Below are 57,671 nucleotides of genomic sequence, written 5' to 3'. Positions count from 1 at the left end.
ACTGCTAAGCAGGCATAGCCCCAAGTGCTTCAGGCAGGTAATTTTAGCAGTCAGATGATAAGCTAAGGTCTTATTGATGTTCTCCATCACTTCGCGGATATAGTCAGGGTCATAGCCATCCATTACCATATCTTTCCCCAGGTGGAAAAAAGGATTACGGTAATTTTTATCGTGCGGATTTTCTTCCAAAGCCAAAATCCCCTGATTGCGAGCGATAAAGGCCAGTTCTACAAATAGACGGGTCAGAAATAATGATTCACGTTCCACCTCTGCCCCCTGCCAAAAAGAAGATACCGTCATATTATGCTTAACGGTCGTAAAAAGCCCCGTACTGGCGCAACAGAATAGACAGCCAGCAAATAATGATAAAGAATCCAGTGGTGAGTCCGAATATACTAATCTCAATTCACCATTGATAAACAATAGCAATCCAATCAGCAAATAAAATAAAGAAAAGTGCGTGTTGTTCGTCATTGTAATTCGCTCCCTTCCTGTTCCGATGACAATGGCAGAAGTTGGACATCTTCGGACAGATACGCATAATCTGTAGAAAAATACGGACCATAATTCTTATATAGCCCTGTAGCTTTGAGCCAATGCAATACCGCTATTCGCAGACCAGCAGTTAAAAGAGTATGTTCGTAGATACCGCCACTGTTGTTGCAATAAATCTTAAATATGCCCTGTAAGGTTAAGCAGCCTCCAATTTCGCCGTTTTTGTAAATGCCCAGCCGGACAACACCATCGCCATCTAACAATGGTGATTTCGGATTACCACAGGAGGTAATTGCTCGCTGCATGCGTGTAAATTCATCACTATTGCTTATCAAGCGGAATTCAAAACCATCTACCATACCCTCGCAAGCCTTTATTTCTGGGGGATAATGGAACGTACAGCGTTGTACCTTTTCTGTGTCAATAACGGCCAGCAGCTCAGCATATAATTCTTCCGTCAATGGTGAAGATATGATTTTCCTTCTCCATGGAATGGGAATGATGTGGAAATTATAGAATAGCACTGCAGCAAATTTGTTGAATATATCCCCATCTGTCATTTGCTGCGCCAATAAACGTTGAGCAAGTTTAATCTCACCAATCTCCTGTCGCAATAACTGGCAGAAAAAAATGTAGGGAAAACTTTGGCGATAGAAATAATTATTTTGCTGCAACATATGGCTGATGCCCATGTCATCCGTGAACCAACTTTGGTGGAAGATATGACTAAACAAGCAATGATAGGTGTAGATCCCCCAATCGCACAACCCTTCATAGATGGGTTTGTCATTCCATTTGTTCAGCTTCAAAAATGGTTCGATAAGTTTTGGCTCCTTGATTCCTAAGGATTCCAGAACCCTGGTCATGATGATGGCGTAAGGGTGATTATTGTATGCTTCACGCAAGGCAGTTGTTGGCTCGATGGAAAATTGCTCACAGAGCAGCGGAAAAGTATCAAAACCTCCCGGTTGAAAAATTTCTTGATGTTGTCTACCTTTGTCAAAAAAATTCTGGACATACCAGAGATTGATATCATGCGGGTATCGCAGAGCGGCATCTATCAGTGTTCGTCCATCATTGAAATAACCGTTTTGTATGCTGGCCGGAAGAACAAACGAATAACCGTATCGTTTCTCAGCTTCTTCCTGTAAAAAATCCACGGCTGCCCTGGCCACACATTGGGGAATATTGCGGCAGTTTTTCTCAGGTACGGCTAATGTCTGCGTCAAGCTCAGGGATAATGTATTTACCCGATAATCCACTACCTTTAATATGTAGGATTTTCGTTGGTTGTGTGGCTCACGGGCATATGGGGCGATAAAACGTCCACGGTCTACGGCAATGAAAACCACTTCATTATGACAAGCCACCCGCCAGCGAAGATTTATCCAGCCGCGTTCAGATGGCCGGGATGTAGAATATTGTCCACATTGTGGTGGCAACAATTCTGGTAATGATTCAATGGGGTCGTTGATTAGATGATTGGCAAATGTTTCTTGCCAATCTTTTTTATTCCAATCAACAATGAAAGCTCTTGGCAGCATAGTAACCTCCCCTTTTTACCGCACGACAATAAGGTTAGACTGTTTTGTTTGTTACCTACAGTCTAACCGCAAGGAAGAATATGGGGGGATATAATTTTCGTGTTCAGTCAAATTTGACCGAACAGAGCGATTTGCGCAACTATGGAAGCACTCTACCGGTTATACTAAAGATAACACGAAAGAGATTTGACAGTGCTTGAGCAGCCAAAGGCTGTCACCTGTTAAATCAGAGCTGAATAGAGGAATGGAGGAATATTTCCATGATTTATTATCAAGCCTCTCTCGCCTATACGCTGTGCACAAAGTCCGTTTTAAGCAAGGTCGGTGATGGTACAGACCCTGACCTCGTTAGGGATTGGGCTGAGAATATCAGCAAAATCAGTGCCTTGGCAGGGTTGCAGACAATTACAGACCCCCTTAGCGTATTCGTATATGATGCCAATGCAAAATATATGAAAATAGCCTTAGTATCCCGCAAGACCTGCCAGCTGCAGGCGGCAGAACTGCTTGATTTTATCGAATCCCACATCAAGCTTATAAGAGGACAATTTGGCCTAAAATCACTGCAGATTGAGAAACTGCAAGAAATATCACAAGCCGAATTTGTTCATTTAACAGAGCGTGGTGCATACGCTGATTTCATCAATACCAGATATGGCCGAAATATCCTGCAATGTCTGGATATAACCGACCATACCCGTAATAATAACGGTTGTTACTACCAGTATCGGGAAGAAATCTGCCGCCAGACACCGTTATCCCACCGCAGCTGTCTGACGAAATTAAAATGTATGCTGGCCGATGATTCTTTGCGGGAGGAAATTGAGCGTATTTACGACAAGAATAACAAGACAGGCTTCTGGGGCCATCCCGTACACTATCACATTCATGCAGCCAGCCTGCCATCGGCAAATTCTATGATGGAACTTTTGCTGCAGGCGTTGTATAAAAACGGCAGACTAAGCAGTTTCCGCAAAAATATTATTGACCATGTAACCAAGCGTTGTTTCAACGATACGGCGTTAACGAATATCTTCGAAAGTGCCAATGGCGGTGTGGTTGTCTTATTCCTGAATGGAGAGTCGGAAGACAGCGGCCAATATGCTAATGCCCATCATGCTGTTGTCGATTATTTTGAACGGCTGATTCGTCAGCACCACCAAAACACCTTATTTATGCTTATTGATATTGGCCAGCAGGCAACGCTGTCCAAAAATGTCATTGAGCAGTTGGCGGGCACAGTAGATTTCATTGATATCCGCGAAGGCCTGGGGACGATAGAGGATTCGATGCTGTTTGCCAAAACCTTACAGGCGGAGCATAAATTTCCCGCATGGAATGCCAAAGATTTTCGCAAACTGTTGACCAAAGACCTTTACCGAATGTCAGAGGTACATGATATCTACAACAATTATTGCAAGTCAATGCTCTCGGACCAAATCTATCAATCCTACAGAACGGCAGAGGTTATAAAAGTAGAGTCAGACATTCGCAGCCGCAGTTCTGCCTATGAAAACCTGAATCGCTTGATTGGCTTGGACAACATAAAAACCTTGGTCAACAGCATCATTGCCTTTTCCAAAATGCAAAGCCAACGCAAGAAAGTCGGACTCCCCGCCGGGGGAAACGCCCCCCATATGGCCTTCCTGGGAAATCCGGGTTCAGCCAAGACAACCGTGGCAAGACTGCTGGCTCGTATCCTGAGTGATGAACAAATACTGCAAGGTGACATCTTCGTGGAATGTGGCAGACAGGACTTAGTGGGTAAATATGTTGGCTGGACGGCCAAACAGGTTGAGGCAAAATTCAAGGAGGCCAAAGGCGGCATCTTATTCATCGATGAAGCCTATGCCCTGACCGATGGCCGTGATGGCAGTTTCGGCGATGAAGCCATCAACACCATTGTCCAGCAGATGGAAAACCATCGTGACGACACCATTGTCATCTTTGCTGGCTATCCGGACAAGATGATTAAGTTCCTCAAGAGAAATGAAGGCCTCCGCAGCCGAATTGGTTTCCAACTGACCTTTGAGGACTATACCCCCAACCAGTTAGATGAAATCATGCAGAAAATGGCCGAGGACAAGTGCTATGAACTGGATGAAGATGCCAAAGCCGCTTGTCATGAGGTATTCTGCAACGCTGTAAGAATGAAGGATTTTGGCAACGGCCGCTATGTGCGCAACTTGCTGCAGAAAGCCATCATGAATCAGGCCAACCGTATCTATGCCGAAGCGGCTAATGGCGAAGCCGGTAAAGAAGACCTGATGCTGCTGCGTGCCGAAGACTTCCGTGATATTCAAGAAACATTCTGGGAATATGACCATTCCACCCCCATAGGCTTTTCCGTATAAATATATGCCTGCGGGATATTGCCGCCAATGCGCAATATCCCGCAAGCATAAACAAGAGTAATCTCTCTCAATTTATTTCATTTTCCCAGACAACTTCATGATAAACATCTGGTAATAATCGGTTCATACGGTCAAACACACTCTGCGCATCCAACTTGGTAATGTCAACCTGCTCTAATTCAGTGCGGCATTGTAAGACCACATCAGCGTTATCCATGGAATTTACGGCCTTTACCATAAAATCCCTTACAGCTGCTGGATTTTCCTGCGCTGCAGACTGTCTTGCCTGGAACAGATAACCATAATAAGCGCAGCTATCCTGCTTTTGTGGTTTTACCATGGATTCTGCTATCGCATCAGCTTCTGCTGTTCTTCCCAGCGCACACAAAGTAAGCAGTTTGTGATAGACCAAATTGCCGCGAAGTGTCCATTGATAACGAACCTTTCTGGAATTCGCCATTTCTATGGCCCTCTCAATATGGGCAAGAGACAATTCATATTCGCCAAGCTTACGTTCTAAACTGCTAAGGTCACGCAATGCCCAGGCCATTAAATCAACATATTCATCTTCAGACACATCTTGAGGAAAATCTGCAAAGGGTACCGCTACGGCTTCACGGAAAAGTAAAACCGCCTCTTGCGGATAATCCAAACCAAAACTGGTCAACAGCCGCGCCAATGTGACCATTGCATTCCAGTCGCCATAATGGCCATATAACTCTTTGGGTGGGGTTAACGTGCCTTGTTCTTCCACCAGTTTTACCAGCTCTTGATATTTTTCTTCCGTCATAATCGTATCCTCCCCAAAAACTAACCTGACCTCTAAAATCATATTAACACGAATATACCGATATGCGGCAGGAAATTGGAATCATCTGTCAAATATGACACATCAAAGCTAACGTACTGCAAAACCACAGGAGGTATGAACATGGAAAAACAAATAAAAGGAAAATCCTATGTGCTGTTTTTACTTTTACTCGATGCCCTAAAGCATACCAATCTCGAACATACCCGGACTAAAGATGAGCTTATTCAGGATGTGGCCTCTGCATGGCAGGAACACTTTCCTGATGAACCGCCAGCCCAGCTAAGTAAATCAAGCGTAGGGCGATATATAGATGCATTGAATACCAGCGGCTTCTACCACATTGCTACCAGCAAAAACAAAAAAGAGGGCTATTATTGTGACAAATTCGATTTTGAAGCTGCCGAATTTTCCCTCATTGCGCAGGCGCTCTATCGTTCTGTCACCATTTCCACTACTGAAACGAATGCCATAATAAAGAAATTCCTGCACCGTACAGACAGCCTTGGGGAAGATTATCTGGACATCATGATAAAGCAAATGGAACGCAGAGCTCCCCGCCGTAAACCTACAAGACACACTCTCCCCATTATCCGTGCCATCTTGGATGCCATTTGGAAGCAGAAAAAGCTTAAATTCACCTACTATACGCATCAAGACCGTGATATGGCAAATATGCAAAAACGTCTGGACTCTGCAACCGGAAAAACCAAGAAGTATGTTGTTTCCCCCTACTACCTCGTCTGGAACATGGATGAATGCTACCTCATTGCCCATTGTGCGGCACATGACACGAAAAAGGACAAACATCACCTAAGCCATTTCAAGGTGTCCCTGATTGCAGACCAGTTTCAACTGACCTATGACGCCGCCCTCTCCATCAGTGAGATGGAGGAATATAAGCGGTATTCTCTCAAACGAACGATTCCTGAATACAAAGCCGTAAATGAGTACAAGAAAAAAGCGTCAACCGAGGAAGAAAAGCAACTTATCAGTAACCGTTCTGCGTTGGTAACGTTCTCTTTGGACCGCTATATGCGGGAAAATATCTTTATGTTCCATAATGACACAGCCCCGATAGATATGCGCTTTTTCTTTCGCGAGAGTTTCCAAGGGCAGTTTTTGGCACAATTCAATTTGGACAGCAACATGCTGCATGTTTATCCCACTAACCGGACCTTCCCTGACGGCGAAACTGCGCTTAATGCCTATGTTACCGTGCAGGAAAATGAAGGGTTATATAAATGGCTTATGCTGCAGGGGGATAATGTAATTGTCGTAGAACCGGCCTCTGTTCGAGCCGAACTGAAAAAAAGGATGCAAACTGCCTTGAATACAATCATCGATTATGAGCAGCACCCCCTTGAACCTGTTGACCCCGAAAAATTGAAAGCAGATAAACAGAAAGAGCGAACAGTAGAAATGTTCGACGATATGCTGAGGATACCGAGCTAAAAACGGAGGTGTTTATAATGGCAGTTGACTTGTCAAAAACCAGATACTGTGAAGCCCTGCAATGCCCCAAACGCGTCTGGCTAAGAAAATACAAACCAGACGAATATGATGAATCCTACGACAATGAAGCCATTTTAAAACAGGGCAGCGAGGTCGGCGATTTGGCTATGGGGCTGTTTGGCGCTTTCCATGAGATTGTCCGTGATGATGACCGTGACAAGATGGCACAGGATACGCAGATAGAGATGAAGAAAGGCACCTCGGTAATCACAGAGGCCTCCTTCTTCGTTGACAAACTGTTTTGCAGCGTAGACATTCTGCGTAATTTGGGCGCGGGAAATGTAGAAATCTATGAGGTCAAGAGCAGTACCAAAGTAAAGCCTATCTATAAGCATGATGCCGCCTTCCAATATTATGTGCTGACCAAAGCAGGGCTGAATGTCCAGAAAGCCTGCCTGGTCATTATAGACAATCAATATGTGCGCAGCGATGAATTGGATATCCAGCAGCTATTCAAGATTGTTGACCTGACCGATGAAATCCGTGATTTACAACGTGATACCGTCAAAAACCTTGCCGATATCGCCGCTTACATGTATACTGCCGGTGATAATGAACCGACCCGAAACATGGGAAAGCAATGCTTCGGGTCAGATGCAAAAGACAGCCTGCATCCATACGATTGCCCATTCTTCCCCTACTGTTCACGAGGTCTGCCCAAACCGAACATATTTGACATTCGTGGAATGAACATACCTGCCAAAGTAAAATTCTATAACGACGGAATTTATTCCTTTGAGGATGTATTGCCCCATATCAAGAAGGAGGATTATAAACAACAAGTCGACCACGAGCTGCATGAAACAGAGCCGTATATTGATAAAAATGCCATTCGTAGCTTTTTGACTCAAATCCAATATCCCTTATATTTCTTAGACTTTGAAACCATCAATCCCGCCATTCCCCAATATAAAGGCACAAGGCCATATCAAAGACAGGTTTTCCAATATTCGCTGCATATATTGGAGTCAGCTGGCGGCAAGTTAATCCATAAGGAGTATCTAGGGGACCCACGCAAAGACTCCCGCGAGGAAATCGCCCAACGATTATGTCAGGATATTCCTGCAGGAGCATGTATTGTCGCCTACAATGCATCTGTGGAAAGGAGCTGCATTCAAGACTTAGCCAATGAATATCCGCAGCTGCGTACACAGCTATTAGCACGGTTGACGCATTTTGTCGATATGATGGCTCCCTTCAGGGATAGATTATACTACAGCAAAGTTTTAAAAGGCAGCTATAGTATCAAGGATGTATTGCCCGCCCTCTTTCCCAATGACAAGGAGTTAGATTATCACGCGCTTGCCGGTGTACATAATGGCGGCGAAGCTCCTATGGTTTATTTGGAGACAGCCAAAGACGATTGCACCGATGCAGCCATCAAACGCCAGCAAATGCTGAAATACTGCGAACTTGACACCTTAGCAATGGTCAAGATATTTGAGAAACTACAAGCATTCACTTCTTGATATCCATCCCCAGCCAATCTGCGATATCCTTACGCTGTTCGATTTTATCTCCCAAGGCTGCCAATGCCACAGGATAGTCCTTGCGGCGTACATCATCAAGAATCAGCAATTTCAGCTTCAGAGTAGCCCGCGAACTGCCCACATACAGCAGATTGCGGGTTATTTCCTGTGTAAGTTCGGATGTTTTCACATCCAGAATGAGCACGGCTTTTGCCTCCACCCCCTTGAAACGGCGCACCGTGGTAAACCATACTTTCCCCAGTTCCGGCTTGTTGGAAATCTGCCAGTCGCCGATTGCCGCAAAATTCGTGAGCATACTGCTCTTGAGCATATGGGTGGTGAGAATAACCATATCCGTAAGGGAGAATCCCTCTCCAAAGCTTTGATTGATAAAGGATTTCACAGCAGCAACGATATCCTCCTGATTCGTGCAAAATTGCACTATTGGTTTATCTCCATGATTTTCATTGACATAGCCTTGGGTCTTGATTTCCCCGATATTACTGAGCGACTTGCTGATTTCTGCAGTGTTGCGGCAGTTACGATACAACACGAGACGACAATCCATGTTCTGGTCAATCCATACGCTGGCATTTGGCTTTAACGTGCCATCCGGCATCTTGCGGGTGATGACCGACTGCTTCCGGTCATAGAATACATATAGGATGCCACCACGAGCTAAAACCAACTGATGAATATGCGCCAAGAGATCACTGGGGAAATCCTGTGCTTCATCAATGATGACATTCTTGTATGGCCAGCTTTCATCCGCGAATTCCTCGGCAAAATACGCTTCAAAGCGGTTAATAATCTTGTCAAAAGGAATCCTCTTCTCCGGCATCAGCTCCTCGGCCAGTGTACGCTCATTATGCAGCGCAATATGCTGATTCAGTTCCATTTCCTTGAGCCGCTCCCAAAGAAACTCATTGAAACAAAGGAGCAATACATCCTCCTCATCATTCGCCAGCATCTTCGCTTTCTCCACAGCCAAAATGGTCTTGCCAGTGCCCGCCGGTCCATATATAGCCGCGATACGTTGCTCCTGCAGGAAATGCAGCAAGGCATATTGTTGATTGGTCAGGCGAACGGACGTGCTTTCACAGCTCACACCGGATGTTTTGACCGTCTCTGCTGCCCGTACCACTGGCTGCAAAATGCCGACACAGCGCGTGATGTCTTCATCGGACAACACACTGGGATATTTGCGGGCTGCAGTAGTATCATACCAAAATTCGAATACATTTCTGATGGCATCTTCCGGCCAGCTAAGGGCATCCGCGTCCAAGATAATCTCTGGCGGTGCTTCCAGCGGATAGTTATGGACTTGTGACTTGTCAAAATTCGTAAACCACACAGCATGAAATACCCAGGGCGCAAAGCGCATATGTTTGTTGAATTCATCCAATATTCTATACTTGCTGCTGACCGCCTGCCTAAATGGTTCGATTTCATTTTTCTCGTGGGTATCACGCGTTGTGCTATACCAACGCCCTCCCTCATAGCTGATAATGCCATCTTTCACCTCAATGACCAGAACACCATATTTCGGGTCAAAGATAATGAAGTCAGCCTCACCATCAGCCTGTGAGCGATTGCCATCCCCTACCCAGCGATAAGAATGAAACACCACATAGCGGTCATCCAGCGTCTTTAGGGCATTATAGACCTGTTCTTCGCCTTCACTACCATTAAAATTACCGGGATTTTCAGGGTAAAATCTTGCCATATTACGCTCCTCATTATATTTTACACTAAGTAATACTCTTTAACACATCTTCTTTCCATGATATCAATTTTAACTGTTTAATTACTTCATTTTTTTTATTCTCGCTAATATTCCATCCTTTTTTTAGAATATATAACTTTATATTAGACTTATAAATAGAATAATAATTATCTAATACATCATTATCACTAATATAATCTTTAAGGAAATCATCATTTTTCGGATTGGCTATTCTATATTTTTTTAACAAATTTTTTATATCATCAATGTTACGCATAATACCTTTAAATTTTTCTATTTCCTTTCTAACAATATGCAAAATTGAAATATCTCTTATATTTTCATATTCCCCCTTTTTATCGCCCGGTTTTCTATATAAAGTATCTAATCCGTTGTCACGAATAAGTTTATCTATAAATTCCCTATCGGGCTTATTGACCCTTATATAATGTGCTATTAAATCCCTTTTAGCTAATGCACATTTTTTATTCAAAATAGACAACTTTTGATTAATTTCATCAATATCCTCTTGAATTTCATCAATCCACTTTTTATTCGTTTTTGGATTAATCACCCCTTCAATTTGGAACTCATGTACTTTATTCTCATTAGTGAATTTTTCCATCCTTTCTTTATTTTCCGAAGGTAATTCCATACATTTCCAATCATTCCCTCCCTTCTTGCTATTACAATCACTACAACAAGGAAGAATATTATTCGGCTCATTTATACATCCAGTAGGCTTCTTCTCCCCAATTAAAGGATTTATATGATCAACCGTGTTAGCTTTTTTTCCACAATAAACGCAATTCCTTATATCACCAAAGTAGTCTTCAATCTTTTTTAAATCCTTATCTTGAAATTCAATCCATGGCATTAAATTTTTATAAACTGTTCTAACAATAGTTGAACTCCTTCCTTTTATCGTCTCGCCTTTTCCACGTTTATATTTTTTTGTAAATTCTTCGAATGCTTGTTTCTCGTATACTTTTTTCATTTTTCTCTCCTCCTAAAGCTAAGACAAACTAAGTGCAACACTTTGGAAAAATGAATCTCATATAGCATATAGTGTTTTATAATCAAAATATACCGTATCAGCTTCCCATTCAAGCAGCCGATGCCGCACATGTTCTAAGATGTTGCCATTATCCAATCGTTTGTGAGGTCTGCAAGCAACACGCCGCTTCTGGTATTGTTGCTGTGCAGTTACAGGTATATACGCTCACCTTTGGAAGTATTTCTGCGAAGTTCACGGGAGATTTTCTCTTTGTTTCTCCCTAGTTTTGCAGCTATGGAATAACCCTTGACTCTAAGAAGTAGTAATCCCTCAATATCCATTTATAAGTTTCTTAAATAATCTTAAAATTCTAATATATAGTAATTCGACATCATTTTTACAATTCCTGCTTATCATGCAATCAAATATTCCCTAAATTGATTGAGATAATACATATTAATATAAGAAAACAAGGCTCCTGTGATAGAATGTTAGGAGCCTTGTTTGTATTCAATTATCACTTAATCACTTACTATCTTTGGATATATAATATTTCTTCGAAAGCAACTCACACATAACCACTTGCCCATCCGGATAATTGGGATTTATAACTGCACCACTGGCTTCTAGCAGATGGGCATCTACAATCTGCCGCTCACTGCCCAAATCTCCCTCATCCAGATTCCATGCGCGGGAAACGAAATGGATTTTTGTTTTACCGAGAGACAATTGGAAGCTATCCTTCAAATCCAGACAATGCAGGAAATACATCCAATCCTCATATAATTCTTTACAATCTTTTTGTGCCCAAATTGCCTCATCTACCCAGTAACCATCCTTATCTTCCATCCATAGCGACTTCATTTCTTCGTCGCCTTTTTCCTCTGCCAGGTACATGAGTCCTTCATTCTCACCGGGCAGGAAGACCATGTTTTTTTCTGTTTGATGCTCCATGACCCAGCGCATCATATCCACATTACCGTCACCGCTGCCGATATAATCGCCAAGAAACACGGCCAAATCGCGCTCTGGCTGGAAGTCTATTTTCTCCCAAACGTTAATAAATTTTACAAAATCACCTTTTACCGGCCCAATTACAAAAATGCGATTATACTCCATCCCCTTACCTCCATCTTCACTTACACCATCTATTATTAGTATAAGCCAATGAAGGCAGAAAATATTGCTTATTTTCCCTGTCCGGTCAAATTTGACCGAACAAATCTGTGCGGCTTAAATGTATTATTTTCCGCCCTTTCGCCACGGGCATACGCCATCCTTACAGCCATCATCACTTTGCTGGTAATTGCTGTTATCGGACGTATCACTCTCCGCCGCCATGACCGGAACAGCTGCAGCCATAAGCAGCATGGTCAGCAGCCAAACACAGATTTTCTGTTTCATCTTCAATCCTCCCCACTATTCGCTTCAATGTGTATCTGCAGCAGTCTTAGTTGCCGGATTTTTCATCCCTAAATGCAGTGCTTTTTGCGGACAAGCCTCAACACATTGACCGCACATAATGCACTCCGGGGAATGTGGCTGCGCTGCCGGGTCGATATCCATGGGACAAGCCTTTTGGCAGCGACCACAGGACACACAGCTTTTTTCATCAAAATGCAGCCTGCAGATACTGACGGCATTCAGCAGGCCGTAAATTGCTCCCAACGGACAAAGCATTTTGCAAAAGAAGCGGCGGATAAACAGGCAGCCGATGAGCACCGCAGCCAATATCACGGCCTTTAAGGCAAACAAGCCACCGACAGCCTGCCGATACTCCGCATGCGTCAGCAGCAATGGCACAGCGGCCTCCAACGTACCTGCCGGGCAAATGTACTCGCAAAAGGCCGGCGCTCCCGCACCGCTTGCCATGAGGAGCAGCACCGGCAATAACAGGACAAAGATGACCAGCAGCAGGTATTTCACATAGCGCAACGGCGGAAACAGGCGTCTTTTCGGCACCGGCAATTTACTCAGCAAGTCCTGCAAAAAGCCAAAGGGACAAAGAAAGCCACAGGCCAACCTTCCCCAAAGCACGCCGAGCAGCAGCAAAAAGCCACCGACATAAAAACTGAATCCATAACCGGCCGTTCCTCCGACTGCCTGCAACGCCCCCAAAGGGCAGGACAAAGTGGCTGCCGGACAGGAATAACAATTCAGCCCCGGTGCGCACAAATTTTTGGCACTGCCCTTGTAGAGCCTGCCGGAAGTAAAATTCAGCAATTCCTGATTGGTAAGCATAGTCGCGAGCAGCTGCACAAAACGACGATTAACCGAACGGGTGATATTCATCTGTTCACCCCAATCCTATGCATTCCATACACACGCGCACAGCCTTTTGCAAAATGATTCGGGCCTCACCACGCCACAGTCCCCACAGTATACAGCCGACTGCCAAAGCCAGCAGCAGGCTGCGGATTTTGCCAAGTCTGGTCACTTGAGATACCTCTTAACCTGCTCTTTGTACTTCGCTACATCGGCACCTACAACCTTTTCGCCAATGATGTTGCCGTCTGCATCCACAAAGATGGTCGTGGGCACGGCATCTACACCTTCCAGATACTTTAACAATTTATCATCCGGCAGAATATTTACAAAGCCGGCATTGGCATCTTTTAAGATTTTCACAGCAGCCGCCGTGATTTCTTTATCGTCAGGGCCACTGGCATCACATACAAGGCCGATAATCTGCACATCCTGTGGCATTTCCCTGGCCCATTTTTCCAATTCCGGCATTTCTCCAATGCAGGGCGGGCAGAAAGTTCCCCAGATATTTACAACCGTTATTTTTTTGCCCTTGAAAATATCCTGCGTAACGGTATTGCCTGCTACATCTACCGTTTGAAAGGCCGGGAACTTATTGCTGTCTGCCGTTTCCTGCGTTATTTTTCCATCTTCAGCCGAACAGCCTGTGGCCAGAAAAATCGTCGAAAATGCGACCATCGACATCAATAGAATTTTTAACCACCTGTGCATAACAAATCCTCCTCTTGCTAGCATAATAAACTCTACCAATCTCCGCCATCATAAGAATCACTGCCCCAGTCAGAACCGCTGTCATAGCTGTCCGCATCATAGTCGTAACTATCATAGCTATCCTCACCATAGCTATCGTCTTCATAACTGTCATCATCATAGCTGTCATAATCCACATAATCCAGCTCACTGCTGTCATCATCATCCTGATAATCCAGCCCATCACCATCATAATCCGTATCGTAGTCCTCGTTTTCCCAATCATCATGATCATAAAGCTCATTATAGGTATTATAGTTGTTGATTGTCTCATGAGCTTCTGCCTTATGGTCGCCGCTCAGCATATGCCCCAAAACCGCACCAGCCACCATGCCGCCCGCCACATTGCGCAGGGTATGATTCTGACTGTTGCTGTTATGATTATGTTCCTGTACACGGGCTGCTGGCTGCGTCGCATAATTTGCCGTTTTTCCAGCGCTGACCGCGTTGTCTCTGCCCTCCTGCCGGATTACGTTCTCCTGGCCGCCTGCATAATGCTGCCTGTTCTCATTACTACTCCCTCGCCGGCCAAACAACACCCAGCCCAAAAACACACCTGCGCCCAGCAATGCAATAGTTCCCATATTGATGCCCCCTATAGAAGATATACTTTTATAAGATTTCTCCTTCCCGCCCCCATATTCCTGCAACCAATCACAGCAATTATCACAGCGATGCACGCACTAAGCCAGCCCCACGGATGCAGATACTTTTACCACTCAACAACGCATTAAGCCCGTGGAACTGGTGATGTTTTCCGCAGCTTTTGACAAGCTTGTCTATGGCGAAGGAAAATATTACCAGTTTCACGGGCGCCTTAGCACTACGATGTAATGTACGCACAAAAGCCCGGTGGCTGATAATGCTTTTCCGCTGCGTTTGGCAAGCCTGCCTAAGCAAAGGAAAAGTATTATCAGCCACCGGGCGTCTTTTCCTATAGATGTTATGTATAATAATAAGCCAAAGCCCGAGGGTGCCGGTGGTGTTTTCCGCAGCGTTTGACAAGCTTGTCTAAGCGAAGGAAAATACTACCGACACCCTCGGGCGCCTTAGCATATCGATGTCAACTCAAACATGTGCATCGAATGCTTACATATAATCGGCAGAAGTCTTCTTCTTCTGCTGTTTGAACATACCAAGCTTCGCGGCAATCCATTCCATGGCTACAAAGAACACCGGAATCAGGAAGATACCGAGAGCCGTTGCAAAGAGCATACCACCGACAACGGCCACGCCCATACCATTACGGGCAGCCGCACCTGCACCACTGGCCACAGCCAGCGGCAAACAGCCGATGATGAATGCAAAGGACGTCATGAGGATAGGACGCAGACGCAGGCCGGCGGCTTCAATAGCGGCCTTGACCGGCTCCATGCCCCTGTCCACACGGACCTTGGCGAACTCTACAATCAGAATAGCGTTCTTGGCAGCCAGACCGATAATCATGATGATACCAATCTGCATGTAAACGCTGTTCTGCAGACCTGCATTCTGAATGCCGAACATCCCTTCCAGCATGGACAGCCCATACTCGGAGATAAGAGCACCCATAATACCGGTCGGCACCGTCAGCAATACAGCGAACGGAACACTCCAGCTTTCATAGAGCGCTGCCAGGCACAGGAATACGAATACGAGTGCCAGGGCCAGCACCTGGAAGGTGGAGCTGGTTGCCTTGGCTTCCTCACGGCTCTGGCCAGACCATTCAATGTTGAAGCCGTTGGGCGCATTCTGCTCAACCACTTCTTTGATGGCTGCCATGGCCTGACCGGAGGAATAACCTTCCCCGGCGTTACCCTGAATGTTGATAGCGCGGGCACCGTTGAAACGGGAAATCGACGTCGGGCCGGAACTTACACGCGGTTTTAAGAGCGTATCGAGCGGCACCATCGTTTTGTTGTCCGATTCCACATACACAAACTTCATGCCTTCGGCCTCGCTGCGGTAGCTGACATCCGACTGCAGCATAACCTTGTAGGTACGGCCGAACTGGTTGAAGTCATTGACCTGAGCGCCACCGAAGTTCACCTGCATAGCCGTGAACACATCGGACATTTTAACGCCCAACTGCTTGACCTTTTCACGGTCAATGTCGTATTCATAGGTCGGCGCCGTCATCTTAAAGGTCGTACGTACACCTTTAAGTTCCGGACGCTGGTTGGCTGCGGCCACGATTTTGCCGGTGATGTCAGCCAATTCCTCATCGGTATGACCGGACATATCCTGCAGCTGCAGACTCCAGCCGCCTACGGCACCCAGACCAGGCAGAGCCGGCGGATTCATGGCGATAACCGTAGCTTCCGGAGCAACTTTTGCGCCGATGCCGAACATAGCCCCAACAGCTGCCCCAACGGATTCATCACCGCCAGGACGCTGTGACCAGTCCTTCATGCCCAAAACGACCAGACCAGCACTCGGCTTGGCACCGCCGCCTAAGATATCAAAGCCCGTGATGGCCATGACATTTTCTACACCCTTAACGTCTTTGGCTGCCGTAGCCACCTTATCAATGGTCTGCTGGGTAACATTCATGGAGGTACCTTCCGGCAGCTGTACTACAGCAAAGAGATACCCCTGGTCTTCGTCCGGAACGAAGGTGGACGGAAGTACCTTGTAAAGTGCACCGGAAATGATGCACACAATGACCATAAAGAGAATCGCAAGACGGGTGCGGCGGATAAACTTGGCCACCACGCCCATATAACCGCGCTTCGTGCGTTCAAACCAGTTGTTGAACTTCACAAAGAACTGACCGAGAACACCTTCATCATCCTTGGCTTCATGGCGCTTCAAAATCATGGCGCAGAGAGCCGGAGTCAGGGTCAGTGCCACAAAGGCGGAGAGTGCCATGGACACCGCAATGGTCAAAGCGAACTGACGGTAAAGGATACCCGTCATGCCGCCCAAGAAGGCAACCGGTACGAACACGGCGGCCAGAACGAAGGCGATAGCCACAACCGGGCCCTGCACTTCTGCCATAGCGCGCTCGGTGGCATCAACCGGCGTTAAGCCTTCTTCCATGTGCTTTTCGACGTTTTCGATAACAACGATAGCATCATCGACGACGAGGCCGATAGCCAATACCATGGCGAAAAGCGTCAGCGTGTTAATGGAGAAGCCCAGCACCACGAACGCCGCGAGTGTACCGATAAGGGATACTGGCACAGCCAAGAGCGGAATCAGCGTTGCACGCCAGCTCTGAAGGAATATGAAGATAACCAATACGACCAGCAGGAGGGCTTCGACGAAAGTTTCCACCACTTCCTTGATGGACGCGTTAATGTAGTTCGTGGAGTCGAAAATCTGTGCCATCTCAAGTTTCGGCGGCAGGGTCGGTTTGGCCTTTTCGAGCACTTCGCGCACACCTGCTACCGTCTGCATGGCGTTGGCATCACTGGTCAGATTGATACCGAACCCCACAGAAGGATAACCGTTAAATTTGGAGATGATGGAGCTCGATTTTTCACCAGTTTCTATCCGGGCTACATCTTTCAGACGTACAAATTTACCCTCGTCAGAGCGCAGGACAATATTGCCGAATTCTTCCGGCGTTACCAGACGGCCGGAAATCTTACCCGTGTACTGCTTTTCCTGACCGTTGTTTACCGGCATAGCGCCGACCGTACCGGCAGGAGCCTGCACGTTCTGTTCCTTGATGGCCGAGGTCACATCCGCTACGGTCAGCTTGAGCTCTGCCAGCTTGTCCGGATTCAGCCAGACGCGCATAGCGTAGTCGGAACCGAAAATCTGCACATCGCCGACGCCGGATACACGCTTGAGTTCATCCAAAAGATAAATATCGGCGTAGTTTTTCATATAGGCACGGTCATAGGTGCCATCCGGAGAATAAAGGGACAGCATGTACGCCATGTCGTTGGAAGATTTCTTCGTGGTAACACCGACCTGCTGTACATCAGACGGCAGGCTGGCATTGGCAATGGCGACATTGTTCTGCACCTTTACGGAGTCCATATCGCCATCCGTTCCCGTCTCAAAGACCACAGACAGGCTGTAACGACCCGTGTCGTCCGAGTTGGAACTCATATAGTCCATACCCTGAGTACCATTGACCTGTTGCTCGATTACCTGAGCCACCGTATCGTTGATAACGGAAGCGCTGGCACCGGTATAACTGGTACTAACGGAAACCGTCGGCGGCGAAATCTGCGGATACTGGGCAATTGGCAGCTGGAAGGCGGCCAAAATACCGACAATCACGATGATAATCGAGATAACAATGGCAAATATCGGGCGGTGAATAAAAAACTTAGACAAATCGCCGCCTCCTTATTTCGTTGAAGAACCTGCTACTTTATTGGAGTCGAACTTGCTCGTATCCGTAATCAGCGAGAAGCCCATATCATCAGCCGTTACCATCGTAACGTTGAGAGGCACTCCTTCCTGCAGGTTGGACAAGCCTTCTACCACAATCACATCAGCCGTGGTAAGACCGTCTTTGATGATATAGTAGCTGCCGACCTTGTTGCCCAAGGTTACCGGGCGAGCTTCGGACTTGCCATCGCCATTTACGACCATGACAAAGGACTTACCCAAAAGCTGCTGAACTGCACGCTGCGGCACGAGAATGGCATTGGGAATCGTCTGACCGGACAGACGCACGCGGGCAAACATGCCCGGCATCAGCATGCCGTTCGGATTTTCAAAAAGCGCCTTGAAGGTCAACGTACCCGTGCTGTCGGAAAGGGCTCTGTCCTGTTCGACAATTTCACCTTCGAGCGGATATTCCGTGCCATCGGTCAGGGTGATGTTCACAATCGGTTTTACCTGATTGCCGCCCTGCATAATGGCATTCATATAGGTAATATAGTCCGTTTCCGACACATTGAACTTCGCATACACGGGATTGGCGGAACCAATGGTTACAAGCGCCGTCGTACCCGCAGAAGCAAATGTTCCTACAGCCACATCATCAACGGCCAGCTGACCGCTCATCGGTGCATAAATCGTGGTGTCGGCCAAATCCTGCTGCGCTTTTATGAGCTGGGCGTGAGCAGCGTCTGCAGCGGCCTGATAAGCGTTCACCGTGGACAGCTGATTGTCGTACGTCTGGCGGGAAATGGCATTGGATGCCACGAGCTGTTCATAACGGCCCAAATCATTCTGTGCATTGCTCAGCGTTGCCTGTGCCTGCGCAAAGTTAGCCTGCGCCTGCCATACAGCCGACTTATACTGACGGTCATCAATGCGGTAAAGCGGCTGATTTGCCTCTACCCACTGACCGCCCTGCACGTATTTTTCGACCACGTTGCCGGACACTTTGGACTGGACTTTTACTTCGTCCTTGCCAATAATCTGGCCGGCAAACTCACTGATCAGCGGCGTATCCTGCTGGATAACCTGCATGGCTTTGACCTGCGCGCCCTGCATCTGAGCCTGCTGCTGCTTGTTGCCACAGCCTGCCACCACAAAGCTTGTCGAAATAGCCAAAGACAGGCCAATCAGCAATGCTTTAGTCTTCTTGTTTTTGGACAAAAACAATTTATGAACCTCCTTTTTTAGCCTAAACACAAAGAAAAGAGCGCACTGCTCCCCTCCCATGCTTATGACCACAATTCATTTCTTATCCCCTAAGGAATAGTAAATAAATGTTTACTATTTGTGTTATCTATAGTATATTATATTCAGATAAAAGTCAAGGAATAAAGGAGTCATATCATGGAAGCCCAAGTATCACCTAGTTTATCCCAGCAATTTGTGGAAATCATGGTGCTCTTGCATAATAATTTCGGCAGGCAGACGCAGGTTCCCCTGCCCCTCAATCAGTTCGGTGTATTGTGTGTTCTCATGGATACGCAGGGTTTTGCCATCACGGATATCAGCCGCCAGCTCAATATCTCCAAACAGCAGATGACCAACATCATCGACAAGCTATTAAGTGCGGGCTATGTCAGCAAGGAACCTGACCCCAAAGACCGCCGCCGGCTGGTCATCACCATCAGCCTCAAGGGCAAAAAACTGCTCGAAGACCATATGGAACAATTCCGGCAGCGCTTTGAAAATCATGCCCAAAATTTAACGATTAATGAGCGGCAGGAACTGGCCAGTATTTTGCGCAGATATTACGAACTGATCAACAAGATGTTTTTGTAAAAACGAATGAAAAAGGACGGCTTGATGTATGAACCATCAGGCCGTCCTTTATTTATTGTCTTATCTGTTTTCCTAAATCATCAAAGAAGGATTTGCTGATACGACCAAAAATGCCCTGCTGGCCATGATGGGAATCATCACGGAGCCGCAGCTCGTCGCGGGCCATTACCCGCTTATTGGTCTTGGAATCAAATACCTCGAAACGCAGGCGGACAGTAGATGTATAGATGGTTCTGGCCGGATGATGAACCGGAACGGTATAGCTATAGTCTTCCTCCACCTTGGACCCATTGGGCAGTTTTTTCGTCCGCTTGGCATGTCTGGTCTCCCATGATGTATATGCTTCTTTGATGTAGGAATCATCATGCCACTTCAAAAGCTCCGCCTTGATATAGACATCTGCTGCTTCGTTGGGATTGTCCGGCGAGAGCACCGCTGCTTTATCCGGACGGATAACCTTATACTTGGGCCGCATGGCATTTTTCAGGTAATCCTCCCGCAATACCTGCTCCAACAGGTCGTTATCCATCTCTGCCGTATCGGTGAGCACCACATCATAAATCAGGGCCTTTTGAATCTTGTGAAAATCGTAGTCTTTATCCACCCAGTTGGTTTTCTCTGCACTAGCTGATAATGCAGGCAAGAGCAGAAGGCACAGACAAATAACCACTTTTTGCCATTCCGGCAGCTGTTTTAATATGCGCATATCCAACCCCCCTAAAAATGCACTTGACCATTATGCAATATTTCCACAAGCTGACTGAATATTCCTGCTCTATACGCAAAATAAAATGGCCTGCCATTAAATGACAGACCATCAGCAAACAAAATTACAGCTCGATTACATCCAAATCATCCGGCACAAAGATATTGCCATGATAATATTCTTTGGCTTCCGCCGTGTAATCGCCCTTGCGGGTATTGATGTGCTTATCCTCAGTATGGTAGAGCACGAGATTTTTCACCGCTAACTCCTCGGCCAGTTCGCTGGCTTCTTTTACGGTGCTGTGGTTTTTCTCATAGGGCTTGAAAATATCCCTATCCTTGTACTGGCAGAAGGCTTCGGCCAGCAGCCAGTCAGCCTTTTCCGCATACTGTCTGGCATGTTCGTTTTAGGGTTCATCACCCAGGCAGGTAAACTTCAGCCCGTCGGCAAATTTGAGTTCATAGCCGAACTGCTTGGCCTTGGTGGACATGATATCAAAGGAGGTCAGCTTAAACTGCGGCAGTTCGATGCTTTCCCCGTCTTTGACTTCCTGCAGGATAATATCCGTTCCCACACGGGCAAAGTCTTTTTTCTTGAGGGTCATAGCCGACATCTTTTCGAGCATATCCTTGACCACATCATGGCAGTAAATATGGAACTTGCCGTCATACTTGCCCTTGTTCATGAGGTCCGCCACCTTGCGGATAATCCAAACCACGCCGAGTACGTGGTCGGTATGACCGTGGGTTACGAACATATGATGGCACTTATTGTAGTCAAAATTCGTAACTTCGAGCTGGCGCAGAATGCCATTGCCGCCGCCGGCATCAGTCAGGAACAGACTGCCGTCCTCCAACTCCAAAAAGAAACAGGTGTTAAAACATTTCGTGGCCATGGCAAAGCCAGTGCCGAGGATAACCAGTTTGCGCATAACAATCTCTCCTTATTTCTTGTTTGTCAATTTTTCCAAAGCCTGACGGGCAGCTTTTTGTTCGGCCTCTTTTTTGCTTCTGCCGGTACCTGTCCCCATGACCTTACCGGTAATGAGTACATTAAAGGTAAAGGTCTTGTCATGGTCTGGGCCGGAAGTGCTCACGAGTTCATAACTTACCGTCTGCTGGGCTTCCTGATAGACCACTTCCTGTAAGATGGTCTTGTAGTCTTTGAGTATGCCCCCCTGCTCTACTTTGGCAAAGAGCGGCATAAGCTGACGCACGACATAGTCCTTGGCGGCTTCCCAGCCCTGGTCTAAATAAATGGCACCGATTACCGCCTCGAATACATCTTCTAAGTTGGTCTGCCGATCACGGCCACCGCTCATTTCTTCGCCATGGCCTAAGAGCAGATAGTCGCCCAAATGAAGCGTCCGCGCAAGTTCCGCAAGGCTGCTGGAGCAGACGATGCTGGCTCTGGTCTTGGTCAGCTGACCTTCGGGCATCTGCGGAAACTGCATATAAAGATAGGTGCTGGAGGCAAGCTCCAGCACCGCATCTCCCAAAAATTCGAGACGTTCATTATGGACGATGTTTTTTTCTTTGGCTTCATTGGCATAGGACGAATGAATCAGCGCCTTGTGCAACAGGGTTAAGTCCTTAAACTCCACACCCAAACGTGCCGACAGTTCCAAAAGCTCTCCCTTGCGTTTAGCCGTTAGTGTATCTCCCATCGCCCGTTATCCTCTTACTCCGCGTACTTCTTCAGCAGCAGGCAGGCATTGTGGCCACCGAAACCGAAGGAGTTAGACATAGCGGCACGAACCGTCTTGGCTTTGGCCTTGTTGGGCACATAGTCGAGGTCGAGGCCTTCGTCCGGAGTTTCGTAGTTGATGGTCGGCGGGAGCATATCGTTTTCGATAGCCATAGCCGTAGCGATTGCTTCAACACCGCCGGCAGCACCGAGCATATGGCCCGTCATGGACTTGATGGAGGAAACGGAAACATTCTTTGCGGCCTGCCCCCATACAGCCTTGATGGCTTCGGTTTCACCCTGGTCATTGAGGTGCGTGGACGTACCATGTGCATTGACATAGTCCACTTCTTCAGCCTTCATGCCGGCATCATCAAGAGCCAGCTGCATGCATTTTGCCTGGAACTCACCATGGGGAGCCGGGCTCGTCATATGATAAGCATCGGAGTTTGCACCATAGCCGACTACTTCAGCGTAGATATGTGCGCCACGAGCTTTTGCATGGTCGAGGCTTTCGAGGATTACGAGGCCTGCACCTTCGCCCATAACGAAACCGCTGCGGTTCTTGTCGAACGGACGGGAAGCATGAGCCGGGTCATCGTTGTGGTCCATACAGAGAGCCTTCATAGCCGCAAAACCTGCTACAGCAGCTTCGGAAACAGCAGCTTCCGTACCGCCGGCAACCATCACATCAGCATCGCCGCGCTGAATCACACGGAAAGCATCACCGATGCAGTTAGAACCCGTAGCGCAGGCCGTAACCGTGCAGCTGGACGGACCATGGAGCTTGTAGGTGATAGCGACCTGACCAGCAGCCATGTTGGCAATCATCATGGGTACAAAGAACGGGCTGATACGGGAAGGGCCTTTGGCAAAGAACTTCTCGTACTGGCTGTGCATGGTTTCAATGCCGCCGATACCCGTACCAATGAAGGTACCCATGCGGTCCAAATTTTCCTTTTCGAGGTCCAGACCGGCATCTTTGATGGCGAGATCTGCAGCTGCTACAGCAAACTGCGTGTAACGGTCCATGCGCTTGGATTCTTTTTTATCAATGTACTGGGTCGGGTCAAAATCCTTAACCTCGCCAGCAATCTGCGCCGTGAATTCAGAAGCATCAAAACGGCTGATCTTGTCAATACCGTTACGGCCTTCCATCAGGCCTTTCCAAAATTCATCTTTGCCCGTACCGATAGGGGTAATGGCACCTACACCAGTGATAACTACGCGATTACTCAAAACGAATAACTCCTCTCATCTACTAAAGCAGCGATGTCCTCATATTTAGTCAGCAGCTTCGGCTTCCGCGATAAGCTGCTCAAAAATTTCATGTGCGGTCATAATCTTGTCAATACGCGGCATATATTCTCCCGTAAAGACCAGACCCGTTTCCACATCACCCTGCTGTGCACGAGTCAGCGCACGAATGATGCAGAAATTGTGCTTGCACGCCTTCAGGCAGGCATCACACTGTGTCGGAGGCACAGGGCCTTCCATAACCCTCGCCGAGAAAGGCGTGCGCACAGCACGGCCAGGCAAGCCGACAGGGCTATGAATAACTACAATATCCTCCGGTTTGGATTTCAGATAATACTCTTTGAGGGCCGGCGCCGCATTGCTTTCCTCGCAGGCTGCGAACCGGGAACCCATCTGAACGCCTGCAGCGCCCAGCTTTATAAAATCAACGATGTCCTGGCCATGAAGTGCACCACCGGCTGCAATCACAGGAATCTTTACTGCGGAGCTGACATCAGCGATGAGGTCACGCACCGACGTATCGGTTCCCAGATGGCCGCCAGCTTCCTTGCCTTCCAGCACGATAGCTGTTGCGCCAAGACGCTCTGAAATTTTAGCTAATTTAACGGAAGAAACAATAGGAACAATCGGCGTTCCGGATTCCTTCCCCAGTGCAAACATATCACGGGAAAAACCAGCCCCGGCTACCACAAGGTCAATGCCTTCATCAATAGCCACCTTCACCACTTCGGCAAAGTCGTTAGCTGCTACCATGATATTGATACCGATGATACCAGACGTAAGCGAACGTGCGAGCCGGATTTCATACCGCAGTTCGTCATGGCTCATACCCGATGCCGCAATGAGGCCGATACCGCCTTCATTGGCAACTGCTGCCGCCAGACGGGCTGTGGACAAGCGAATCGCCATACCGCCCTGTTGAATGGGAACGCGGGCGACTTTATTGCCTATTTTCAGCTCTGGAAGTTTCAATGTTACTCCTCCAATCAAGCTTACCCACCTTGAAAAATCCCGCGAAAACAAGTTTCACGGGATTTTCAAACAGGTAAGACGCTCAAACTTATTTGTTCTGGTCTATGTAGGTAACTACGTCCTGAACGCTCTTGATCTTCTCAGCAGCTTCGTCCGGAATTTCAATGTTGAATTCTTCTTCGAAAGCCATGATCAGCTCAACAATATCCAGGGAGTCAGCTCCCAGGTCATCGATGAAAGTGGACTCGAGGGCAACCTCGTCAGCCTCAACACCTAACTGCTCAACAACGATATCTCTTACTTTATCAAAAGTCATGAAGTTTCACCTCCTTAAATTGATGTCCATCTATAGTTATATCACATAACCATGCCACCGTCTACATTGATGACCTGACCCGTGATATAGGACGCATTATCCGATACCAGGAATGCTACAGCATTTGCCACATCTTCCGGCGTACCCATGCGGTTCAAGGGAATCCCCGTAAGCGTCATTTCCTTTGCCTTGTCCGTCATGGCTGCCGTCATGTCCGTGTCAATAAAGCCCGGTGCTACCATGTTCACCGTAATGCCACGAGCAGCAAGTTCCTTGGCTGCCGATTTGCTGAAGCCAATTACACCAGCCTTGGCTGCTGCATAGTTGGTCTGACCGGCATTGCCCATAAGACCGACTACCGAAGCCATATTGATGATACGGCCGCTGCGCTTCTTCATCATGAGCTTGGAAACAAGCTTCGTGCAGTAGAACACGCCCTTGAGGTTCGTGTTGATAACTGCATCGAAATCCTCGTCCTTCATGCGCATCATGAGGCCGTCACGCGTAATACCGGCATTGTTCACCAGAATATCAATCTGGCCAAAAGCTTCAACCGTAGCATTTACCATAGCTTCTACGGCTGCGCTGTCTGCCACATCAGCCTGCACGAGAATGGCCTGCCCGCCATTCTTCTCGATTTCTGCCTTGACTTCCTCAGCCTTGGCCGTGTTGCCTGCATAGTTGATGGCAACCTTGGCGCCTTCAGCGGCCAGTTTCAAGGCAATGGCCCGGCCAATGCCTCGGGAAGCACCCGTAACGAGGGCAACTTTTCCGTCTAAAAGCATATTAGCGAACCTCCTTGAAATAGTCAAGAGTTTTTTGCAGGGATTCGATATTTTCCACATTCATGCTGGTAAGGCTCTTGTCGATACGGCGGTTGAAACCGCAGAGCGTCTTGCCCGGGCCAGCTTCTACAAAGGTATCAGCGCCAAATTCCTGCATGGTCTTCACGCAGTCAATCCACTTAACCGGATGGTCTGCCTGTGCCACAAGGTTAGCCTTGATGTCAGCAGCACTTTCTTCGAGCTTGCCCGTGTAGTTGGAAACCACCGGAATCTTGGCATCGCGGATATCCACCTTGTCGAGTTCTGCTGCCAGCTTCACAGCTGCCGGCTTCATCAGCGTGGAATGGAACGGAGCGGATACCGGCAGGATAACTGCCTTCTTGGCACCAGCTTCTTTAAGCATTTCCACAGCAGCTTCAACGCCTGCAGTAGTACCGGCGATAACCGTCTGGCCGGGGCAGTTGAAGTTAACCGCCTGTACTTCGCCAGCTTTTTCCGTAGCCTTAGCGCAGGCATCCACGATTACTTCATCAGACAGGCCGATGATTGCTGCCATGCCGCCCTGACCGACAGGTACAGCTTCCTGCATAAACTGACCGCGCTTATGCACAAGCAACACTGCATCCTGGAAATTCATGACATCAGCAGCAACGAGAGCGGAATACTCGCCCAGGCTGTGACCGCCGACAACATCCGGCTGAATGCCGTGTTCCTTCAGGATTTCATTAGCAATCACACTCATGGTGAGGATTGCCGGCTGCGTATTCGCCGTCAGCTTCAAATCTTCAGCGGGGCCTTCAAAGCACATATCCTTGATGGAATACCCCAGTGCTTCGTCAGCTTCCTTAAAAAGCTTCTTTGCTACTTCATACTGCTCGCAGAAGTCCTTGCCCATGCCTACGGCCTGAGCACCCTGACCAGGGAATACAAATGCTAATTTATTCAAGACTATAACCCCCAATTACTTGCAATTCCCCTGAATAGCATCTATAACATTTGGCAAACCGCCAACAATGTCTTCAATAATCTGTTTTACGGGCTTAATATCGCTGAGCATACCGGAAATCTCGCCAATCATGACGGAACCATTTTCCACATCACCTTTATGCGTAGCGAGGTGCAGCGTGCCTGCGCCCAACTTTTCCAGTTCTTCAGCAGATGCACCGGCTGCCTCCATCTCCTCGTACTTGCGGGAGAGTTTGTTGGCAATGATGCGTGCCGGATGACCAAGGCTTCTGCCCGTAACCACCGTGGAACGGTCCTTTGCCTTGAGTACGAGATTTTTGTAGTTCTCATGCGCAATGCACTCCTCACTGAGTACAAAGCGGGAACCCATCTGTACAGCCTGTGCGCCGAGCGCAAAAGCTGCTGCCATACCACGGGAATCACCGATACCACCGGCACCGATTACCGGTACATCAACAGCGTCCACAACCTGCGGCAAAAGTGCCATCGTCGTGATTTCGCCGATATGACCGCCGGATTCCGTACCTTCGGCGATAACCGCATCTGCACCAGCACGTACCAAGCGCTTAGCCAGAGCAACGGAAGCTACTACCGGAATAACCTTGGTACCGATTTCCTTGAGAGCCGGCATGTACTCGCCGGGGTTGCCTGCACCGGTCGTGATTACCGGAACACGTTCATCGATAACAACCTGCATGACTTCCTTAACAAAGGGGCTCATCAGCATGATGTTCACGCCGAAGGGTTTATCCGTCCACCCCTTGCACTTCTGGATTTCTGCCCGCAAAATATCAGGCGGCATGTGGCCGGCACCAATAATGCCCAAACCACCGGCATTGGACACAGCCGAAGCCAGTTCTGCTGTACCAATCCAGGCCATGCCGCCTTGGAAAATCGGGTACTTTATGTTCAGTAACTTACAGATTGCATTGTTTTCAAACATTAAATACGTCCTCCTTAGCCTTTTCAACGCTGGATTTTCCATGCCAGTGATTAAGACTCTTTCATTAATACTTCTTCCTGCTCCAAAGTTTCCCGAATATGCTCCAGCACCTTGCCGTTTACATAGTCGTTAGCGACTCCGATAGCACTGCAAATGGACTTGGCATTTGACGAACCATGACTGATGATGCACACGCCGTTGACACCTAAGAGCGGTGCGCCGCCGTATTCAGAAGCGTCCAGCCGCTTGCCCAGCTTCTTGAGCGTAGGCATTAAGAGGAGTGCGCCAAGCTTTGCTAAAATCCCGCCATCTTTGATGGCTTCCTTTATCAGTTTCATGATGGTCTTTGCTAAGCCCTCTGCAAATTTTAACACAACATTGCCCACAAATCCATCACAAATTACAACATCAAAATTTCCCTTGGGAATATCGCGGCCTTCTGCATTGCCGCAGAAGTTAATGCTGCGCAGTTCCTTCAACAGTGGATAGGTTTCCCGGGCCTGTTCATTGCCCTTGGTTTCTTCCTCACCGATATTTAACAGCCCTACCCGCGGATTTTTTATACCAAATACATATTCAGCATAAATGGACCCCATCATGCCGCTCTGTACCAGATGAATGGGCTTGGAGTCCACATTGGCACCGGAATCGAGCATGAGCGTTACGCCCTTGGTCGTCGGAATCGGCGTCGCAATGGTCGGACGGCCAATGCCCTTGATGCGCTTCAGGATAAGCTGCGCGGCCGTAACGGCTGCCCCGGTACTGCCTGCGGAAAGTACCGCATCGCACACACCGTCTTTTACCAGCTTTGTCGCTACAACGACAGAAGAATCTTTTTTCGAGCGCACCGCATCAGCAGGATGTTCGTCCATTTCGATAACCTGCGTCGTGTGATGAATCGTAATGCCGAGATTCTCCCAGCCCGTTTCCCGTTTCAGCACTTCACGGATTTTCCCTTCATCACCAACCAGTACGATTTCGCAGCCATATTTCTTGGCCGCCCGCACTGCACCGAACACAATCTGTTCAGGAGCAAAGTCGCCCCCCATTGCATCAACTGCAATTTTCACGAATCTATTTCCCCCTTACTTTTCTCCCCACGAAACCACGATGAATTTCGCCCGGAAAACTTCTTGGGTCTCATTATGGGTCTTGACCCATATAAAATATTTATTACCGCGCACCTTGACGATTTCGGCTTTAGCAATCAGCTTTTCGCCTACATGCACAGGTACTTTGTACTTCACATTGGCCACACCGGTTACAGCCATCGGCGCATCTACAATCGCCATGGCCAAAGAATCGGCCTGCGAGAACATGAAATGCCCCTTGGCAATCTGGGTCTTGCCAAAGACCATATCCTCCGTTATCTTCAGCAAGGAAATGCCCGAACGGCCAAGCTCCAAATCGATAAGCTCACCGACCACTTCATTGCTCTGTATCGCTTTGACTTTGTTCTGAGCATTTTCTGCCATCTTCCGAATGCGTCCTCTAAGTTCCGGAATCCCCAGTTCCAAACGGTCAAGGCGGATGGTCTGTACGCTTACATCCAGCTGTCTGGCCAGCTCTTCGTCAGTAAGAAAAGGCTTGCTTTTTACCTTTTCAATCAGCTGTTCCTGACGAATCTTTTTCTTCACTCTTGCCATTCGTACACCCCCTTTCAAATTTAGTACCTGCTATTACAATCTCATAACATTGCCTATTATAAGGTCTATGTACTAAAAATGCAAGAGACAAATGACATTTATTTCGATAAATTCACAGCGGGCAAATAAAATAAGCAGGACAAACCCTCGTCCTGCTTATTTCTTTTTCGCTTATTCAGCTGCTGCCACAACTTCTTTGCCGTCATAGTAGCCGCATTCCGGGCATACGTGATGGGGCATCTTCGGTTCATGACACTGCGGGCATGCAACGAAGCCCGGAGCCTCCAGTTTCCAGTTAGCACGACGGCTATCGCGACGAGCCTTGGACATTTTTCTCTTTGGAACTGCCATTTCGGATACACCTCCTTGAAACTAGCGTTATGCTTAGTCTTTCTTCAATAACTGCTGTAATGCTGCCATGCGCGGGTCAGGGATAAAACGGTCGCATCCGCAATCGCCTTCATTTAAGTTATGCCCACACTTTGGACAAAGCCCCTTGCAATCGGGCTTGCATATATTACTGAGTGACTGCGCCGCCAGCAGGGTATCACGCACCATGTCTTCAATATCCAGCAAATCTCCACTAAAGACATTTACCGAATCGTCCTCACCTTCATCACGGGTGAAGTCCTCGGAAAACTCATGTACCTGTTCCTCGCGGCAGTCGGTAAGGCAGCGATTGCAAACGAAAGTCTTGACCACTTCAATCTTGCCGCTGACACGCCAGCGCATCCCCGTGTAGACTACCGTACCCGTGACCTTTATGGGGTCCTGGAACTCATAGTCATCACTCAGGGCATCCAGCTCGGCTGCTGTCACCGCAAAAGAAAAGGGCAGCTCCCTGCCTAAATCAATTTGTAATTCAGCAATATTAATATTCATCATTTCAGCATCAACCTCGAACTATTTTAACAGCTGCTACCCCGTTTGTCAATGGGATTTACTTGACGGCTACCGTATGCTCAGCGTCAATCTTCTTGACCTTCTCCACGCGGCGCACATATTTTTCAGCCGTCAACGGGTCCGTGTGCATCCAGGTCTTTACCGTTTCCATCGCGATAGCGCCGCCGATGATCTTGCCGCCCAGGCACAGTACATTGGAGTCATTATGCTGACGCGCCAGTGCTGCACAGAACGGATCCTGACAGACAACGGCAAAGATGCCGCGCAGTTTGTTGGCAATCATGGCACTGCCATAGCCTACGCCATCGACAAAAATACCGCGTTCACACTCGCCCTTGGCTACAGCCGTAGCTGCCGGCAGCACGAAATCCGACAGGTCGCAGGATTCTTCATCATAAGTGCCGAAATCTTTGACCTCATGGCCTTCGCTTTCCAGATACTTCTTGATTTCCTCTTTGAGCCGCGTGCCGGCATGGTCATTAGCCATTGCAATTTTCATACGAAAAACCTCCCGTTACAATCCATACAATGATACATTGATTGTAGCGGGAGGGCTTGCATTTGTCAATATTTTCACTTCGAGCCAAAAGGGCGGCGGACGAGGAGGCAATAACTTTCGTCTGCTTATGCAGGCTTACCTAACGCGTCCGAAAGCCATTGCCTCCCCGCCCGCCTGGGGCTTGCTACTACAAGTTTCTTTCCTGATTTCTTCTACTGCAAAAGTGACAGTACACTAGCCTTACATTCCCTTATAATGTATTCTTATATAATCTATCGATATAGTTTTGCACGCCAGCTACATCCACCATTCGCAATGTTCCTATTTTGCGACGAAAATCTTTCGGCTCCAAGCGCAAAAATTTTGAGATTCTTATGGTTGACGGATCAGATAGACCTGCCTGCCGCCACTTTTGTACGCGATACTCGCCCCAAAAGCTCTCTCTTGGCGGAGTTCTCGTAATTTTTAATGCGGCATAAATTCCCCTTTTTTCATCAATGACCAAAACTGGCCTGTCATCGGCCTTGGATGGGTCATCCTCATAAGCAACGCTTGCGAACCATAGGTCATATGGCTTTATGTCTTTATCGCCCATCAGCCCATTCCTCCGGAAGAACATAATGGCCAGTAACTTCATCCCTATGACCGATAAAATCGTTTTCCGATAAAACAGGCATAGAAAAACTTTCCAAAACCGGTAATGACTCAAAATACTCCTGAATATCTTTTTTCGGTATCACATTGTTCACATGGGCTTCATAGACTTTGCTCCACGGTGTGCCACTTCTATGTGTCATATCCACCAAACCACTGGTAGAGTATCTGGAATAGGCCCGTAATACATCAATCAACAACTGTGCTTCTTCTTCCGAAAAATTTTTATCATAATTCTCATTGTCCACATCTTGTATTTTATTCCTGCCTGCCACCTTAAATCTATGATAAACAGCAGGAATCACCGGCCCTAAGTCCCACGCAAAAAAGTCATCATTAAAAAGAGGTTTCCCATTGCGCCTTACCAGACTCCAGCCCTGTGCAAAAAATAACAGTTTGTTGACACGCAAATTGGTCATATTGTCGTCAGGGTCGTTGAGAGCTGAATCAACAAAAAAGTCCGCAACATCTTGAACTTTACACATTGCCTGCACCTCCCTGTGTTTATTGTAGCATATCTGCTACACAATTTGAATTATTGTAGAAAAATATTATCTGTCCCACGGTGTCTTAACGGCGTAATGTATGATACTAAGCCCGGTGACGGCTAATGCTTTTCCGTCGCGCTTGACAAGCTTGTCTAAGCAGAGGAAAAGTATTAGCCGTCACCGGGCGTCTTAACATATAAATATAAATAAACCTAAACGCCAAGCCGTTCATTGAGCACCCGCAGTGCCTCCTGCTGTACCACCTTCAATGGTACCTGTTTTTCCGCCGCCAGTTTCCGGCAATCTTCGTATTCTGGCGAAACACTGCAAAGCTTCCCATTCCAGGCGCTGACCTTGCAATTCACCACACCGTACTTGGTCTCCACCTTGGCGATATGGCGGGCTGCTTCTAACCGTTCCCCTACAGGCATAATCCGCAGGCCGATGCTGGTGGTTTCCGCAAAAATAATCCCTATGCAGGCAGATTTTTTTTCCTCCGCTGTCAACACCGAAAGTTTCTGTGCCGGGCGGTTTTTCTTCATAAATATCGACGTTGTCCAAACGTCCAAGGCCCCTGCCGCAAGCAGTTTTTCATAGAGATAGCCATAAATCTGCGGATTCATATCGTCAATATTGGCTTCGATAATGGACAGCTTGCTATCCACTGCACCATTGTATTCCCCCAAGTAAGCCCGCAGTACATTGGGAATGGACAGTTCATGACTGCCAGCCCCATAACCGATACACTCCGTCACAAAGCCTTTGGGCAGGCTTTCGCTATAAATGCCCAAAGCACGCACAATGCCCGCGCCGGTAGGCGTCACCAGCTCTTTTTGCTCTGTGCCGCGCTCGGTCTGCCAGCCGATTAACAGTTCCGCCACCGCCGGAGCCGGGACAGGCAGAAGGCCATGCGCACATTTTACAAAACCACTGCCCACAGTTAACTGCGAAACAAAGACACGCTCGATTTCCAGATAATCCAGGCAGATAGCCGCGCCCACGATATCGACAATGGAATCCACAGCCCCCACTTCATGGAAGGATACTTCCTCTGCCGGTTTGCCGTGCACCTTGCCCTCAGCTTGGGCAATTTCCATAAAGATGGCTAGTGCCTGCTGTTTCACCGCCATATTTAATGAAGATTTTTCAATCAGTTCCCGGATATCTTTCATACTGCGATGTGCATGATGATGTTCTCCATCATGATGTTCATGATGCTTTTCGCCATGCGCCAGCAGATTCACCTCCACATAAAGGGAATGTATGCCCTTGCGCTGCGTTTCCTTTACGTCCAGCGCAAATTCATCTGCCATAGGCAGTTTTTTTAATTCCTTTTCCAGATACGCCACAGGCACACCAGCCTGCAGCATTGCTCCCAAAAACATATTGCCGCTGATGCCGGCAAAACAGTCCAAATATAGCGCGCGCATTCCGTCACCTCAATTTATTAATCTTGCTGGCCAAAGCACCAGCGCCAAAACCATTGTCAATATTCACTACGGATACGCCCGCAGCACAGCTATTCAGCATGGAAAGCAGGGCCGCTACGCCATGAAACGAAGCACCATAGCCCACACTGGTCGGCACAGCGATGACCGGTTTATCCGTAAGGCCGCCCACCACACTGGCCAGTGCACCTTCCATCCCCGCAATGACGATAATGACATTTGCCTGCTCAATATCTGGCAAATGGGCAAAGAGACGATGTATCCCCGCCACGCCGCAGTCATAATGCGTCTTGACGCTATTGCCAAAGAGGTAAGCCGTCAGCCTTGCTTCCTCGGCCACAGGAATATCGCTGGTTCCCGCCGTCAAAATCAGGATTTGATGCTGCTCGTCCCGCACCTTAGCCGTATCCCGGTCAAGGTAAACTGCCCGGGCCATTTCATCATATTCTGCTTCCGGCACTTTTTCCAGCACTTTTTCATAGTGCTCCCGCCCTGCTCTGGTGGCCAAAATATTGCCCTGGCTATGCGTATACAGAGAATAAAAAATATCCCGTACCTGTTCCGGGGTCTTGCCCGCAGCAAAAATCACCTCTGGCATGCCCTGCCGCAGTTCCCGATGATGGTCAATGGCCGCAAACTTCATCTCCTCAAAAGGTGTTTCAGCAATTTTGTCCACCGCTTCTTCCTCGGTCAGAGCACCATTTTTATACGCCTGTAAAAGTTTTGCTATATCTGTTTTCTTCATGCTGTCACCTCAATTCCTATATCTATTATAATCGTTGGAGTATACTACAAGTCAAATATTATCTTCGACAAACATACTAAAAGCCCTCCCCAGGAAGGAGGGCCAAAATACACCGACGTTAATTATCCCAAAAACTCCACATGCGCTCGGCCTGTGCCTCTTTCTTCTCTGCCTCTACCTCGCGGGCAATATTCAAATCTTTCTGCCCATACCCTGGTGTAAGATTGATATTCTTGGAAAGCCACTCATCGGAGAACAGCGGCTTATCCATGAGAATGGCGTGGATTTGCGTTTTAACCTTCTTCTGCGCGGACTCATCACCGCCGGACTGAATAAAATCTCCCAATAAATGCCCGATTGTCTGTAAGGCGGCTTCCTTTAATGCTCTGGTCGTAGGGTCTAAAGTTGACAAACGCAGAATCGAAAACGTCTTGCTGTCGTCTGATGTCAGCATGGTATCCCCCTTAGCCATAATCCCGGCATCGCGCAATTTTTTCGCCATTTTCTCCGGAATCATGTCATTGGGCAGCTCTGCCAGCACCAAATGGCTCTCTGTATTCCCGCAAAGTGTCTTTATCCCGGCATCATGCAAGCCTTTTTCCAACGCTCTGGCATTTCTAAGTACCTGTTCACAATAGGTCTTAAACGCTGGACTGCCTGCCTCCAAAAATGAGGTTGCCAATGCAGCCAGCACATTTTTCTTGACCATAGAGTGCCCTGTATCCAGCACAGCCTGGTCCATGTTTTCCGCTAAATCCATAGTCGTAAAGATAACTGCACTTTGCGGGCCATGGAGCGAATCATCGGTGGGCATGGTCACCACATCAGCATAAGGTATCGGTGACGGAGCACAGCCTGCCGCCACAGCCCCCGCATTCTGGCCAATATCCACCCAAAGGTAAGCCCCAACCCCTGCAGCGATCTCCTTGAGCCGGGCATAATCAATATGGCGGGGATAATTTACCGGGGAATAAATGATCAGCCGTGGCTTACGTGCGCTGGCCAGTTGTGCTACCCTGTCCAAATCAATCTGTTCCGTTTCCGGCTCAATGCTGAACGAAACAAAATCATGCCGCAAATGTTCGCCTATACAATGTTCCGCCTTGCGGCGGTTAAAGGAAAGAATGGTATCGCCCGTAGTGGCCAAAGCCTGAAATACCACCCGGGAAGCAGCGGCAATATCGGAAATCCGCACAATAGCATGGTCAGCACCGAAGAGTTTCTCTGCCCGCCGGGCCGCAATATCTTCCAAGATCAAATGACTCTGCACAGCATGATGGTCTAAATGTCCATTGCCAAAAATACTGGCCTTCAAATACGCACTAAAGGGCGACACCGCATTCGATGTGGGCAAAAGCGACAGGGTAAAACGCTGTTTCTGTATTTCTTCCTGCAACAGTCCATATATTTCCGGGTCGAAAGCCGCCAGACTCTCGGTAAGCGTTTGATTCTGCATGCTCATATCCTCCTCACATACCTGTAATCCAGCTGACAAAATAAATTGCTAAGGGAATCGTCACACAGGCAATGCCGATAAAGTCAATATATACACCGGTCTTAATCATCTTGGTAATAGGAATGTAACCCGATGCATAGACAATCGCGTTCGGCGGCGTAGAAACCGGCAGCATAAAGCCAAGTGATGCCGAAAGCGCAATCCCCACCGATACCGGAACAGGACTGATGCCTGCTGAAACCGCTGCCGTAATCGCCAAAGGCCCTATCATATTCGTAGCCGCCGTATGGCTCGTGAGTTCGGAGAGCAAAAGCGCCATAACCGAGAAAATCGCCACCATCGCAATTTCCGAGGGTGCACCGCCCATAGAGCTGACGATTAAATCGCCCACCCACTGTGAAAGACCGGTCTTATACATCATGCCGCCCATAGCCAGGCCGCCGCCAAAGAGAATCAGCGTCCCCCACTCAATCCCCTGCATGGCCTCTGACCATTTCAGCGTGAACTGGCGTTCCTTGAAATTCACCGGCATGATAAAGAGCAGCAAAGCACCAGCCATAGCCGCAATAGCTTCCGGGAACAGGCGGTTATACATCTTGAGCAGCGGGTCTGTACTGCCAAAGGCAATGGACAAAAATCCCGGCAATACCCAAAGCGTAACGGCAACGATAAACGCAATCAGCGTATTTTTCTGGGCACGGGTCCAGCCACCAAGCTCTGCCAGTTTTGTCCTGATGAACACATCTGCGCCCTCAATATGGTCTACATCGGCTGGAAACATGTGGGATAGCACCACATAGGCGATAGCGAAATAAATTACCATCGCAATAAAGCCCCAGGTCATCCATTGGAAGAAGGACACATGAATATCACACATGGTATCCAAAAAGCCCAGCATGATGAGGTTCGGCGGCGTGCCGATAGGCGTAAGAACACCACCGATGGAGCAGGAATAAGCTGTCATCAGCATCAGTCCGGTTGCATATTTATATTCATGCAGATGAATCTCCCGCCCATTGGCTGCAAACATTTCTTTAATGGAAGTCAACAGGCCCAGACAGATGGGAAACATCATCGCCGCAGTAGCCGTATTGCTGACCCAGCCGGAGCAAAGAGCTGCCGCAAGGCCAACCGCTAGAAAAATCCGCCTGGGATTAGAACCGACCCACTCACGTGAGAGCAGCCAATAAGCAAAACGCTTATCCAGCCCATGCGTCATCATGGCCTTGGCCAGAATAAACCCCCCCATGAACAGGAAAATCATGGGATTGGCAAAGGCTGCAAACGCTGTGCCCACAGGTACTACGCCCGTAATAACCGCCAGCGTTGGTCCGATAAGCGAAGTAACCGGAATCGGTACGGGTTCGGTAATCCACCAAAGTGCTACCAGTACCATAATCGCCAAAAGTTTGTGGGCTTCCAAGGTCACTCCGTCAATAGGCGTCATAAAGACCAATAATGCCAGTATCGGTGCACCGAAAAGCCCAATGGTGCGCCGCTTGCGGTCAAAGGCTTCTTCTGCCGCCTTGACCGCTGCCGCTTCAGATTGTCTTGCGTCCACCTGATAAACCTCCTTTACTCACACATTTCTTCAAAATAAGCAGTTCTTCTATTGGGATTATTCGCTCCCTGAAAAAGAATTCCTGCCAAATAAAACAAGCTGCTACAACCATTTTGCTGTAGCAGCTTGTTTGCTATTCTTATTTTTATTTTCTCTGCGCAGGAGCGAGCTGTTGGCGCGGTTGCGCCTGCTGTTGCGGCTGCTGTTGTTCCTGCTGACGGGCGGCCTGCTGGTTCATCTGCATCTTCGCCTGCTGCAGAACATTCAAGGCCTGCTGTAGACCAGCTTCAGCCTGACGAACCCCCTGAAAAGTGCCATTCACATGACCAATCAACTGGTCAAAGACCTGATTGGCATAGGCATCAGCATTCGTCTGCAGCTGAATAGCATTGGTCTGCGTGCGCTCCATGATTTCCTTTTCCTGTTCCTGCGCCTGCTGAACAATAGCTTTGGCCTTTTCTTTGGCCTGCTTGACCAATTCATTCTCATTCGTAATGCTCTCAGCATATTCACGCGCCTTGCGCTTGATTTCCTCAGCCTCTTCCTCGGCCTGCTTGATAATCTTTGCCTGATTGCGCATGATTTCATCGGCCCGATTCAGTTCTTTGGGCAAATCATTGCGCAGTTCCTCTACATAATGGACCAATTCATTATCATTAATAAGCGTCTTTTCCGTAAATGGCACACGGGATGCTCCCACGACCATGTTTTCAATTTTATCTAAGGTTTCGCGTACCGACGACATATTTGCTACATCCTTTCCCTATCTGCACTGCTCTTTTTTATTTTTCATCGCCTGTTCTACACAGGCAGGTACCAATCCACTTACACTGCCCCCAAAACGGAATACCTCCCGCACTCCAGATGAACTTACATAAGACAAATCCGGCCGGGTCAATAAAAACACGGTATCAATTTCAGGATTCAAGTGCTTAATCATATACGCTTCATTTTCTTCATACTCCAAATCCTTTACCGAACGCACACCCCGCACGATAATCTTGGCATCCTGCTGCGCCATAAAATCGGTAATCAGACTGGAAAACGCCATAACACGGACATTCTTTAAATGAGCCACAGCTTCCTCAATAAGCCTTACCCGCTCATCGACAGAAAAAAATCCCTGCTTTTCAATATTGCGGAACACGCAGATGATGAGTTCATCAAACATACGGCTTGCCCGCTCAAAGACATCTACATGCCCCAGCGTCACCGGGTCAAAACTGCCCGAACACACCGCCCGCCTCATGCTTCTTCCTCCTCTGTTTCCACGTAGGCACGCCACTGGAAAAAACTAAGCTGCGTCGTATGGCCGTATCGGCGGTTATGAACCAGCTGCAAGCGCGAAAGTTCTGGGATTTCATTTTCCTCAGCGCCATGCTCCACAACCAAGATACCATTTTCTGCCATCAGACCATCAGCAGAATCAATCTGCTTCAGCGCCTGCTGCCATAATCCTTTATGATACGGCGGGTCACAGAAAATCAAGGAAAACTCCGCCCTGCCTGCCGTCTGTCGGGAAAGTTCAGCAAATACATCACCACTGCGAACTGTGCCCTTTTCCTGCAGACGGGTGAGCTGTAAATTTTCGGTAATGAGCTTCGCCGTCGCTTTATCCACAAAGACGGCAGACTCTGCCCCACGGGAGAGCGCCTCCAGCCCTAGATTGCCTGTACCGGCAAAGATATCCAAAACCTTACGTCCAACAACCATTTGGCCTAAGATATTAAACAGCGACTCTTTCACCCTGTCCGCCGTTGGCCGCGTAACCTCTGCCCCTTTGGGCGTTTTCAGGCGGCACCCCCGCGCCGAACCGGTAATTATGCGCAAATTTCTCACTCCCTAATACAGAAACACTATTATTTTAGCATATTTTCGTAAAATAGTGAACTATATATCCGCTAAAATACAGCGAAAAAGCACATCTGTAAAGCGGATTATTGTGCTATACTTGAATCATCATTTTGACCAAGGAGTTTACCGTGAAAAAAATCATGTTTCTACCCTTGCTGCTGTGTTTTTTTTGCGCACTTTGGCATGCAGGGCTTTCCCAAAACACCGCTGCAGGCACGCCTGTGCCCAGCCGCCAGCTGAATAAAAATATCCTGCTTGTCCCCTTGGACGGGCGTCCTCCCTGCAAGCAGTTCGTCATCGACAGCGGCGCGATTGCGGGCTTTAACGTAACGACGCCCCCCAGTGAATTGCAGGACTACTACTCCGCCCCCGGCGATACTGCCGGCATGCGCAAATGGCTGCAGGAAAATACGCCCCATAACCAAGCTGCTCTTATCTCCATCGACCAACTGCTCTACGGTGGACTGCTCGCCGCCCGCGAAAAAGAAGCCACACCTGCCCAACAGGACGATTTGGTGAACTTCTTGCGCCAGCTCCATGCCGATAATCCCGCGGTTCCCCTGCTGGCCTTTTCCATTCTGCCCCGGCAGACACCACAGGATACCATCGACGGCTATCAGGAGCGCAAGGATTTACTCGCCTACTCCCGCTTGAAAGGCCGTCAGGCAGCAGGCCTTTCTATCGATGAACAGGAACTGTCCCGCTTAGAAAGCGCCATTTCCCCGGAAAGCAAGGAAAAATATCTGGCGCATTTTCAGGAAAACGAAGAACTCAACAAAAAACTCATCGCTCTCGTAAAAGAAGGTGTCTTGTCTAAACTGGTACTCGGGCAGGACGATGGCGAGGAATACAGCATTCCCAATATCGAAAAAGCCCACCTGAAAGACTATATCACCAGCGAAAACCTTCCCACGGAAAAAGTAATCCTGACCCACGGTGCTGACGAAATCGCCCTGACCATGCTGGCCGCCTTCCAAAATGAACAAACAGGCTTTTGCCCGCAAATTTATCTTGCCTATAACCATAACAAGACTCCTGAAACCGTTATGCCCTATATGGCCATTGATAATCAGGAAACCGCCCGCGAAAAAATCGCCCTGATTGGCGGGAAAGAGACGGACAATAGGGAAAACGCCGACTATATCCTATATCTTTCCGCTAATGACTACGAAAAAGACACTGTCAGCAGCCGCCGTGCCAATGTACAGGAATTAAAAAATTTAACTGCTGAGGGCCAAAATATCGCTCTCGTTGACCTGTCCAAACACTTCACCGCGCAGGAAACTTTGCTCCCCCTCCTGCTGGATAGCGATTATACTCTAAACACCCTCACCGCCTACGCCGGCTGGAATACCGCCAGCAATGCCATCGGCACCGCCATAGCCTCTGCCAGCCTTTACACCAGCGCACAGCAAACAGCCCAAAGCCGCGAAGAAGCCATGAGCATTGCCGCCAGCAATATCAAATTCCTGCACAACCGCATCTTGGAAGATTATTTCTATCTAAAAGAAGATATCGACACCATCAATCACACACTAAAAAAAGCCGGCTATCAAAACACCGCCGACTTAGACCTCGAACACAACTGGCGCTGGGCCAACCATATGCTGCAGAAAAGCATGCAAAAACACCTCGCCGCCTACAAACAGACCAGAGCCGTAAAAAATCCCGCCCACTTCCATACCCCACAAGGCGATTTCACATTATGGGTCAGTGACCTGACCATTGAACTAAGCTTCCCCTGGCCCCGTACCTTTGAGATATATTTGGAAAGTACGCCCTATATTGTTGCGCAATAGATTCGAGAAGTTCGATAAACTAAGACGGAGGGGAGGGGCGGCAGTAACTTTCGTCTGCTTAGACAAGCTTGTCAAACGCTGCCGAAAGCCACTGCCGCCCCGCCCCTCCTCAGTTTTAGCATTTTTACCCTAGCACCACCAAGTAAAGCTATTCCCCAATCCTGCCCCCCCTTATTAGCACCTCGTAAAATACGCCCTAAGCCGTGGGGACTGGTGATGTTTTTCCGCAGCTTTTGACAAGCCTGTCTATGGCGAAGGAAAATATTACCAGTCCCCACGGCGCCTTTAGCACATCTATGTAATCTACGCATTAAGCCGAGTGGGCTGATGATGTTTTCCGCAGCTTTTGACAAGCCTGTCTATGGCAAAGGAAAATATTATCAGCCCACTCGGCGTCTTAGTACAACGATGTAATGTAATGCAATGCAAACACTAAGCCCGGTGGCTGATTATGCTTTTCCGTCGCGTTGGACAAGCCTGTCTAAGCAGAGGAAAAGTATAATCAGCCACCGGGCGTCTTAGTTCATCGATGTAAACCTAAGCCGAAAGCCGTTTTATGCCTCAGCCCCAGCCACACCGCTGTCATATTTCTTTTCTTCCTGATCCATCACGATGGTAACAGCACCATCGCCCGTGATATTCAGGCAGGTACGGAACATATCGAGCACACGGTCAATACCAGCCACGAGAGCCAGGCCTTCGAGCGGCAAACCAGCCGTCTGCAGTACCATGGCCAGCATGATAAGGCCAGCGCCCGGAACACCTGCGGTACCGATGGAAGCCAGCGTACCGGTCAGGATAATCATGAGCATCTGTCCCATAGTCAAATCAACACCGAATACGTTAGCGATAAAGAGTGAGCACACACCCATGTAAAGAGCTGTGCCGTCCATGTTGATGGTCGCGCCTAGCGGCAGAACGAAGGAGGAAACTTCACGAGATACACCGAGTTTTTCCTGACAGTTCTTCATGTTAATCGGCAGCGCTGCTGCACTGGAACAAGTGGTGAAAGCAATCATCATGGCTTCACTCATGCCACGGAAGAATTCCATCGGCGTATGGCCGCCCCAAACGCGGGCCAGCGAGGAGTAAACCACAATAGCATGAATCACGCAGCCAACAGCTACACAGCCGATAACGGACATCAGCGGCAGAAGTACTGCCGGGCCGTTTTTCGCTACTACCGGTAGGAGCAGAGCAAACACACCAATCGGTGCAAACTGCATGACGATGCCGATAATCTTGTAGGAAACTTCAGCAGCGGCATCAAAGAACTTCATCAGAAGCTGTGCGCGTTCGCCGCCCACATGGACAATCCCAATGCCCACGAACAGAGAGAATACGATAACCGGCAAAATCTGCGCTTTTGCCATAGCGTCAATCGGGTTTGCCGGAATCATGGCTACCAGCACCTGCATAAGCCCTGGTGCTTCTTTTACCTTTACTGCGGCATCACTGGTAAGTGAAAGCCCCGTCCCCGGGCTGACAATCCCTGCTACGCCGAAACCAATCAAAATGGCCACTGCCGTCGTTGCCAGATACAAACATACGGTCTTGGCACCAATACGGCCCAATTTCTTGGTATCACCCAAGCTGGTCATGCCGACCACCAAAGAGAAGAAGACCACCGGCACAATCATCATCTTAATCAGATTGATGAACATGGTACCAATCGGAGCAATCCACCAATTGATAAACGGCAGAGACGATTCGCCTGCTATCAGGCCAACCACCACGGAGAGAACCAGAGCGATAAAGATTTTGATGGAAAGATTCATACTATCACTCCCTTTTACAAAAAATCCTTAATAAATGCGCTTCCATCTGTCTTTATTATACGGAATATTGTAACAATAGTCTAGCATTTACCGTTATGTGTACATGTATACTTGTTTACATTGCTCCATAAAAAAAGCCCTCCCCGCAGGGAAGGCTCATCCATATTACAGCGTTGCCAAAATCTCTTTTACCTTATCCAAATATTCTTCGCGGCTGACGGTGAACATTTCGCCCGTCTTACGCACCTTGATTTCAATCTGGTTTTCTTCTACAGCCTTAGGGCCGACAACTACGCGCAAGGGATAGCCGATAAGGTCACAGTCTTTGAACTTGACACCGGCGCGTTCCTTACGGTCATCGAGCAGGGTATCGAAGCCTGCAGCCTTGCATTCCTTGTAGATTTCTTCGGAATAAGCCAGCTGGTCTTCCTTCTTGGCGTTTACAGCAACGACAACAACTTCGAACGGGGCAATGGCACGCGGCCAGATGATGCCGTTTTCATCGTTGTTCTGCTCGATAGCAGCAGCCATCGTACGGCCTACGCCGATACCGTAGCAGCCCATGTAAAGCGGCTGCTGTTTGCCCTGCTCATCAAGGAACATGGCACCCATAGCCTGACTGTATTTCGTGCCCAGCGTAAACACCTGGCCGGCTTCAATGCCGCGGGTCATCTTCATGGGTGCGCCACAGTGCGGGCAGGCGTCGCCTTCCTTGACCATGCGCAGGTCAGTGACAATAATCCCTTCAGCATTGAAGTCACGCTTGGGGTTGACGTTCTTGTAGTGGGCATCTACTTCGTTGGCACCAGCTACAGCGTTATGCATGTTCATGACCGTCGGGTCAACGAGCACAATGACATCTTCACTGGGCTGAATGCCAATGGCACTCATAAAGCCCGGATAACCGCCAGCATTCTTGATGGCTTCATCTTCGGCCATGGTAAGTTCCAGCGCACCTTCTACCTGATTGATGACCTTGACTTCATTTACATCATGGTCGCCACGGACAAAAGCCAGCACCAGTTTGCCGTTGTCGCTACTGTAAGCAACAGCCTTGATGGTCTTTTCGATGGGCACATTCAGGAATTCGACAAGGCTTTCAATCGTGTTGGTGCCCGGCGTAGCCACTTTTTCCAGCGGCAATTCTTCTTCTGCCGGAGCCTCGATGGGACTGAGTGCAGCCTTTTCATCGCTGGCTGCATAGTCGCATTTCGTGCAGTAAGCGATATTGGATTCACCGGCTTCAGCCAACACCGTGAACTCGTGGGAGTGGCCGCCGCCAATGGCACCATTGTCGGCTTCTACCGGACGGAATTCGAGGCCCATGCGGGTGTAGATGTTCGTGTACGCATCGTACATCTTCTGATAGGACACATTCATGCCCTCTACGTCTTTATCGAAGGAATACAAATCCTTCATGATGAATTCACGGCTGCGCATAAGGCCAAAGCGCGGACGGCGTTCATCGCGGAATTTGTCCTGAATCTGATAGAGCATCAACGGCAGCTGCTTGTAGGAGCTGACTTCGTCGCGCACCAAATCCGTAATCATTTCCTCATGCGTCGGGCCAAGGCAGAAGTTACGGCCATGACGGTCTTTAATACGCATCATTTCATCGCCGTATGCTGCCCAGCGGCCGCTTTCTTCCCAAAGCTCAGACGGCTGCAGAATCGGCATGCCGATTTCCTGACCGCCGGCGGCGTCCATTTCCTCGCGGATGATTTCTTCAATCTTGCGGATTACGCGCCAGCCCAGTGGCAGGTAGGTGTACATACCGCCAGCAACCTTGCGGATCATACCCGCACGATACATGAGCTGATGGCTGGCAATCTCGGCTTCCGCCGGCGTATTTCTCAGCGTAGGTGCATATAAATTACTTGCTCGCATTGTTCTTACGTTCCTCCAATATGGCATCGATTTCTTTAAAGAGTTCTTCTACTAAATTTTCTTCCGGCACTTTGCGGATGATTTCGCCCTTGCGGAAGATAAGACCTTCGCCGTTGCCGCCGGCAATGCCGACATCGGCACCGCGGGCTTCGCCTGGGCCATTGACCACGCAGCCCATTACGGCTACATCAATGGGGTCTTTAATGCCTTCGAGCTTCTTTTCCACCTGCTCGGCAATGGCGGGCAGGTCAATGCTTGTACGGCCGCAGGTCGGACAGGCAACAAGCGTCGGCCCGTATTCTTTGAGGCCCAAAGACTTCAGGATTTCATTGGCTACTTTCACTTCCACTACTGGGTCGCCGGTCAGCGAAATGCGGAAGGTATCGCCAATGCCCTCAGAGAGCAGGGCGCCGATACCCACAGCGGATTTGATGATGCCGGTATTCACTGTCCCTGCTTCCGTAATGCCCAAATGCAGGGGATAATCCACCGTCTTGCTCATGAGGCGGTAAGCGGCCAGCGTCAAGGGCACATCATGGGCCTTGAGCGAAATCTTGAGGTCATGGAAATCCAAGTCCTCCAGGATTTTCACATGCTGCATGGCCGATTCCACCAAGGCTTCCGGCGTAACTTCACCGTATTTGGCCAGAATCTTCTTATCCAGGGAACCCGCATTTACACCGATACGGATGGGAATATGGGCTTCTTTAGCGGCTTTGACCACAGCCCGCACCTTTTCTTCCCCGCCGATATTGCCGGGGTTCAGGCGCAGAGCGGAAATGCCCTGCTTGATGGCTTCGAGAGCCAGTTTATAGTCAAAATGGATATCGGCCACTAAAGGAATATTGATTTCCTTGATGATATTGCCGAGATTCTGTGCGGCTTCCATATCCGGCACCGCCACCCGCACGATATCGCAGCCCGCATTCTGCAGGGCCTTAATCTGCGCAACCGTCGCTTTCGTATCCGTGGTCTTGGTATTGCACATAGACTGCACGGAAATCGGCGCACCGCCGCCAATAGCCACGTTGCCAATATGAATCTGACGGGTATTTTTTCGTTCAAACATTTATTTAGCCTCCCGTAAAGACGCGTACAATGTCATTTTTGGTTGCTAAAACCATCAGCAGAAGCAGGAGCACAATGCCCACCTTCTGCGTGTATTCCAAAGCCTTGGGGCTCATGGGCTTGCCCCGTACCGCTTCAACACACAGGGTCACAAAATGACCGCCGTCAAGCGCCGGAATCGGGAACAGATTCACGATTCCTAAGTTCAGGCTCAGGAACGCTGCAAAATTGAGCAGCGGCACAAAACCCATCTGCGCGACTTCTCCGGCCATCTGAGCAACACCGATGGGGCCAGCCAGTTCCGAGCCGGAAAGCTTCAACACAATCTGCGCCAGCGCCTCAAGCATCATGACAATAATCATGCCCGTCTTCTGCAGGGACAACTCCATAGATTCAATAAAGCCGGTTTCCCGGGTATCCAGCGAACTCATCACGCCCACCATGGCTCTTTGGGATTTCTCATCCAAAGCAGGTATCATAGTGGTTTCAATCGTTTCTCCGCCACGGCTGGCCACTACCGCTATGGGTTTTCCCGGATTGTCCTTGACGTTATCGACAAATTCCGTCCAACTGCTGATCTCCTTGCCATCCAGACTGATAATCCTATCCCCGTCTTTAAGTCCGGCTAAATCTGCTGCCTTACCGGCAATAACCGTGCCCAGCACCGGCTCAGGATTCGGCGTGCTGACACCGGAGAAGAAGAAAATCCCAAAGAACAGCACCACCGGCAGCACAAAGTTCATCGCCGAACCGGCCAGAATGACAATCATACGGGAAAGTACCGGCTTTTCACAGTAGCCGCGCGCCCCGGCCTCATTGTTGGCCGGGTCCATACCTGCAATATCGTTAAAGCCCCCCAACGGGATAGCCCGCAGGGAATACACCGTCTCACCGCGGGTAAAGCTAAAAATCTTCGGGCCAAAGCCGATGGCAAATTCATCGACCCGCATCCCCGTCATTTTCGCCGTGATAAAATGGCCCAATTCATGCACCAATACCAGCAGGCCAAAAACAAAAACAGCCGCTGCAATGGTTAATACCATAAAGTCACCATCCTTTTACAACTTCCGCAAAACTTCCGTAGCAAACTCCCTTGCCCAGCGGTCTTCTTCGAAAAGTTCTTCCAGTGTGGGCTCAATAATGCATTCCCGCTTGAGCATCGTCTCTTCAATGATATCGTAAATGTCGAGGAATTTGATTTCATCGCGCAGGAATGCGCCTACGGCAATTTCATTGGCTGCGTTGAACACGCAGGGCATACTGCCGCCCATAGCACCGGCTTCATAGGCAAATTTGAGGCCCTTGAACGTATCCGTATCCGGCTGGCTAAAGGTCAGATCCTTCATCTGCCAAAAATCCAAACGGTCAAAGCTTGTTTGCACACGGTCAGGATAAGTCAGTGCATACTGAATCGGCAGCTTCATATCCGTAGAACCAAGCTGAGCAATCACAGCGCCATCACGGAACTGCACCATGGAATGCACAATGCTCTGCGGATGAACCACCACCTGAATCTGGTCATAGCTTACATCATAGAGCCACTTGGCTTCGATAACTTCAAGGCCCTTGTTTACGAGGCTCGCCGAGTCCACGGTGATTTTCTGCCCCATATTCCAGGTTGGATGAGCCAAAACCTGCGCCTTCGTAGCGTCGAGCAGGTCTTCACGCTTCTTGCCGCGGAAGGGACCGCCGGAGCATGTCAGCAGAAGTTTTTCGATAGACTCCAGCTTCTCGCCCTGCAGACACTGGAAGAACGCACAGTGTTCGCTGTCCACTGGCAGAATCTTAACGCCCTGTTCCTTGGCTCTGCGGGTTACGATTTCGCCAGCTACCACCAAAGTTTCCTTGTTGGCCAGCGCGATATTTTTCTTCGCATCCAGTGCCTTCATGGTCGGTTCCAGACCGGCAAAGCCCATCATGGAGGTTACGACCGTATCCACGCCATCAAAAGCTGCGGCGTCAATAAAGGCCTGACGACCGCCTGCCAGCTTCGTCTTGCCGCTGTAACGGCTCTTTAAACGGTTATAGGCATCAACATCAGCCAATACCGCCAGTTCCGGCTCAAACTCACGAACCTGCGCCTCAAAGAGTTCATCGCGGGAATTGGCCGCGAGCACCGATATATGGAAAAGCTCCGGATTGCGGCGCACGACCTCAAGGGTCTGCGTGCCGATAGACCCCGTAGATCCCAATACTGCAATATTTTTCATCTGTTATCACTTCCCTAGAAGATTCACAAACTGTACAAAATAAAAAACCAGCGGCGCCGTAAAGAGAACGCTGTCAAAGCGATCCCATACACCGCCATGACCGGGAATGATATTGCCCGAATCCTTAATGCCCACATAACGCTTGGCCACGGATTCCACCAAATCCCCCAGCGTGGCAAAAATGGCAATCAACAGCCCCAGTACCGCCATTTCCTGCAGGGGCAAGTTCAGATAATAGCCTAAGCCTGCCACGACCGCCGTAGTCCCGATAACCGAGCCCATAAAGCCCTCAATAGTCTTATTGGGGCTGATGGACGGGCAAAGCTTGTGCCGGCCAATCGCCGTACCCGTAAAATAGGCAAAGGTATCACTGGCCCAGGTGCCGATAAACATAATCCAGACAAAGGCACAGCCAAAGGTGAAACTGCTGATTTCCGTACTAAAAAGCGTCTCCGGCAGCATTCCCCGCAGCTGCAGCAGGCAGGTAAACGGAAAACCGATATAGATAATCCCAGCCCCCGAAGCCAGCGCATCCATAATGGTGGTCGAACTGCGCATCAGTACACTTTCGAGCAGCATAACCAGCACGATGAGCGGGCAGGCCAGTGCCAAAAGTTCCGGCTTTTGCCAGGCAGCATACCACATAGCCGCCAAAGCGATAAAGCCCGTAACGAGGGCAATCCCCATGCCGCGCTCCGAAAAAGCCCGGGCATACTCAAACCAGGCCAACAGCATCAGTAAAAGCGTAAAACCGGCAAAGACCGCGCCCCCTGTCTGAATGACAAAAGCCGCCGCAGCAATGCCGATAATTCCCGTGATAATTCTAACTAACAAAAAGCAACGCTCCCATTATTTTTTATCATCATTGAGGCCGCCAAAACGCCGGTCACGATTGTTAAACTCCTTTATCGCCTTGACAAAGCACTTCGGCGAGAATTCCGGCCAGGGAACCTCTGCCGAATAAAACTCAGCATACGCAACCTGCCAAAGAAGGAAGTTCGACAAACGATGATCACCGCCCGTGCGAATCAACAAGTCCACCGGTGGATTGCCGCAGGTATCCAAACTATCCTCAATCAACTCTTTTTGAATATCCGCCGGCGTGATTTCTCCGTTCTGCACCGATACAGCAATTTTCTGTATCGCACGAATCATTTCATCCTGTCCACCATAGTTTGTTGCCACATTGAACTTGACGCCTGTATTGTTCTTCATCAGTTCCTCGGCCTTACGAATTTCCTCTTGGAGATAATCAGGCAATCCAGCGATATCACCGATAAAGTGAATTCGCACGTTGTCTTCATGCATTTCCTGCAATTCCTGCTTCAGGTACCCGTAGATAAGATTCATCAGGAACTTTACTTCTGTAGCCGGACGAGTCCAGTTTTCTGTGGAAAATGCGTATACCGTCAACGACTCAAGATTTAAGCCGATAGCGGTCTTCAGGATATTTTTTAAAACCTTGGCTCCTGCACTGTGACCAACGGTTCTAACCTGCCCCTGTGCATTAGCCCAACGGCCATTGCCGTCCATTATTACCGCTACATGCCGGGGAAGATTATCCCAGTCAACACCTTCAAACAACGGCGAATCATGCTTTGGAATAGCAAAGTCATCACGGCCAGCAAGCGTCATGACTGCCTTGCCTAATAATTTATTTATCATATATAATCCCTCACTAGGAAAATTATCTCATAAAAGCAAAACAAGCCCCTCTGCCAAAAGCACCAGAGGGGCTTGCAAAGTAGCGTCAGGGAGCCTCGATAGCAGATACCGGGCAGCCAGCAGCGCAAGCGCCGCACTCTACGCACTTATCCGGGTCGATTTCATAACGTTCTGCACCCTCGCTGATTGCCTCTACCGGGCAAGTAGCTGCGCAGGAACCGCAAGAAATGCAATCCTCACCAATTTTGTAAGCCATGTGTTACACCTCCTCCATAGGAATCTGTTTAGCCGCCAGCGTCAGCAGCAGCTTGCCGTCTGCTCCCTCACGCTGGCGAATAACATACAATCTATCCTCATCCACGGGGAAAAAATCCCGCGTGGGACGAGTCCGTTCTGTTGTATAAGATACATTTGCTTCCCGCAGTCTGGCTTCTGCTTCCTTCCACGGGAGTGCCGCAACATCGGGTATCATCAGACTTCCATGACTTCCTTTTCCTTGCCGGCACGGGTGGTATCGACCACTTTTACATACTTATCGGCCAGCTTCTGCATGGATTCCTGAGCCTTCTTGGATTCGTCCTCGGTGATTTCCTTGCCTTTTTCCAGCTTCTTGATGGCATCGTTACCATCGCGGCGCACATTACGGATAGCAACCTTGGCTTCTTCTGCCTTCTTGTTAACGGTCTTCACGAGTTCCTGACGGCGTTCCTGCGTCAGTGCCGGAATAGCCAGACGGATAGCCGTACCATCCGAGTTCGGGGACAGGCCCAGATCCGACTTCATGATGGCTACTTCCACCTCATGCAGCATGGATTTTTCATAGGGCTGAATCATGATCATGCGCGGTTCCGGAACAGCCACTTTGGCAATCTGGTTAACCGGCGTCGGCGTGCCATAATAATCCACCATAACCTTGTCCAAGAGGGACGGCGTAGCACGGCCAGCACGCAGGGATGCGAATTCACGTTTCAGTGCATCAATGGATTTCTGCATACGCTCTTCATGAGAGCTAAGGATATCTTTTACCATTATTTATTACCTCCTACAGTGGTGCCGATTTCCTCACCGAGGGCCGCACGCACGATATTTTCATGATCATCAATGTTAAAGACAACGAGAGGAATCTTGTTGTCCATGCAGAGGCTCGTAGCCGTAGTATCCATAACCTGCAAGCCCTTGCTGATGATTTCTAAGTAAGTCAGTTCATCAAACTTCTTGGCGTTGGGGTTCTTGTTGGGGTCAGAATCATAGATACCGTCAGTGCCCTTCTTTGCCATCAGGATAACGTCAGCTTCAATTTCTGCCGCACGCAGAGCAGCCGTCGTATCCGTGGAGAAATAGGGGTTGCCCGTACCAGCACCGAAGATTACTACCCGGCCCTTTTCCATATGGCGGATAGCCTTGCGGCGGATATAGAGTTCAGCGACCTGACGCATTTCAATGGCCGTCTGCACACGCGTATCCACGTCCATCTTTTCCAAAGCGTCCTGCAGGGCCAGAGCATTCATCACCGTTGCCATCATGCCCATATAGTCAGCCTGCGCACGATCCATGCCCTTGGCAGAACCAGCCAGACCGCGCCAGATATTGCCGCCGCCAACAACAACAGCCACATCTACGCCACGCTCACGAATGGCCTTGATCTGCTTGGCAATATCCTCCACGATAGGCGGATTGATACCAAATCCCTGATCACCGGCCAAAGACTCACCAGAAAGCTTCAAGACAACACGTTTATATTTCGCTGTTTCCAAAACTAATACCCTCCATGTCAAGCATCTCTGTACTTGCTATTCTTACTCACACTAACTTACATTATACATGAAAATGACAGAGAACACAAAAGTTTTGTGCACTCTGCATAAAAAATTATAAGGTAAATGTCCGCAGTCCTAAATCCTCCAGCAACTGATTTGTTTCCACTACGCCCAGCTTATGTTCCAGCGCATACCAAATCACACTGTCAAAATGGTCGCGGACATAGAGTGCCCCCGCCCCTGCATAATGCAGAAAATGCTGCGTTTCCTTGGGGCTGAGTTCCATGGCCAATGCCAGTGCCAGCACCCTGTCGCGGGAGGGATTCTCTTTCTGCCCGCCGAATATATGATAAGCATAGCACCTATCCATTTCACTCCGGCGAATCACCTCAGCCTTTTTAAGTCCCTTTTGCGCCAGCAGCTTGGACAGAAAATCCGCCAATGTCATCTCCCGCAGATTCAGCTCATTATCGCGCCAAAACTCCTTCACACCTCCAGTCTGACTCAGCCGGTTCTCTAAGGATTCCGTATCCATTTCCTGATTATTCATCGAAAAATCCTCCCTGCTCTTGATTACCACCATCATAGAACAGCCCTGACAAGAAAGCAAGGTGATTTTATGCATGCCCTCGACTTTATAACCAGCCAATACGAAAAAATCCGCCTGCTCAAACAGACGGAACGCAGTGCGGTATGGCTGGCCGCTGCCCCGCAGTGACAACTGGTCATCCTAAAACACCTGCGGCAGACCGGCCTGCCCCTGCGGCCGTTAAAAGAGGCCCAAATCCCCCTGCTGCCCCAACTGTATTACATCACCGAAACCAAAAGCGAAACCATCACCAGCGAGGAATACATCACCGGCACCAGCCTTGCTCAATATAAACATGAAGGCCGTTTTCTCACACCTCTGGAAGCAGAAAAAATCCTGCTCGCCCTCTGCGACGGCCTTGCCGCCATGCACGCACTGGGCATCATCCACCGCGATATAAAACCTGACCATATCCTCATCGAAAAAGACGGTACGCCCCGGCTTATTGACTTTGACACCTGCCGCCTGTTAAAAGACAGCCAGCGCGAAGACACCGAACTGCTCGGCACAAAAAACTACGCTCCGCCAGAACAGTTCGGCTTCCGGCAGACCGACTGCCGCAGCGATATTTACGCCCTGGGGCAGACCATCAACGAACTGCTGCCCCCGGACTATCAAGGAAAACTCCGTTCCATCCTCAAACGCTGCCAGCGCCTTGACCCTGCCGACCGCTATCAAAGTATGCAGGAACTAAAAGCGGCCATCAGGCGGCCTGCCCTGAATAAAAGAAGCGCCCTGCTTCTGATTTTGCCTGTTCTTGCCCTCTTAGCATACCTCTATCCTGTCCAACCACCAGCCGAACCCACACCGCCTGCTGCCACCGAAGAAAACACCGACAGCCCACCGACAAATGCCACGACTAACCAACCTCAAGAAAACACCAACACTCCCCCAACTGCCACCGACGCTGCACCACCAGCTCCCACACCTTCAAATATAACCGTTCCGGCCCCAGCACCTCCAGCCCACCAACAAAACAAGCCCACAGAAACAACACCCGCCCCGGCAGAAACAACCACCAATTATATCCGCACACAATATTTCCACTATGGCCAGCGTCTCGAAGGCTGGATGGAAAACTTTGACATGCCCATCAATAACGGCAGCACTCTGATTGAACTCCACCGCAACTTTTGGGAACAGGCCCGCGATGGCCAAGGCATAATTCATCTGCCCGCAGACGATATCGTCACACTGCGCATCATCAACCGCAGCCCCGAGCCTTGGCGTAACGCCCATGTAACCCTTCACTATGACAGCCACGGCTATACCGATACCCAAAGCGTAACTATAAACGCCCTCGCCCCCGGCGAATCCACCGATGTAAACATCCCCCTGGCCAACTATCCCATCATCAATCCGGAAAAGACCACTAACGTTACGCTAGGCGAATTGTCGATTGAAGTGAGCAGCGATTCACCGCAGGAAATCTGCAGCAGCCGCTACCGAATCTCCTTTTCCTATGCCCCGTAAAAAAATACCAAAAGTGTCCCCACAGCTAACCAAATGCTGTGGGGACTACTTTATAATGGAATAAATTTATCCATCATTCATATTTGGGCAGGTTTCCCCGCCGTTCTTCGTGTGCATAGACCGCATCAAGCGTGAGGTCAACAATCTTCCTTCCGTTGTCGCTCAGTTCCATATATTTTTTCATTTGCCGGTGCATAGCAGGCACATCACCTGTCTCATCATCTGCACTACCTAAAATATAATCGGCACTCACGCCGAATAAATCTGCCAGTTCTTTCAGCTTGCGCACCGGACGAATCGCACCATTTTCATACTTATTATAAGCCGTCCGCGATATGCCGAGCTTTTCCGCCACTGCTTCCTGCGACCACTTCCGTTCCTCACGCAGCAAACGCAGCCGCTGTCCCGTGACATTCATAGAATCACTCCCTACTAAATAATATTCTTGCAGGAAATGACATCTGAAGCAAGATGTGAGTTATACTCACTAAATCATTGACATCCATTCAAAATAGTCGTATAATTCATAATATAAAATGTGCGTTTAATTCACAGGAAAAGATAATATGAACCGTATGCGCAAACTACGTCAAGCGCAAAAACTCAGTCAACAAGAACTTGCATCAAAAATCAAGGTCGACCGGTCAACAGTTGCAAAATGGGAAACTGGTATGCACTTTCCACGAATGAATAAGCTTAGACAATTGACACAAATATTAAAATGTTCTTTTGAGGAATTATTCCCTAACCACATACCATAAACTTTCTATATTTTTAGGAGGATGAGTCATTATGGAATCCACAAATAATGTTCAGTTATCTACAGATTTAGAGCCTGCGAGCATCGAAGTTTATCGCGTAAGTCGATGGGTAGGTATGCTTTGTGCATGCAAAATATATCTTGATGGCACAGAAATAGGTCGTGTTAGTAACGGTAATAAAGAGCGCTTTGAAATTCCTGCTGGTCTTCACGAAATACACATAAAAATGAATTGGTCATTCCTAAAGAGTCGACCTTTCAGCTTCAAAATAAAAGATGGCGACTTTATCCGTCTTCGTTTCGATTTTACCTTTGGTAGTTTTGCAACTATTACAAGTTGGTGGATGGTCAAATCAATATTTTCTGGTGGTAAAGTCATTGAGATAGAACAATACTAATATTCAACAAACTGTAAAGTATCATATTTCAAAATAGCGTCTATTCATTATCTTTTTTGATGATAAGGAGAATAAACATGAAAAGAATTTTATTATTACCATTCATACTCACACTTCTCTTTTCAATAATAACTACAACATCTATTAGTTATGCTAAAGACCGAGTAAAAGGAGATGCATCCTTTAAAGGATTAGAAATCAATTATACAGAATCGCAAATTTTAAATATGTATGGCGAGCCTAACAAAAAAATTCCTTATTTCAATATTTTGTTAGCTGATGCTATAGTTTGTCAAGACTATATATACGGAGATAAACTAACAATAAGAATAGGTAAAAAAGACGGGAGTTGGCAAGGACGTGTAAGTTATATTCAAGTATTTTCTTCCACAGGACAAGATATTGGCATAAACACATTAGCAGGTGTACATTTAGGAATGCCATATCAAGAAGCTAAAGATATTTATAAAATCGATAGCTCTAGTAACCAATTTTATGTAATTGATCCAACAAGAAGAACTTATCTTATAATATATTCCTCCAAAAAGTCTAACGGAGAAAGATATGTTTCCCAAATGAATCTTCAACCAATGAGTGATGATTCATTTATTCGTTCATTAGAACAATAATATCCCAAAAATGACGATAATAGCGCTTATTTTCGCTATTATCGTCATTTTTAATATTCATTCCCTAACTAAAACATCTTCAGCACCTTGAATGTTATCTATTGTCATATTTTCCACAAATCCACCATCCTTGTCATGCCCATTATGTTTTATCAATTTATAATTGATATACATAAAATTTTGACGTTCATTAGTGGCAATGTTTATTGCTGGAATTATTAATATCTCAAACTTCGCACATCTGAAACAAGCCTTCTATCAGGCGTAGCATAGGGAACTGACTGCTAAAAAGGCAACCTCATGCACATCGGTTCAGGTAGTTGTGCCATAAATCAGGCAGATTTTCCAAGAAGGAATCCAGCATGGCATTTAGTTCTTTTTCAAGGAAAAGCCATTTTTCCGTTATCATGGATACAAGCTTTTTCAACACCATAATCAGCGCATCCATGTACTGTAAATCCTGCAATTCATCGCATGAGACATAGAATAATTCACCAATACTCCGTTTTATGTTGTACTAAATCTTGACATAGGACCATTGGCGTTATTTTCGTGGTGGGAAAGTTGAGTATATTATTTCCTTTTCAAATCAAGTACATGTCCCATTTGTGGCGGACATAAGTGGTTATGATGTTAGAGGGATTTCTCCGATATGGAGCCATAAGCCCTAGTTGCTTAAGGCCAAGTTGACTTGCAAAAATGACAAGTCAACTTGGCCTTCCACAAAATCCACATATTACCAATTACTATTGACCATGGCTACCGCTTCTTCATATGTTAAGGAATATGTATCTGCAATCTGTTTGGCAGCCACCTCTTTGCTTAGCTTCAATTTTTTCAGCATAGCAACAGCCTTCAACATGCCTTCACGAATCCCCTCATTGCGCCCTTCCTCTTTTCCATCCTCATGGGCTTCGCGCATTTTCATTTCGTACGTCATGTAGCTCACCCTTTCTTCGTCCTTTATCTTGACTTCCTTGATAAAATTATCCACTTCATTAACAAAATCATCACTACTGGGCAACCCCTTCATGTAATCTAAAAACGCCTTTACATCAGCAGATACATCATCCAGTTCACCTTCGGAACAGAGGAAAACTTTAGTGGTTCCGTCATTCAGTTCCAGTTTACGTTCTTCAAGACAAATATTTCGGAATGTATACATATGGCGCTGACCATCAAATAGGGAGAAAGGACACAAGAATATTATATAGGAGTTTTTCAGTTCCTTATAATCTGCTCCCGCCGCTAAAGCATCTACATCAATCATAGACTGGTAATAGCGGGTACGATGAGCCAATTCATCATCACCGTAATCACGAACCTGCATTTCAATATCATAGATGGTATCATCACCCTCTACATACACATCAAGGCGAATCCCCTTGCCAGAATAACGGAACTTCAAGGATTTTTCATCATCCAGATAATCAATATGCCGAATCTTAATTTTAAGGATTTTCTCAATAAGCCGCTTGCAAATCTTAGGATGTCACATAACTAGCTTGAACATATAGTCATCCGCAATCGTAAGTTCTTCCCAAGGTTTAACTCGATACCGTCCGTTTGACATTTAAGGTGCTCCTTTCCTTTATTGTACCATGAAATTGATTCGTAAAAAACATTTATGTAAAGCATTTTACTCTTACGCATATATTAACATTTAATATAATAAAAGTCCATTATTGATGGAATATAACAAAATTGTTTACCATAAAGGAGGAAAATATCATGGCCAACAAACCGATTACCCACGTCGAGTATATGTGCTCATGCTGCGGCAACAAAGTTGTCCGCATGGTCAATACAGGAAGACCCCTGCCAGGCAAGTGCCCCCGCAAACAGGGAAACAAGCCGCATAGCTGGACGATTAACCGGAAATTCTAATAAGGGAGTACGTCATGAAATCATTAACAGAACGCTTGAATCTATATATGGATGCCGGTTTCCCTATTTTATATTTGGAAACCTTCGAAGAAGATAAAGCCATGCAAATCACTCAAAAGGCATCCTCTAATCGTCCTCTTGTCGAATGGAATATGCGCGGTTTGTTCTATCCGCAAACGCCCGAACTAAATATGGAAGATATCTCCTTAGCAGAAGCGTTGAAGAACTTTGCCAGCCCGCACAGGATGGGGAATGAAAAATTTGCCCAAAAATTCGACCTGTCACGCAAGGTACTGGTCTTAAAAGATACGCAATCCTTAATCGAACAACCGGATATCATTGCACAGCTGAAGTATTTATCCGAACAAATTGCCATCGGCAATGATGATATGGAATGCAACATCGTCATTATTTCCAGCACCGCTGCCATTCCCAAAGAACTGGCCCCCTACACCACCATATTGTCCATGGAATATCTGAACACAGATGAAATCAAACGACTCAGTGAACGTCCCCCCGCCTATAGAGGCGGGAGCTTCCTGCTTCCACGAGAACAGCACCACTGACTCCGAAGAGTTGCAGCGACTTACACTCTCTCCACAGGCGTAGATTCCCGTGCGACCCACGGTATTTTACGAGATTCGTTAGGCAGATATTCGTCTAGCTTCTTCTCGAGTATTTATTGCAGCGTTTTTATCGCGGTTATGGTGACTGCCACAAGCGGGACAATCCCATTCTCTCACAGACAAGTTTTTAGTTTCGTCATTTTGGTAGCCGCAAATATGGCATAATTGACTGCTTGGATACCACTTGTCTATCTTTATAAGTTGTTTGCCCTGCCATGCAAGCTTG

Annotated in this window: 64 protein-coding genes (1 of these 64 running past the window's edge); 11 read left to right on the top strand and 53 right to left on the bottom strand. The window is 48.1% G+C overall.

What is annotated here, in order from left to right:
* A protein-coding gene (locus tag G598_RS0109565) for a MotA/TolQ/ExbB proton channel family protein (RefSeq protein ID WP_169534985.1) crosses the window boundary here: on the bottom strand, positions 1-267 show its 5' end (the start). It extends 414 nt beyond the left edge of the window; only the first 267 of its 681 coding nucleotides appear in the window; it begins with the start codon at positions 265-267; its stop codon lies off the left edge, out of view.
* 203 nt (positions 268-470) lie between these two features.
* Positions 471-2,039: a hypothetical protein gene (locus G598_RS0109560; protein WP_026766778.1), complete on the bottom strand. Its 1,569-nt coding sequence runs from the start codon at positions 2,037-2,039 to the stop codon at positions 471-473.
* 260 nt (positions 2,040-2,299) lie between these two features.
* Between G598_RS0109560 and G598_RS18650 the strand changes: the two genes are divergently transcribed.
* Positions 2,300-4,393 carry an AAA family ATPase gene (locus G598_RS18650; protein ID WP_051180153.1) on the top strand — a complete coding sequence of 698 codons (2,094 nt, stop codon included), beginning with the start codon at positions 2,300-2,302 and terminating at the stop codon, positions 4,391-4,393.
* Positions 4,394-4,460: 67 nt separating this feature from the next.
* On the opposite strand, the gene G598_RS0109550 is transcribed toward G598_RS18650, so the two are convergent.
* The gene (locus G598_RS0109550; RefSeq protein WP_026766777.1) at positions 4,461-5,183 is read right to left on the bottom strand and encodes a hypothetical protein; all 723 of its coding nucleotides are present in this window, start codon (positions 5,181-5,183) and stop codon (positions 4,461-4,463) included.
* A 141-nt stretch (positions 5,184-5,324) separates the two neighbouring features.
* Here G598_RS0109550 and G598_RS0109545 point away from each other — a divergent pair, with 141 nt between their 5' ends.
* Positions 5,325-6,656, top strand: a complete 1,332-nt coding sequence (locus tag G598_RS0109545; protein ID WP_026766776.1) for a helix-turn-helix transcriptional regulator — start codon at positions 5,325-5,327, stop codon at positions 6,654-6,656.
* 17 nt (positions 6,657-6,673) lie between these two features.
* Positions 6,674-8,185 (top strand): DUF2779 domain-containing protein, encoded by a 1,512-nt coding sequence (locus G598_RS0109540; protein WP_037363802.1) that lies wholly within the window; start codon positions 6,674-6,676, stop codon positions 8,183-8,185.
* Here G598_RS0109540 and G598_RS0109535 read toward each other — a convergent pair.
* The 10 genes from G598_RS0109535 to G598_RS17595 all read right to left on the bottom strand — a co-directional run bounded on the left by G598_RS0109535 (position 8,175) and on the right by G598_RS17595 (position 19,416).
* Complete coding sequence (locus G598_RS0109535) at positions 8,175-9,911, bottom strand: NERD domain-containing protein (protein WP_026766774.1); 1,737 nt, start codon at positions 9,909-9,911, stop codon at positions 8,175-8,177. The two genes, G598_RS0109540 and G598_RS0109535, sit on opposite strands and share 11 nt — an antisense overlap.
* Before the next feature lie 25 nt (positions 9,912-9,936).
* Positions 9,937-10,908 (bottom strand): HNH endonuclease, encoded by a 972-nt coding sequence (locus G598_RS18645; RefSeq protein WP_051180151.1) that lies wholly within the window; start codon positions 10,906-10,908, stop codon positions 9,937-9,939.
* Positions 10,909-11,433: 525 nt separating this feature from the next.
* Positions 11,434-12,027, bottom strand: a complete 594-nt coding sequence (locus tag G598_RS0109525; RefSeq protein WP_026766773.1) for a metallophosphoesterase — start codon at positions 12,025-12,027, stop codon at positions 11,434-11,436.
* Positions 12,028-12,150: 123 nt separating this feature from the next.
* Positions 12,151-12,312 carry a hypothetical protein gene (locus G598_RS19750; protein ID WP_157833311.1) on the bottom strand — a complete coding sequence of 54 codons (162 nt, stop codon included), beginning with the start codon at positions 12,310-12,312 and terminating at the stop codon, positions 12,151-12,153.
* 24 nt (positions 12,313-12,336) lie between these two features.
* On the bottom strand, positions 12,337-13,200 hold the full coding sequence (locus G598_RS17605) for a 4Fe-4S binding protein (protein ID WP_037363800.1): 864 nt from the start codon (positions 13,198-13,200) through the stop codon (positions 12,337-12,339).
* 4 nt (positions 13,201-13,204) lie between these two features.
* Positions 13,205-13,345: a CD1871A family CXXC motif-containing protein gene (locus tag G598_RS19960; protein WP_169534984.1), complete on the bottom strand. Its 141-nt coding sequence runs from the start codon at positions 13,343-13,345 to the stop codon at positions 13,205-13,207.
* Complete coding sequence (locus tag G598_RS0109505) at positions 13,342-13,884, bottom strand: TlpA family protein disulfide reductase (protein ID WP_157833310.1); 543 nt, start codon at positions 13,882-13,884, stop codon at positions 13,342-13,344. The genes G598_RS19960 and G598_RS0109505 overlap by 4 nt, the downstream gene beginning before the upstream one ends.
* A 32-nt stretch (positions 13,885-13,916) precedes the next feature.
* Positions 13,917-14,507 (bottom strand): hypothetical protein, encoded by a 591-nt coding sequence (locus G598_RS18640; protein ID WP_051180148.1) that lies wholly within the window; start codon positions 14,505-14,507, stop codon positions 13,917-13,919.
* A gap of 505 nt (positions 14,508-15,012) precedes the next feature.
* Entirely contained in the window at positions 15,013-18,198 is a 3,186-nt protein-coding gene (locus tag G598_RS0109495; RefSeq protein WP_026766771.1) for an efflux RND transporter permease subunit, read from the bottom strand.
* 12 nt (positions 18,199-18,210) lie between these two features.
* Positions 18,211-19,416 carry an efflux RND transporter periplasmic adaptor subunit gene (locus G598_RS17595; protein ID WP_080657001.1) on the bottom strand — a complete coding sequence of 402 codons (1,206 nt, stop codon included), beginning with the start codon at positions 19,414-19,416 and terminating at the stop codon, positions 18,211-18,213.
* A gap of 183 nt (positions 19,417-19,599) precedes the next feature.
* Here G598_RS17595 and G598_RS17590 point away from each other — a divergent pair, with 183 nt between their 5' ends.
* Positions 19,600-20,034, top strand: coding sequence for a MarR family winged helix-turn-helix transcriptional regulator (locus G598_RS17590; protein ID WP_051180146.1), 435 nt, complete (start codon positions 19,600-19,602; stop codon positions 20,032-20,034).
* A 52-nt stretch (positions 20,035-20,086) separates the two neighbouring features.
* Here G598_RS17590 and G598_RS0109480 read toward each other — a convergent pair whose 3' ends face one another.
* From G598_RS0109480 to rsmD, 24 genes are all read right to left on the bottom strand, one after another.
* Positions 20,087-20,740, bottom strand: a complete 654-nt coding sequence (locus G598_RS0109480; protein ID WP_026766770.1) for a hypothetical protein — start codon at positions 20,738-20,740, stop codon at positions 20,087-20,089.
* Positions 20,741-20,864: 124 nt separating this feature from the next.
* Positions 20,865-20,999 carry a hypothetical protein gene (locus tag G598_RS20355; RefSeq protein ID WP_272867104.1) on the bottom strand — a complete coding sequence of 45 codons (135 nt, stop codon included), beginning with the start codon at positions 20,997-20,999 and terminating at the stop codon, positions 20,865-20,867.
* 147 nt (positions 21,000-21,146) lie between these two features.
* Complete coding sequence (locus tag G598_RS17585; RefSeq protein ID WP_245582788.1) at positions 21,147-21,671, bottom strand: MBL fold metallo-hydrolase; 525 nt, start codon at positions 21,669-21,671, stop codon at positions 21,147-21,149.
* Between the two features lie 12 nt (positions 21,672-21,683).
* Positions 21,684-22,406, bottom strand: a complete 723-nt coding sequence (gene rnc, locus G598_RS0109470; RefSeq protein ID WP_026766769.1) for a ribonuclease III — start codon at positions 22,404-22,406, stop codon at positions 21,684-21,686.
* 14 nt (positions 22,407-22,420) lie between these two features.
* On the bottom strand, positions 22,421-23,665 hold the full coding sequence (fabF, locus tag G598_RS0109465) for a beta-ketoacyl-ACP synthase II (protein WP_026766768.1): 1,245 nt from the start codon (positions 23,663-23,665) through the stop codon (positions 22,421-22,423).
* A gap of 45 nt (positions 23,666-23,710) precedes the next feature.
* Positions 23,711-24,655 carry an NAD(P)H-dependent flavin oxidoreductase gene (locus G598_RS0109460; protein ID WP_026766767.1) on the bottom strand — a complete coding sequence of 315 codons (945 nt, stop codon included), beginning with the start codon at positions 24,653-24,655 and terminating at the stop codon, positions 23,711-23,713.
* 88 nt (positions 24,656-24,743) lie between these two features.
* Positions 24,744-24,971 carry an acyl carrier protein gene (locus tag G598_RS0109455; protein ID WP_014423880.1) on the bottom strand — a complete coding sequence of 76 codons (228 nt, stop codon included), beginning with the start codon at positions 24,969-24,971 and terminating at the stop codon, positions 24,744-24,746.
* Positions 24,972-25,012: 41 nt separating this feature from the next.
* Positions 25,013-25,756, bottom strand: a complete 744-nt coding sequence (gene fabG / locus G598_RS0109450; protein ID WP_026766766.1) for a 3-oxoacyl-[acyl-carrier-protein] reductase — start codon at positions 25,754-25,756, stop codon at positions 25,013-25,015.
* 1 nt (position 25,757) lies between these two features.
* Positions 25,758-26,702: an ACP S-malonyltransferase gene (gene fabD, locus G598_RS0109445; RefSeq protein WP_026766765.1), complete on the bottom strand. Its 945-nt coding sequence runs from the start codon at positions 26,700-26,702 to the stop codon at positions 25,758-25,760.
* Positions 26,703-26,717: 15 nt separating this feature from the next.
* The gene (gene fabK / locus G598_RS0109440; RefSeq protein WP_026766764.1) at positions 26,718-27,665 is read right to left on the bottom strand and encodes an enoyl-[acyl-carrier-protein] reductase FabK; all 948 of its coding nucleotides are present in this window, start codon (positions 27,663-27,665) and stop codon (positions 26,718-26,720) included.
* Positions 27,666-27,715: 50 nt separating this feature from the next.
* Complete coding sequence (gene plsX, locus G598_RS0109435; RefSeq protein ID WP_026766763.1) at positions 27,716-28,735, bottom strand: phosphate acyltransferase PlsX; 1,020 nt, start codon at positions 28,733-28,735, stop codon at positions 27,716-27,718.
* A 15-nt stretch (positions 28,736-28,750) separates the two neighbouring features.
* Positions 28,751-29,311 (bottom strand): transcription factor FapR, encoded by a 561-nt coding sequence (gene fapR, locus G598_RS0109430; RefSeq protein ID WP_026766762.1) that lies wholly within the window; start codon positions 29,309-29,311, stop codon positions 28,751-28,753.
* 171 nt (positions 29,312-29,482) lie between these two features.
* Positions 29,483-29,662 (bottom strand): 50S ribosomal protein L32, encoded by a 180-nt coding sequence (rpmF, locus tag G598_RS0109425; RefSeq protein ID WP_026766761.1) that lies wholly within the window; start codon positions 29,660-29,662, stop codon positions 29,483-29,485.
* 33 nt (positions 29,663-29,695) lie between these two features.
* Entirely contained in the window at positions 29,696-30,196 is a 501-nt protein-coding gene (locus G598_RS0109420) for a YceD family protein (RefSeq protein ID WP_026766760.1), read from the bottom strand.
* 55 nt (positions 30,197-30,251) lie between these two features.
* Positions 30,252-30,713 carry an RpiB/LacA/LacB family sugar-phosphate isomerase gene (locus G598_RS0109415; RefSeq protein ID WP_026766759.1) on the bottom strand — a complete coding sequence of 154 codons (462 nt, stop codon included), beginning with the start codon at positions 30,711-30,713 and terminating at the stop codon, positions 30,252-30,254.
* 250 nt (positions 30,714-30,963) lie between these two features.
* Positions 30,964-31,308 (bottom strand): type II toxin-antitoxin system PemK/MazF family toxin, encoded by a 345-nt coding sequence (locus tag G598_RS0109410; protein WP_026766758.1) that lies wholly within the window; start codon positions 31,306-31,308, stop codon positions 30,964-30,966.
* Positions 31,298-31,852 carry a Panacea domain-containing protein gene (locus tag G598_RS0109405; protein WP_051180144.1) on the bottom strand — a complete coding sequence of 185 codons (555 nt, stop codon included), beginning with the start codon at positions 31,850-31,852 and terminating at the stop codon, positions 31,298-31,300. Before G598_RS0109405 ends, G598_RS0109410 begins: the two co-directional genes overlap by 11 nt.
* 215 nt (positions 31,853-32,067) lie before the next feature.
* The gene (gene larC / locus G598_RS0109400) at positions 32,068-33,285 is read right to left on the bottom strand and encodes a nickel pincer cofactor biosynthesis protein LarC (protein WP_026766756.1); all 1,218 of its coding nucleotides are present in this window, start codon (positions 33,283-33,285) and stop codon (positions 32,068-32,070) included.
* A gap of 4 nt (positions 33,286-33,289) precedes the next feature.
* Positions 33,290-34,048 (bottom strand): nickel pincer cofactor biosynthesis protein LarB, encoded by a 759-nt coding sequence (gene larB, locus G598_RS0109395; protein WP_026766755.1) that lies wholly within the window; start codon positions 34,046-34,048, stop codon positions 33,290-33,292.
* 118 nt (positions 34,049-34,166) lie between these two features.
* Positions 34,167-35,504, bottom strand: coding sequence for a PLP-dependent aminotransferase family protein (locus G598_RS17580; protein WP_037363793.1), 1,338 nt, complete (start codon positions 35,502-35,504; stop codon positions 34,167-34,169).
* Between the two features lie 13 nt (positions 35,505-35,517).
* Complete coding sequence (locus G598_RS0109385) at positions 35,518-37,065, bottom strand: SLC13 family permease (RefSeq protein ID WP_026766754.1); 1,548 nt, start codon at positions 37,063-37,065, stop codon at positions 35,518-35,520.
* 145 nt (positions 37,066-37,210) lie between these two features.
* The gene (locus tag G598_RS17575; protein WP_037363791.1) at positions 37,211-37,810 is read right to left on the bottom strand and encodes an ATP synthase subunit B family protein; all 600 of its coding nucleotides are present in this window, start codon (positions 37,808-37,810) and stop codon (positions 37,211-37,213) included.
* 18 nt (positions 37,811-37,828) lie between these two features.
* A complete protein-coding gene (gene coaD / locus G598_RS0109375) occupies positions 37,829-38,314 on the bottom strand; it encodes a pantetheine-phosphate adenylyltransferase (RefSeq protein WP_026766753.1) in 486 nt (161 codons plus the stop codon).
* Positions 38,311-38,895 (bottom strand): 16S rRNA (guanine(966)-N(2))-methyltransferase RsmD, encoded by a 585-nt coding sequence (gene rsmD / locus G598_RS0109370; protein WP_026766752.1) that lies wholly within the window; start codon positions 38,893-38,895, stop codon positions 38,311-38,313. The genes coaD and rsmD overlap by 4 nt, the downstream gene beginning before the upstream one ends.
* Before the next feature lie 152 nt (positions 38,896-39,047).
* Between rsmD and G598_RS0109365 the strand changes: the two genes are divergently transcribed.
* A complete protein-coding gene (locus tag G598_RS0109365) occupies positions 39,048-40,718 on the top strand; it encodes a DUF4127 family protein (protein ID WP_080656998.1) in 1,671 nt (556 codons plus the stop codon).
* A 554-nt stretch (positions 40,719-41,272) separates the two neighbouring features.
* On the opposite strand, the gene G598_RS0109360 is transcribed toward G598_RS0109365, so the two are convergent.
* The 12 genes from G598_RS0109360 to G598_RS0109305 form a co-directional block, all read right to left on the bottom strand.
* The gene (locus G598_RS0109360; RefSeq protein WP_026766750.1) at positions 41,273-42,496 is read right to left on the bottom strand and encodes a dicarboxylate/amino acid:cation symporter; all 1,224 of its coding nucleotides are present in this window, start codon (positions 42,494-42,496) and stop codon (positions 41,273-41,275) included.
* A 165-nt stretch (positions 42,497-42,661) separates the two neighbouring features.
* The gene (locus G598_RS0109355) at positions 42,662-44,383 is read right to left on the bottom strand and encodes a proline--tRNA ligase (protein WP_026766749.1); all 1,722 of its coding nucleotides are present in this window, start codon (positions 44,381-44,383) and stop codon (positions 42,662-42,664) included.
* Complete coding sequence (gene ispG / locus G598_RS0109350; RefSeq protein WP_026766748.1) at positions 44,370-45,452, bottom strand: flavodoxin-dependent (E)-4-hydroxy-3-methylbut-2-enyl-diphosphate synthase; 1,083 nt, start codon at positions 45,450-45,452, stop codon at positions 44,370-44,372. Before ispG ends, G598_RS0109355 begins: the two co-directional genes overlap by 14 nt.
* A gap of 4 nt (positions 45,453-45,456) precedes the next feature.
* A complete protein-coding gene (gene rseP / locus G598_RS0109345; protein ID WP_026766747.1) occupies positions 45,457-46,494 on the bottom strand; it encodes an RIP metalloprotease RseP in 1,038 nt (345 codons plus the stop codon).
* A gap of 15 nt (positions 46,495-46,509) precedes the next feature.
* Positions 46,510-47,661, bottom strand: a complete 1,152-nt coding sequence (locus tag G598_RS0109340; protein ID WP_026766746.1) for a 1-deoxy-D-xylulose-5-phosphate reductoisomerase — start codon at positions 47,659-47,661, stop codon at positions 46,510-46,512.
* 6 nt (positions 47,662-47,667) lie between these two features.
* Positions 47,668-48,495, bottom strand: a complete 828-nt coding sequence (locus G598_RS0109335; protein ID WP_026766745.1) for a phosphatidate cytidylyltransferase — start codon at positions 48,493-48,495, stop codon at positions 47,668-47,670.
* Positions 48,496-48,510: 15 nt separating this feature from the next.
* Positions 48,511-49,326, bottom strand: coding sequence for a polyprenyl diphosphate synthase (gene uppS / locus G598_RS0109330; protein WP_026766744.1), 816 nt, complete (start codon positions 49,324-49,326; stop codon positions 48,511-48,513).
* An 85-nt stretch (positions 49,327-49,411) separates the two neighbouring features.
* Entirely contained in the window at positions 49,412-49,582 is a 171-nt protein-coding gene (locus G598_RS0109325) for a DUF362 domain-containing protein (protein ID WP_014423751.1), read from the bottom strand.
* 3 nt (positions 49,583-49,585) lie between these two features.
* Positions 49,586-49,798: an aliphatic sulfonate ABC transporter gene (locus tag G598_RS0109320; RefSeq protein ID WP_026766743.1), complete on the bottom strand. Its 213-nt coding sequence runs from the start codon at positions 49,796-49,798 to the stop codon at positions 49,586-49,588.
* Positions 49,798-50,355, bottom strand: coding sequence for a ribosome recycling factor (gene frr / locus G598_RS0109315; RefSeq protein WP_026766742.1), 558 nt, complete (start codon positions 50,353-50,355; stop codon positions 49,798-49,800). Before frr ends, G598_RS0109320 begins: the two co-directional genes overlap by 1 nt.
* Positions 50,355-51,080, bottom strand: coding sequence for a UMP kinase (gene pyrH / locus G598_RS0109310; RefSeq protein ID WP_026766741.1), 726 nt, complete (start codon positions 51,078-51,080; stop codon positions 50,355-50,357). The genes frr and pyrH overlap by 1 nt, the downstream gene beginning before the upstream one ends.
* A 115-nt stretch (positions 51,081-51,195) precedes the next feature.
* The gene (locus G598_RS0109305; protein WP_245582787.1) at positions 51,196-51,804 is read right to left on the bottom strand and encodes a helix-turn-helix domain-containing protein; all 609 of its coding nucleotides are present in this window, start codon (positions 51,802-51,804) and stop codon (positions 51,196-51,198) included.
* Here G598_RS0109305 and G598_RS18630 point away from each other — a divergent pair, their 5' ends adjacent.
* Positions 51,805-53,145, top strand: a complete 1,341-nt coding sequence (locus G598_RS18630; RefSeq protein WP_080656997.1) for a protein kinase domain-containing protein — start codon at positions 51,805-51,807, stop codon at positions 53,143-53,145.
* Positions 53,146-53,218: 73 nt separating this feature from the next.
* On the opposite strand, the gene G598_RS0109295 is transcribed toward G598_RS18630, so the two are convergent.
* Positions 53,219-53,563 (bottom strand): helix-turn-helix domain-containing protein, encoded by a 345-nt coding sequence (locus G598_RS0109295; protein ID WP_026766739.1) that lies wholly within the window; start codon positions 53,561-53,563, stop codon positions 53,219-53,221.
* 148 nt (positions 53,564-53,711) lie between these two features.
* Between G598_RS0109295 and G598_RS20440 the strand changes: the two genes are divergently transcribed.
* From G598_RS20440 to G598_RS0109280, 3 genes are all read left to right on the top strand, one after another.
* Positions 53,712-53,906 carry a helix-turn-helix transcriptional regulator gene (locus tag G598_RS20440; protein ID WP_026766738.1) on the top strand — a complete coding sequence of 65 codons (195 nt, stop codon included), beginning with the start codon at positions 53,712-53,714 and terminating at the stop codon, positions 53,904-53,906.
* Positions 53,907-53,937: 31 nt separating this feature from the next.
* Positions 53,938-54,303 carry a hypothetical protein gene (locus G598_RS0109285; protein WP_026766737.1) on the top strand — a complete coding sequence of 122 codons (366 nt, stop codon included), beginning with the start codon at positions 53,938-53,940 and terminating at the stop codon, positions 54,301-54,303.
* 77 nt (positions 54,304-54,380) lie between these two features.
* Positions 54,381-54,932: a hypothetical protein gene (locus G598_RS0109280; protein ID WP_026766736.1), complete on the top strand. Its 552-nt coding sequence runs from the start codon at positions 54,381-54,383 to the stop codon at positions 54,930-54,932.
* Positions 54,933-55,230: 298 nt separating this feature from the next.
* On the opposite strand, the gene G598_RS20265 is transcribed toward G598_RS0109280, so the two are convergent.
* Positions 55,231-55,398 (bottom strand): hypothetical protein, encoded by a 168-nt coding sequence (locus tag G598_RS20265; protein WP_245582786.1) that lies wholly within the window; start codon positions 55,396-55,398, stop codon positions 55,231-55,233.
* A gap of 270 nt (positions 55,399-55,668) precedes the next feature.
* A complete protein-coding gene (locus tag G598_RS17565) occupies positions 55,669-56,400 on the bottom strand; it encodes an Rpn family recombination-promoting nuclease/putative transposase (RefSeq protein WP_272867105.1) in 732 nt (243 codons plus the stop codon).
* Positions 56,401-56,663: 263 nt separating this feature from the next.
* On the opposite strand from G598_RS17565, the gene G598_RS19955 reads away from it, so the two are divergent.
* Positions 56,664-56,819, top strand: a complete 156-nt coding sequence (locus tag G598_RS19955) for a hypothetical protein (protein WP_169534982.1) — start codon at positions 56,664-56,666, stop codon at positions 56,817-56,819.
* Positions 56,820-56,833: 14 nt separating this feature from the next.
* A complete protein-coding gene (locus tag G598_RS0109260; protein WP_026766735.1) occupies positions 56,834-57,385 on the top strand; it encodes a hypothetical protein in 552 nt (183 codons plus the stop codon).
* 78 nt (positions 57,386-57,463) lie between these two features.
* On the opposite strand, the gene G598_RS17560 is transcribed toward G598_RS0109260, so the two are convergent.
* Positions 57,464-57,671 (bottom strand): zinc ribbon domain-containing protein (locus G598_RS17560; RefSeq protein ID WP_037363788.1); only part of this gene is annotated, 208 nt, incomplete at its 5' end.

This window comes from Selenomonas ruminantium subsp. ruminantium ATCC 12561, assembly GCF_000424065.1.
Taxonomy (GTDB): Bacteria; Bacillota; Negativicutes; order Selenomonadales; family Selenomonadaceae; genus Selenomonas_A; species Selenomonas_A ruminantium.
This window is presented reverse-complemented; position numbering and strand designations above follow the sequence as displayed.

What these genes read in the sequence shown, in the direction of transcription:
- ispG (WP_026766748.1), bottom strand. Translation starts at nt 45,452, where the DNA reads ATGTTTGAACGAAAAAATACCCGTCAGATTCATATTGGCAACGTGGCT.
- G598_RS0109480 (WP_026766770.1), bottom strand. Translation starts at nt 20,740, where the DNA reads ATGCGCATATTAAAACAGCTGCCGGAATGGCAAAAAGTGGTTATTTGT.
- G598_RS17575 (WP_037363791.1), bottom strand. Translation starts at nt 37,810, where the DNA reads ATGTCGTCGGTACGCGAAACCTTAGATAAAATTGAAAACATGGTCGTG.
- G598_RS17590 (WP_051180146.1), top strand. Translation starts at nt 19,600, where the DNA reads ATGGAAGCCCAAGTATCACCTAGTTTATCCCAGCAATTTGTGGAAATC.
- uppS (WP_026766744.1), bottom strand. Translation starts at nt 49,326, where the DNA reads ATGATAAATAAATTATTAGGCAAGGCAGTCATGACGCTTGCTGGCCGT.
- G598_RS0109505 (WP_157833310.1), bottom strand. Translation starts at nt 13,884, where the DNA reads ATGCACAGGTGGTTAAAAATTCTATTGATGTCGATGGTCGCATTTTCG.
- rnc (WP_026766769.1), bottom strand. Translation starts at nt 22,406, where the DNA reads ATGGGAGATACACTAACGGCTAAACGCAAGGGAGAGCTTTTGGAACTG.
- G598_RS0109295 (WP_026766739.1), bottom strand. Translation starts at nt 53,563, where the DNA reads ATGAATGTCACGGGACAGCGGCTGCGTTTGCTGCGTGAGGAACGGAAG.
- G598_RS0109560 (WP_026766778.1), bottom strand. Translation starts at nt 2,039, where the DNA reads ATGCTGCCAAGAGCTTTCATTGTTGATTGGAATAAAAAAGATTGGCAA.
- fabK (WP_026766764.1), bottom strand. Translation starts at nt 27,665, where the DNA reads ATGTTTGAAAACAATGCAATCTGTAAGTTACTGAACATAAAGTACCCG.
- G598_RS19750 (WP_157833311.1), bottom strand. Translation starts at nt 12,312, where the DNA reads ATGAAACAGAAAATCTGTGTTTGGCTGCTGACCATGCTGCTTATGGCT.
- G598_RS17580 (WP_037363793.1), bottom strand. Translation starts at nt 35,504, where the DNA reads ATGCAGAATCAAACGCTTACCGAGAGTCTGGCGGCTTTCGACCCGGAA.
- G598_RS0109525 (WP_026766773.1), bottom strand. Translation starts at nt 12,027, where the DNA reads ATGGAGTATAATCGCATTTTTGTAATTGGGCCGGTAAAAGGTGATTTT.
- G598_RS17605 (WP_037363800.1), bottom strand. Translation starts at nt 13,200, where the DNA reads ATGAATATCACCCGTTCGGTTAATCGTCGTTTTGTGCAGCTGCTCGCG.
- G598_RS0109405 (WP_051180144.1), bottom strand. Translation starts at nt 31,852, where the DNA reads ATGTGTAAAGTTCAAGATGTTGCGGACTTTTTTGTTGATTCAGCTCTC.
- G598_RS0109285 (WP_026766737.1), top strand. Translation starts at nt 53,938, where the DNA reads ATGGAATCCACAAATAATGTTCAGTTATCTACAGATTTAGAGCCTGCG.
- G598_RS0109545 (WP_026766776.1), top strand. Translation starts at nt 5,325, where the DNA reads ATGGAAAAACAAATAAAAGGAAAATCCTATGTGCTGTTTTTACTTTTA.
- frr (WP_026766742.1), bottom strand. Translation starts at nt 50,355, where the DNA reads ATGGTAAAAGATATCCTTAGCTCTCATGAAGAGCGTATGCAGAAATCC.
- G598_RS19955 (WP_169534982.1), top strand. Translation starts at nt 56,664, where the DNA reads ATGGCCAACAAACCGATTACCCACGTCGAGTATATGTGCTCATGCTGC.
- G598_RS18645 (WP_051180151.1), bottom strand. Translation starts at nt 10,908, where the DNA reads ATGAAAAAAGTATACGAGAAACAAGCATTCGAAGAATTTACAAAAAAA.
- G598_RS0109410 (WP_026766758.1), bottom strand. Translation starts at nt 31,308, where the DNA reads ATGGGCGATAAAGACATAAAGCCATATGACCTATGGTTCGCAAGCGTT.
- G598_RS0109320 (WP_026766743.1), bottom strand. Translation starts at nt 49,798, where the DNA reads ATGATACCCGATGTTGCGGCACTCCCGTGGAAGGAAGCAGAAGCCAGA.
- fabG (WP_026766766.1), bottom strand. Translation starts at nt 25,756, where the DNA reads ATGCTTTTAGACGGAAAAGTTGCCCTCGTTACGGGTGCTTCCCGAGGC.
- G598_RS0109415 (WP_026766759.1), bottom strand. Translation starts at nt 30,713, where the DNA reads ATGAAAATTGCAATGGCTAATGACCATGCCGGCACGCGGCTCAAAGAG.
- G598_RS18640 (WP_051180148.1), bottom strand. Translation starts at nt 14,507, where the DNA reads ATGGGAACTATTGCATTGCTGGGCGCAGGTGTGTTTTTGGGCTGGGTG.
- G598_RS0109325 (WP_014423751.1), bottom strand. Translation starts at nt 49,582, where the DNA reads ATGGCTTACAAAATTGGTGAGGATTGCATTTCTTGCGGTTCCTGCGCA.
- larB (WP_026766755.1), bottom strand. Translation starts at nt 34,048, where the DNA reads ATGAAGAAAACAGATATAGCAAAACTTTTACAGGCGTATAAAAATGGT.
- coaD (WP_026766753.1), bottom strand. Translation starts at nt 38,314, where the DNA reads ATGAGGCGGGCGGTGTGTTCGGGCAGTTTTGACCCGGTGACGCTGGGG.
- G598_RS0109280 (WP_026766736.1), top strand. Translation starts at nt 54,381, where the DNA reads ATGAAAAGAATTTTATTATTACCATTCATACTCACACTTCTCTTTTCA.
- G598_RS0109260 (WP_026766735.1), top strand. Translation starts at nt 56,834, where the DNA reads ATGAAATCATTAACAGAACGCTTGAATCTATATATGGATGCCGGTTTC.
- G598_RS0109355 (WP_026766749.1), bottom strand. Translation starts at nt 44,383, where the DNA reads ATGCGAGCAAGTAATTTATATGCACCTACGCTGAGAAATACGCCGGCG.
- rseP (WP_026766747.1), bottom strand. Translation starts at nt 46,494, where the DNA reads ATGGTATTAACCATTGCAGCGGCTGTTTTTGTTTTTGGCCTGCTGGTA.
- G598_RS0109540 (WP_037363802.1), top strand. Translation starts at nt 6,674, where the DNA reads ATGGCAGTTGACTTGTCAAAAACCAGATACTGTGAAGCCCTGCAATGC.
- G598_RS0109360 (WP_026766750.1), bottom strand. Translation starts at nt 42,496, where the DNA reads ATGAATCTTTCCATCAAAATCTTTATCGCTCTGGTTCTCTCCGTGGTG.
- rpmF (WP_026766761.1), bottom strand. Translation starts at nt 29,662, where the DNA reads ATGGCAGTTCCAAAGAGAAAAATGTCCAAGGCTCGTCGCGATAGCCGT.
- G598_RS0109455 (WP_014423880.1), bottom strand. Translation starts at nt 24,971, where the DNA reads ATGACTTTTGATAAAGTAAGAGATATCGTTGTTGAGCAGTTAGGTGTT.
- G598_RS17585 (WP_245582788.1), bottom strand. Translation starts at nt 21,671, where the DNA reads ATGCGCAAACTGGTTATCCTCGGCACTGGCTTTGCCATGGCCACGAAA.
- G598_RS0109420 (WP_026766760.1), bottom strand. Translation starts at nt 30,196, where the DNA reads ATGATGAATATTAATATTGCTGAATTACAAATTGATTTAGGCAGGGAG.
- G598_RS18650 (WP_051180153.1), top strand. Translation starts at nt 2,300, where the DNA reads ATGATTTATTATCAAGCCTCTCTCGCCTATACGCTGTGCACAAAGTCC.
- G598_RS0109535 (WP_026766774.1), bottom strand. Translation starts at nt 9,911, where the DNA reads ATGGCAAGATTTTACCCTGAAAATCCCGGTAATTTTAATGGTAGTGAA.
- G598_RS20440 (WP_026766738.1), top strand. Translation starts at nt 53,712, where the DNA reads ATGAACCGTATGCGCAAACTACGTCAAGCGCAAAAACTCAGTCAACAA.
- larC (WP_026766756.1), bottom strand. Translation starts at nt 33,285, where the DNA reads ATGCGCGCGCTATATTTGGACTGTTTTGCCGGCATCAGCGGCAATATG.
- fapR (WP_026766762.1), bottom strand. Translation starts at nt 29,311, where the DNA reads ATGGCAAGAGTGAAGAAAAAGATTCGTCAGGAACAGCTGATTGAAAAG.
- G598_RS0109550 (WP_026766777.1), bottom strand. Translation starts at nt 5,183, where the DNA reads ATGACGGAAGAAAAATATCAAGAGCTGGTAAAACTGGTGGAAGAACAA.
- G598_RS0109340 (WP_026766746.1), bottom strand. Translation starts at nt 47,661, where the DNA reads ATGAAAAATATTGCAGTATTGGGATCTACGGGGTCTATCGGCACGCAG.